The sequence below is a fragment of the Paenibacillus sambharensis genome (assembly GCF_003233845.1).
GTDB classification, from domain to species: domain Bacteria; phylum Bacillota; class Bacilli; order Paenibacillales; family Paenibacillaceae; genus Paenibacillus_I; species Paenibacillus_I sambharensis.
In genome coordinates this window covers 284,452-341,010 of record NZ_QKRB01000057.1, presented here as the reverse complement: position 1 = coordinate 341,010, position 56,559 = coordinate 284,452, and the positions used below count along the sequence as shown (strand labels likewise).

Annotated in this window: 65 protein-coding genes and 1 tRNA gene (2 of these 66 cut by a window edge); 1 reads left to right on the top strand and 65 read right to left on the bottom strand. The window is 53.2% G+C overall.

What is annotated here, in order from left to right:
• From DNH61_RS23420 to DNH61_RS23345, 16 genes are all read right to left on the bottom strand, one after another.
• A protein-coding gene (locus tag DNH61_RS23420) for a cell wall elongation regulator TseB-like domain-containing protein (protein WP_111149241.1) crosses the window boundary here: on the bottom strand, window positions 1-250 show its beginning. 278 nt of this gene lie to the left of the window's left edge; the window shows 250 of its 528 coding nt (coding positions 1-250); it begins with the start codon at window positions 248-250; its stop codon lies beyond the left edge, outside the window.
• Window positions 247-1,557: an amidohydrolase gene (locus DNH61_RS23415; RefSeq protein ID WP_111149240.1), complete on the bottom strand. Its 1,311-nt coding sequence runs from the start codon at window positions 1,555-1,557 to the stop codon at window positions 247-249. Before DNH61_RS23415 ends, DNH61_RS23420 begins: the two co-directional genes overlap by 4 nt.
• Entirely contained in the window at window positions 1,532-2,191 is a 660-nt protein-coding gene (locus tag DNH61_RS23410) for a redox-sensing transcriptional repressor Rex (protein WP_111149239.1), read from the bottom strand. Before DNH61_RS23410 ends, DNH61_RS23415 begins: the two co-directional genes overlap by 26 nt.
• Window positions 2,192-5,068, bottom strand: a complete 2,877-nt coding sequence (dinG, locus tag DNH61_RS23405) for an ATP-dependent DNA helicase DinG (protein WP_111149238.1) — start codon at window positions 5,066-5,068, stop codon at window positions 2,192-2,194.
• A 14-nt stretch (window positions 5,069-5,082) separates the two neighbouring features.
• Window positions 5,083-5,820: a tetratricopeptide repeat protein gene (locus DNH61_RS23400; protein WP_111149237.1), complete on the bottom strand. Its 738-nt coding sequence runs from the start codon at window positions 5,818-5,820 to the stop codon at window positions 5,083-5,085.
• Window positions 5,821-5,981: 161 nt separating this feature from the next.
• Complete coding sequence (panD, locus tag DNH61_RS23395) at window positions 5,982-6,365, bottom strand: aspartate 1-decarboxylase (RefSeq protein ID WP_111149236.1); 384 nt, start codon at window positions 6,363-6,365, stop codon at window positions 5,982-5,984.
• A gap of 5 nt (window positions 6,366-6,370) precedes the next feature.
• Window positions 6,371-7,258 (bottom strand): pantoate--beta-alanine ligase, encoded by an 888-nt coding sequence (gene panC / locus DNH61_RS23390; protein ID WP_111149235.1) that lies wholly within the window; start codon window positions 7,256-7,258, stop codon window positions 6,371-6,373.
• The gene (gene panB / locus DNH61_RS23385) at window positions 7,255-8,133 is read right to left on the bottom strand and encodes a 3-methyl-2-oxobutanoate hydroxymethyltransferase (RefSeq protein WP_181438839.1); all 879 of its coding nucleotides are present in this window, start codon (window positions 8,131-8,133) and stop codon (window positions 7,255-7,257) included. Before panB ends, panC begins: the two co-directional genes overlap by 4 nt.
• Before the next feature lie 310 nt (window positions 8,134-8,443).
• Complete coding sequence (locus DNH61_RS23380) at window positions 8,444-9,406, bottom strand: biotin--[acetyl-CoA-carboxylase] ligase (RefSeq protein ID WP_111149233.1); 963 nt, start codon at window positions 9,404-9,406, stop codon at window positions 8,444-8,446.
• A gap of 2 nt (window positions 9,407-9,408) precedes the next feature.
• Complete coding sequence (locus tag DNH61_RS23375) at window positions 9,409-10,692, bottom strand: CCA tRNA nucleotidyltransferase (protein WP_111149232.1); 1,284 nt, start codon at window positions 10,690-10,692, stop codon at window positions 9,409-9,411.
• A gap of 33 nt (window positions 10,693-10,725) precedes the next feature.
• On the bottom strand, window positions 10,726-11,889 hold the full coding sequence (bshA, locus tag DNH61_RS23370; protein WP_111149231.1) for an N-acetyl-alpha-D-glucosaminyl L-malate synthase BshA: 1,164 nt from the start codon (window positions 11,887-11,889) through the stop codon (window positions 10,726-10,728).
• Window positions 11,890-11,990: 101 nt separating this feature from the next.
• Window positions 11,991-12,686 carry a bacillithiol biosynthesis deacetylase BshB1 gene (bshB1, locus tag DNH61_RS23365; RefSeq protein WP_111149230.1) on the bottom strand — a complete coding sequence of 232 codons (696 nt, stop codon included), beginning with the start codon at window positions 12,684-12,686 and terminating at the stop codon, window positions 11,991-11,993.
• Window positions 12,683-13,105, bottom strand: coding sequence for a methylglyoxal synthase (locus tag DNH61_RS23360; RefSeq protein ID WP_111149419.1), 423 nt, complete (start codon window positions 13,103-13,105; stop codon window positions 12,683-12,685). The genes bshB1 and DNH61_RS23360 overlap by 4 nt, the downstream gene beginning before the upstream one ends.
• Before the next feature lie 50 nt (window positions 13,106-13,155).
• Complete coding sequence (gene dapB / locus DNH61_RS23355) at window positions 13,156-13,959, bottom strand: 4-hydroxy-tetrahydrodipicolinate reductase (RefSeq protein ID WP_111149229.1); 804 nt, start codon at window positions 13,957-13,959, stop codon at window positions 13,156-13,158.
• 61 nt (window positions 13,960-14,020) lie between these two features.
• Window positions 14,021-14,554 (bottom strand): tetratricopeptide repeat protein, encoded by a 534-nt coding sequence (locus DNH61_RS23350; protein ID WP_111149228.1) that lies wholly within the window; start codon window positions 14,552-14,554, stop codon window positions 14,021-14,023.
• A gap of 53 nt (window positions 14,555-14,607) precedes the next feature.
• Window positions 14,608-14,943: a nucleotide pyrophosphohydrolase gene (locus DNH61_RS23345; protein ID WP_111149227.1), complete on the bottom strand. Its 336-nt coding sequence runs from the start codon at window positions 14,941-14,943 to the stop codon at window positions 14,608-14,610.
• Between the two features lie 210 nt (window positions 14,944-15,153).
• Here DNH61_RS23345 and DNH61_RS23340 point away from each other — a divergent pair, with 210 nt between their 5' ends.
• Window positions 15,154-16,023, top strand: coding sequence for a YitT family protein (locus tag DNH61_RS23340; protein ID WP_111149226.1), 870 nt, complete (start codon window positions 15,154-15,156; stop codon window positions 16,021-16,023).
• 13 nt (window positions 16,024-16,036) lie between these two features.
• Here DNH61_RS23340 and DNH61_RS23335 read toward each other — a convergent pair whose 3' ends face one another.
• From DNH61_RS23335 to der, 49 genes are all read right to left on the bottom strand, one after another.
• The gene (locus DNH61_RS23335) at window positions 16,037-16,873 is read right to left on the bottom strand and encodes a sporulation protein YpjB (protein WP_111149225.1); all 837 of its coding nucleotides are present in this window, start codon (window positions 16,871-16,873) and stop codon (window positions 16,037-16,039) included.
• A 43-nt stretch (window positions 16,874-16,916) separates the two neighbouring features.
• On the bottom strand, window positions 16,917-17,558 hold the full coding sequence (locus DNH61_RS23330; RefSeq protein WP_111149224.1) for a DUF1405 domain-containing protein: 642 nt from the start codon (window positions 17,556-17,558) through the stop codon (window positions 16,917-16,919).
• Window positions 17,559-17,685: 127 nt separating this feature from the next.
• Complete coding sequence (locus DNH61_RS23325) at window positions 17,686-18,570, bottom strand: menaquinol-cytochrome c reductase cytochrome b/c subunit (protein WP_111149223.1); 885 nt, start codon at window positions 18,568-18,570, stop codon at window positions 17,686-17,688.
• Window positions 18,571-18,589: 19 nt separating this feature from the next.
• Window positions 18,590-19,261 carry a menaquinol-cytochrome c reductase cytochrome b subunit gene (gene qcrB / locus DNH61_RS23320; protein ID WP_111149222.1) on the bottom strand — a complete coding sequence of 224 codons (672 nt, stop codon included), beginning with the start codon at window positions 19,259-19,261 and terminating at the stop codon, window positions 18,590-18,592.
• A gap of 16 nt (window positions 19,262-19,277) precedes the next feature.
• Entirely contained in the window at window positions 19,278-19,811 is a 534-nt protein-coding gene (locus tag DNH61_RS23315; RefSeq protein ID WP_111149221.1) for a Rieske (2Fe-2S) protein, read from the bottom strand.
• Between the two features lie 238 nt (window positions 19,812-20,049).
• Window positions 20,050-20,472 carry a DUF2487 family protein gene (locus DNH61_RS23310; RefSeq protein ID WP_111149220.1) on the bottom strand — a complete coding sequence of 141 codons (423 nt, stop codon included), beginning with the start codon at window positions 20,470-20,472 and terminating at the stop codon, window positions 20,050-20,052.
• A 181-nt stretch (window positions 20,473-20,653) separates the two neighbouring features.
• Entirely contained in the window at window positions 20,654-20,836 is a 183-nt protein-coding gene (locus tag DNH61_RS23305; protein ID WP_111149219.1) for an IDEAL domain-containing protein, read from the bottom strand.
• A gap of 23 nt (window positions 20,837-20,859) precedes the next feature.
• Window positions 20,860-21,366 (bottom strand): gamma carbonic anhydrase family protein, encoded by a 507-nt coding sequence (locus tag DNH61_RS23300; RefSeq protein WP_111149218.1) that lies wholly within the window; start codon window positions 21,364-21,366, stop codon window positions 20,860-20,862.
• A 56-nt stretch (window positions 21,367-21,422) separates the two neighbouring features.
• Window positions 21,423-22,652: a hypothetical protein gene (locus DNH61_RS23295; RefSeq protein ID WP_111149217.1), complete on the bottom strand. Its 1,230-nt coding sequence runs from the start codon at window positions 22,650-22,652 to the stop codon at window positions 21,423-21,425.
• A gap of 199 nt (window positions 22,653-22,851) precedes the next feature.
• Entirely contained in the window at window positions 22,852-23,445 is a 594-nt protein-coding gene (locus DNH61_RS23290) for a histidine phosphatase family protein (RefSeq protein WP_181438838.1), read from the bottom strand.
• A 28-nt stretch (window positions 23,446-23,473) separates the two neighbouring features.
• Window positions 23,474-24,079: an anti-sigma factor family protein gene (locus tag DNH61_RS23285; protein WP_111149215.1), complete on the bottom strand. Its 606-nt coding sequence runs from the start codon at window positions 24,077-24,079 to the stop codon at window positions 23,474-23,476.
• Window positions 24,076-24,672 (bottom strand): RNA polymerase sigma factor, encoded by a 597-nt coding sequence (locus tag DNH61_RS23280; protein WP_111149214.1) that lies wholly within the window; start codon window positions 24,670-24,672, stop codon window positions 24,076-24,078. The genes DNH61_RS23285 and DNH61_RS23280 overlap by 4 nt, the downstream gene beginning before the upstream one ends.
• Window positions 24,673-25,275: 603 nt before the next feature.
• Window positions 25,276-26,367, bottom strand: coding sequence for a prephenate dehydrogenase (locus DNH61_RS23275; RefSeq protein ID WP_111149213.1), 1,092 nt, complete (start codon window positions 26,365-26,367; stop codon window positions 25,276-25,278).
• 10 nt (window positions 26,368-26,377) lie between these two features.
• Window positions 26,378-27,469, bottom strand: a complete 1,092-nt coding sequence (hisC, locus tag DNH61_RS23270; RefSeq protein WP_111149212.1) for a histidinol-phosphate transaminase — start codon at window positions 27,467-27,469, stop codon at window positions 26,378-26,380.
• A 139-nt stretch (window positions 27,470-27,608) separates the two neighbouring features.
• Window positions 27,609-28,415, bottom strand: a complete 807-nt coding sequence (gene trpA, locus DNH61_RS23265) for a tryptophan synthase subunit alpha (protein WP_181438837.1) — start codon at window positions 28,413-28,415, stop codon at window positions 27,609-27,611.
• Complete coding sequence (trpB, locus tag DNH61_RS23260; RefSeq protein ID WP_111149210.1) at window positions 28,402-29,607, bottom strand: tryptophan synthase subunit beta; 1,206 nt, start codon at window positions 29,605-29,607, stop codon at window positions 28,402-28,404. Before trpB ends, trpA begins: the two co-directional genes overlap by 14 nt.
• Complete coding sequence (locus tag DNH61_RS23255; protein ID WP_111149209.1) at window positions 29,604-30,266, bottom strand: phosphoribosylanthranilate isomerase; 663 nt, start codon at window positions 30,264-30,266, stop codon at window positions 29,604-29,606. The genes trpB and DNH61_RS23255 overlap by 4 nt, the downstream gene beginning before the upstream one ends.
• Entirely contained in the window at window positions 30,263-31,060 is a 798-nt protein-coding gene (gene trpC, locus DNH61_RS23250; protein WP_111149208.1) for an indole-3-glycerol phosphate synthase TrpC, read from the bottom strand. Before trpC ends, DNH61_RS23255 begins: the two co-directional genes overlap by 4 nt.
• Entirely contained in the window at window positions 31,047-32,096 is a 1,050-nt protein-coding gene (gene trpD, locus DNH61_RS23245; RefSeq protein ID WP_111149207.1) for an anthranilate phosphoribosyltransferase, read from the bottom strand. Before trpD ends, trpC begins: the two co-directional genes overlap by 14 nt.
• A 9-nt stretch (window positions 32,097-32,105) precedes the next feature.
• Entirely contained in the window at window positions 32,106-33,656 is a 1,551-nt protein-coding gene (gene trpE, locus DNH61_RS23240) for an anthranilate synthase component I (RefSeq protein ID WP_111149206.1), read from the bottom strand.
• A 339-nt stretch (window positions 33,657-33,995) separates the two neighbouring features.
• Window positions 33,996-34,364, bottom strand: coding sequence for a chorismate mutase (gene aroH, locus DNH61_RS23235; protein ID WP_111149205.1), 369 nt, complete (start codon window positions 34,362-34,364; stop codon window positions 33,996-33,998).
• On the bottom strand, window positions 34,361-35,464 hold the full coding sequence (gene aroB / locus DNH61_RS23230; protein ID WP_111149204.1) for a 3-dehydroquinate synthase: 1,104 nt from the start codon (window positions 35,462-35,464) through the stop codon (window positions 34,361-34,363). Before aroB ends, aroH begins: the two co-directional genes overlap by 4 nt.
• Before the next feature lies 1 nt (window position 35,465).
• Window positions 35,466-36,635: a chorismate synthase gene (gene aroC, locus DNH61_RS23225; RefSeq protein WP_111149203.1), complete on the bottom strand. Its 1,170-nt coding sequence runs from the start codon at window positions 36,633-36,635 to the stop codon at window positions 35,466-35,468.
• Between the two features lie 217 nt (window positions 36,636-36,852).
• Complete coding sequence (locus tag DNH61_RS26525) at window positions 36,853-37,023, bottom strand: hypothetical protein (protein WP_181438836.1); 171 nt, start codon at window positions 37,021-37,023, stop codon at window positions 36,853-36,855.
• 68 nt (window positions 37,024-37,091) lie between these two features.
• Entirely contained in the window at window positions 37,092-37,877 is a 786-nt protein-coding gene (locus DNH61_RS23220) for a CheR family methyltransferase (protein WP_111149202.1), read from the bottom strand.
• 41 nt (window positions 37,878-37,918) lie between these two features.
• Complete coding sequence (gene ndk, locus DNH61_RS23215; RefSeq protein WP_111149201.1) at window positions 37,919-38,362, bottom strand: nucleoside-diphosphate kinase; 444 nt, start codon at window positions 38,360-38,362, stop codon at window positions 37,919-37,921.
• A 26-nt stretch (window positions 38,363-38,388) separates the two neighbouring features.
• Window positions 38,389-39,363: a polyprenyl synthetase family protein gene (locus DNH61_RS23210; protein WP_111149200.1), complete on the bottom strand. Its 975-nt coding sequence runs from the start codon at window positions 39,361-39,363 to the stop codon at window positions 38,389-38,391.
• On the bottom strand, window positions 39,360-40,226 hold the full coding sequence (locus DNH61_RS23205) for a menaquinone biosynthetic enzyme MqnA/MqnD family protein (RefSeq protein ID WP_111149199.1): 867 nt from the start codon (window positions 40,224-40,226) through the stop codon (window positions 39,360-39,362). Before DNH61_RS23205 ends, DNH61_RS23210 begins: the two co-directional genes overlap by 4 nt.
• Window positions 40,216-40,845, bottom strand: a complete 630-nt coding sequence (locus DNH61_RS23200) for a UbiX family flavin prenyltransferase (RefSeq protein WP_425452305.1) — start codon at window positions 40,843-40,845, stop codon at window positions 40,216-40,218. Before DNH61_RS23200 ends, DNH61_RS23205 begins: the two co-directional genes overlap by 11 nt.
• On the bottom strand, window positions 40,839-41,714 hold the full coding sequence (locus DNH61_RS23195) for a UbiA-like polyprenyltransferase (RefSeq protein ID WP_111149198.1): 876 nt from the start codon (window positions 41,712-41,714) through the stop codon (window positions 40,839-40,841). Before DNH61_RS23195 ends, DNH61_RS23200 begins: the two co-directional genes overlap by 7 nt.
• A complete protein-coding gene (locus DNH61_RS23190) occupies window positions 41,711-42,430 on the bottom strand; it encodes a demethylmenaquinone methyltransferase (protein WP_111149197.1) in 720 nt (239 codons plus the stop codon). Before DNH61_RS23190 ends, DNH61_RS23195 begins: the two co-directional genes overlap by 4 nt.
• 4 nt (window positions 42,431-42,434) lie before the next feature.
• Entirely contained in the window at window positions 42,435-43,304 is an 870-nt protein-coding gene (locus DNH61_RS23185) for a heptaprenyl diphosphate synthase component 1 (protein ID WP_111149196.1), read from the bottom strand.
• Window positions 43,305-43,433: 129 nt separating this feature from the next.
• The gene (locus DNH61_RS23180; RefSeq protein WP_111149195.1) at window positions 43,434-44,012 is read right to left on the bottom strand and encodes a hypothetical protein; all 579 of its coding nucleotides are present in this window, start codon (window positions 44,010-44,012) and stop codon (window positions 43,434-43,436) included.
• 116 nt (window positions 44,013-44,128) lie between these two features.
• On the bottom strand, window positions 44,129-44,353 hold the full coding sequence (gene mtrB, locus DNH61_RS23175; RefSeq protein WP_181438835.1) for a trp RNA-binding attenuation protein MtrB: 225 nt from the start codon (window positions 44,351-44,353) through the stop codon (window positions 44,129-44,131).
• Between the two features lie 148 nt (window positions 44,354-44,501).
• A tRNA-Pro gene (locus DNH61_RS23170) sits at window positions 44,502-44,578 on the bottom strand.
• Between the two features lie 118 nt (window positions 44,579-44,696).
• The gene (locus DNH61_RS23165; protein ID WP_111149193.1) at window positions 44,697-44,972 is read right to left on the bottom strand and encodes an HU family DNA-binding protein; all 276 of its coding nucleotides are present in this window, start codon (window positions 44,970-44,972) and stop codon (window positions 44,697-44,699) included.
• 169 nt (window positions 44,973-45,141) lie between these two features.
• Window positions 45,142-46,128, bottom strand: a complete 987-nt coding sequence (locus tag DNH61_RS23160) for an ABC transporter permease (protein ID WP_111149192.1) — start codon at window positions 46,126-46,128, stop codon at window positions 45,142-45,144.
• Window positions 46,118-47,626: a sugar ABC transporter ATP-binding protein gene (locus tag DNH61_RS23155; protein WP_111149191.1), complete on the bottom strand. Its 1,509-nt coding sequence runs from the start codon at window positions 47,624-47,626 to the stop codon at window positions 46,118-46,120. The genes DNH61_RS23160 and DNH61_RS23155 overlap by 11 nt, the downstream gene beginning before the upstream one ends.
• A 24-nt stretch (window positions 47,627-47,650) precedes the next feature.
• Entirely contained in the window at window positions 47,651-48,769 is a 1,119-nt protein-coding gene (locus tag DNH61_RS23150; protein WP_111149190.1) for a sugar ABC transporter substrate-binding protein, read from the bottom strand.
• Window positions 48,770-48,967: 198 nt separating this feature from the next.
• A complete protein-coding gene (spoIVA, locus tag DNH61_RS23145) occupies window positions 48,968-50,446 on the bottom strand; it encodes a stage IV sporulation protein A (RefSeq protein ID WP_111149189.1) in 1,479 nt (492 codons plus the stop codon).
• 489 nt (window positions 50,447-50,935) lie between these two features.
• A complete protein-coding gene (locus DNH61_RS23140; protein ID WP_146241125.1) occupies window positions 50,936-51,679 on the bottom strand; it encodes a hypothetical protein in 744 nt (247 codons plus the stop codon).
• A gap of 17 nt (window positions 51,680-51,696) precedes the next feature.
• Window positions 51,697-52,041, bottom strand: coding sequence for a 2Fe-2S iron-sulfur cluster-binding protein (locus DNH61_RS23135; protein WP_181438834.1), 345 nt, complete (start codon window positions 52,039-52,041; stop codon window positions 51,697-51,699).
• Window positions 52,042-52,043: 2 nt separating this feature from the next.
• Window positions 52,044-52,649, bottom strand: a complete 606-nt coding sequence (locus DNH61_RS23130) for a nucleotidyltransferase domain-containing protein (protein ID WP_111149186.1) — start codon at window positions 52,647-52,649, stop codon at window positions 52,044-52,046.
• Between the two features lie 13 nt (window positions 52,650-52,662).
• Window positions 52,663-52,959: a 2Fe-2S iron-sulfur cluster-binding protein gene (locus DNH61_RS23125; RefSeq protein WP_111149185.1), complete on the bottom strand. Its 297-nt coding sequence runs from the start codon at window positions 52,957-52,959 to the stop codon at window positions 52,663-52,665.
• Between the two features lie 27 nt (window positions 52,960-52,986).
• Window positions 52,987-53,166: a DUF2768 family protein gene (locus DNH61_RS23120; RefSeq protein ID WP_111149184.1), complete on the bottom strand. Its 180-nt coding sequence runs from the start codon at window positions 53,164-53,166 to the stop codon at window positions 52,987-52,989.
• Window positions 53,167-53,309: 143 nt separating this feature from the next.
• On the bottom strand, window positions 53,310-53,582 hold the full coding sequence (locus DNH61_RS23115; RefSeq protein WP_111149415.1) for a stage VI sporulation protein F: 273 nt from the start codon (window positions 53,580-53,582) through the stop codon (window positions 53,310-53,312).
• A gap of 34 nt (window positions 53,583-53,616) precedes the next feature.
• Window positions 53,617-54,672 (bottom strand): NAD(P)H-dependent glycerol-3-phosphate dehydrogenase, encoded by a 1,056-nt coding sequence (locus tag DNH61_RS23110; protein WP_111149183.1) that lies wholly within the window; start codon window positions 54,670-54,672, stop codon window positions 53,617-53,619.
• Window positions 54,662-55,279, bottom strand: a complete 618-nt coding sequence (plsY, locus tag DNH61_RS23105; RefSeq protein ID WP_111149182.1) for a glycerol-3-phosphate 1-O-acyltransferase PlsY — start codon at window positions 55,277-55,279, stop codon at window positions 54,662-54,664. Before plsY ends, DNH61_RS23110 begins: the two co-directional genes overlap by 11 nt.
• Before the next feature lie 8 nt (window positions 55,280-55,287).
• Window positions 55,288-56,559: the 3' portion of a ribosome biogenesis GTPase Der gene (gene der / locus DNH61_RS23100; RefSeq protein ID WP_111149181.1), read on the bottom strand. Its footprint extends 51 nt past the window's final position; the window shows 1,272 of its 1,323 coding nt (coding positions 52-1,323); its start codon lies beyond the right edge, outside the window; its stop codon occupies window positions 55,288-55,290.

Below are 56,559 nucleotides of genomic sequence, written 5' to 3'. Positions count from 1 at the left end.
CCTGCGCCGAGCCTCTAACGATCCAAACAACCTCATCCCATACAAACTTCTCCGTTTCACTGATATCAGTCAGTTGTGCTGCATCTACTGCAATACGCTCGGCAGCACGCTCTTCCTGCCATATATCTGTCTGTATCCACTGATAATACAGATTCAGCAGCAGCAGGATCAGGATGGCAGCAAGTGTGCCGAGTATAGCCCAGCGGCCCGGGGTCATGAAACGGTTTGCTGCAGAGCTGCCGGATCTCATACCTTATTGGTCAGCCTTTCATAGCAGCGCTGAGCTTCGGCCATGATTTTCTCCTCATCAAGCAGAACAGCTTTGCGATCCTTTAGGACCTGAACACCGTTCACCCAGACATGCCGAACATCTCTTCCGCTTGCCGCATATACCAGATGGGAAACAATATCGGTCCGCGGGTAAAATTGCGGCTGATCCAGATCCAGCGCGATCATATCAGCTTTCATTCCGACCTGGAGCATACCGATTTGGTCCTGCTGCCAAATCGCCCTCGCCCCATATACAGTACCGAGCCGAAGAGCCTCAAGTGCCGGCACGGCTGTCGGATCACCCGTAACCCCTTTGTGAATCAGGGCTGCCAGCCGAATTTCATCAAAAATATCAAGATTATTGTTGCTTGCCGCGCCATCTGTGCCGAGCGATACCGTTACACCAGCCTTCAGCAGTTCAGGAACACGGGCTATGCCGCTGGCCAGCTTCAGGTTGCTGGCCGCATTGTGGGATACCGCTACCCCGCGCTCGGCAAGCAGTGCAATCTCATCATCATTCAGATGTACGGCATGAGCGACCAGTGACGGCCTGGAGAACAGGCCCAGCTTATCCAGATGCTCAACCGGCCTGCTGCCGTAATCACGCACATTCTGCTCAACTTCAGCTGCCGTTTCAGACATATGGGTATGCAGCGGCACGTCCAGATCATGAGCTGCCTGCACGATTTGTTCAATATAGGCAGGCGGGCATGTATAAGGGGCATGCGGCGACATCATTGTCATAATGCGGCCGTCTGCCTTTCCATTCCACTCCTGAACGAAGCGGACCGCCTCTTCGAGCTTGGCACGCTGTACATCTTCAGGGCACAGGCCAATAACGCCGCGGGTTAATACAGCACGCATTCCAGACTGCTCAACAACCTTCGCAACCTCATTCATATGGTCATACATGTCAACAAAAGCAGTCGTTCCGCTCTTAAGCATTTCCAAGGCAGACAGTGCGCTGCCCCAATACACATCCTGGTCTGTAAAATTGCCTTCCATCGGCCAGATCTTGGTTTGCAGCCAATCCTGAAGCACCATATCATCTGCGTAACCGCGCAGGAGAGACATCGCCGCGTGTCCATGTGTGTTGATTAGACCCGGCATGAAAACCAGACCGCTGCCCGATATCCGGGATGCGCCTTCTGCCAGCTTGCCGGGATGCTCGGCTCCTATGTATACAATTCGGTCATTCTCCACGACCAGATGCCCTTTAACGACCGGCTCCTGCGGAGTCATGGTCACGAAGATTCCGCCTTCAATCCACCACTTTGTCATCGTCATTGTTATCCGCTCCATTTTCCAGATAGTAAGCCAAGCTCAGCAGTTCCGTTGTAAAATCTGCATGATGTATGCGCACCTGCTCCGGTACCTTCAAGATTGCAGGAGCAAAATTCAATATCCCCTCTATACCCGATGAAACGAGTTTATCCGCTACATTTTGCGCTTCAACAGCCGGAACGGTAATGATACCGATCCGGATGTCAAGCGACTCAACTGTTGGCTTGAGGTGCTCCATGTCCAGCACAGTCATGTTATTGATCTTGCTGCCGATCTTAGCCGGATGGGCGTCAAACACGGCCACAATTTTCATATTGTCTTTAATATACATATTATAATTGCATAGTGCCTGTCCAAGATTACCCGCTCCGATCAAGGCAACATTCAGCTGCTGATCCAGCTTGAGAATCTGACGGATCTTCTCAATCAGGTAAGACACCTCATAGCCTATTCCCTTGCGCCCGAACTCACCGAAATAGGCCAGGTCTTTGCGGATTTGGGCTGGGTTGAGATCCAGTCTTTGTCCGAGATCCTGCGAAGAGACTGTCTGTATTTCACTGCGCTGCAGCTCGTTCAGAACATGAAGATATACCGGGAGTCTGCGCACCACCGCTTCCGAAATTTTCGCCTGCTTCAACTACTCCGCCCCCTCTTCAATCGCTTGCGGAGACCCCAGCCAGTCGCGGATACGAGGCACGATCTGCTCCAGATGCATGTGCTCGATCTTGGGTCCCGGAAGTGAATACAGAAAATATTTGCCGTAATAGGTTTCAATCACCCGTGTATCATAAATAAGCACAATCCCTTTGTCCTGGGCAGTCCTTACAAGCCGTCCAAAGCCCTGCTTGAAACGGATGACAGCCTGCGGGATTGACAGCTTCATGAACGGATTTTGCTTTTCCTGCTGCAGGATTTCCGATTTGGCCTCCACCAGCGGATGGTTCGGCGGCTGGAACGGAAGCCGGACAATCGCCAGACAGCTCAGCGCTTCACCCGGGATATCGACTCCTTCCCAGAAGCTGCTTGTCCCAAGCAGAATCGAGGCAGACTGCTGCTGAAATCTGCGCGTAAGCTTGCTTCTGCTCCCGCTGTCCACACCCTGGCCAAGCACCTGAATCCCCGACCCTGCTAGAGCATCCTTGAGCGGTTCATAAGCCTGCTTCAGCATCCGGTAGGAAGTGAACAGCACCAGCATTCGTCCATTGGTTTCGCGCGCCGCTGCGGCCAGGGAAGCGACCAAAGCGCCGACAAACAAGGGATCGCCTGAAGCTCCCTTCAGGCTAGGGAAATTCCGCGGAATACAGACAAGCGCCTGTTCCCTGTAATTAAAGGGTGACGGGAGCTGAACCGTGACAAGCCTTCCTTGTTCAGCGTAGGAATCCAGCCCGAATTGCTCGCACACATATTGGAATGACTTTTGGACGGACAAGGTTGCCGAAGTCATGATAACACTTCGCTTAGGCTCAAACAGATACTGCTTCAGCTGACTGCTGACATCCGCAGGCACGGCATGAAGCTGTACTGATTTTGCCCGGAAATTAGTATTCGCCTCCAGCCAGTATACGGTTCCCTTCTCCTCAAGGCGCATAAAGGCATGCACGCCGTCCCGGAGCCGCGTCAAATCCTTCAGGCTTCCGTTCATATCGGTAATAAGAGACTGGATTCCGGAATCGTCGATATGCTCCTTGATATCCGCGGTCAGCTTGTCGATTGAACGAATGACCTCATTCAGCCCGGCATATACGTTTGATTCAGCTGTCTGGGCAAAATGCCAGCCATCGGGAAGTCCCTCAGGTCTAAGCCGCAATACAACCTGGCCGTTCTCGATATTGTTGTCCCGCGATGCCGCTGCAAACCCGAAAAGAATATCGAACAGCTGATCCCAGTTCTCCCGGATTTCCCCAAAGACCGGAACAGCTGCGTCTATCTTTTCCGTCCATGCCTGGACACGTTCATCACCTTCAGCAGCCAGCTTATACTTAAGCTGGAGCAGCATACCGGTACGGGAATCCTTGCAAATCCGCTGCAGCGGATTAAGCAGTGCAAAGTAAGACAGCTGCAGCCCGAGATGTTTACCTGCCACATCCTCCAAATGATGGGCCTCATCGATAACCAGATGCTCATAGGTTGGCAGCAGCCGATGGTCAGCCCGTATATCAGTGAAGAGCATGGAATGATTGGTAATGACAACATCTGCGAGATTGGCTTCATTCTTAGCGCGATGATAGAAGCAGCGCTTAAACCATGGGCAGGAACGGTTCAGACAGGAATCTGCATCACTGGACACCGTATCCCAGAAATCACCGCCGCGGTTGCTGAAGTTCAGCTCTTCCTGATCGCCATGCTCGGTTTCGCCGAGCCAGACAATCATCTGTGCCGCGGTGATCCGGTCTTCATTCGGCGATACGAAGTCCTGCATGTTGATTTTGCCTTCAAACTTGCGCAAGCACATGTAATTGCTGCGTCCCTTGAAGACTGCGGCCTTAAATGGAAAGGGAAGCACCCGCTGCAGCAGCGGCACATCCCGCTCCCTCAGCTGCTCCTGCAGGTTAATGGTATGCGTGCTTACGACTATCTTCTCCTCCTGCTGGACACCATAAAACAAGGAAGGAATCAAATAACCGAGTGATTTGCCCGTACCAGTGCCCGCTTCGATCATCAAATGCTTGTCCCCCGACAGAGCGTTATATACTTCATGGAACATCTGCTCCTGGGCTTCCCGCTGTTCGTAACCGGGAACGTGCTCAGCAAAGGCTTCCTTAACCTGGGACATATATGTTTCAAAATCCATCGAACGGATTTGCTCGAGGCTTTCCTCATCATCATAGCGGGGCGGAAGCTCCTCTGTCCAATCACCGACCTTAAGGGCAAACTGGCGAAAATAAGCGAAAGCGTCCTGATCGACGGCGATTTCGCTTTCTTTACGTACCAGAGCCTGCTGGATAAACCATCCGAGATCATCCTCCGCTTGGAAGAAGGAGGCTAATCGCTGCAATGTAAGGAGCGGCAGATCGTAGAGCTTTTCCACGCATGAGCGGAATATAACAGCAGTCGCCATCGCATCACTGTCAGCTTGATGGTGCCGTTCATGTTCAATTCCGAAGGCCTCGGACACTGCGCCAAGCTGGTAGGTGGTAAGACCGGGATATAACATCCTGAGTAGATCCAGCGTATCAAGGCGCCGGCCGACAAACGGCATGTAACCGCAGCGATCCAGGGAATTGTTTAAGAAGCCAGCGTCAAATCCGACATTATGGGCAACCAGTATAGCGTCATCAAGCTTTGGGATCATCTCCATGAGCACTTCTTCAAGCTCAGGCGCATCCGCTACGTCTTGGTCGGTAATGCCGGTTAATTGCGTTATAAAAGGGGGAATCGGAATGCGCGGCCGGACAAAGGAGACATACGTTTCCGTAACCTCAAGCTCCTCGTCCAGCAGCACAAGACCGACCTGAATAATATCATCATCGGCACCGTGGCCTGTCGTTTCCAAATCCAAAACAGCAAATTTCATCCGGTTCGTTCCTCTCACATACAGCTGAGCTCGGCACTGCCGAAGTATAACGACAATTTGCCTGTGTTTTTCTTGCAGCTGTTCAAATTGCTGGCCGCGCCCGAGAAGGACGGGTCCGCATCGTAAGCGAGCCGGAAATAGGCTTCCGCTTGCTCGATATTCGCCCTGACTGCCTGTATACAGCCAAGAGCGTTGTAGCCGAGTGCCTTCCATTTGGGGTGACTGGTCCACTTGACAATCAGCTGAAAGAGCTGTTCCGCTTCTTCCCATTCCTCCAGATGCATGTGGGACATGGCTAGAAACAACCGGGCGGTCACCGAATCCGGGCAGATCCGCACCGTCCGGCGAAAATGCGTTACAGCTTCCTTGAACATGTACAGCTTGAAATAACCCTGCCCGATGTTCAGGCTGCGCCCCGCTTCCTCGGTTACCGTCTCATGGCTTAAACACGGCTGCTTCGCGCATAGGGCTGGAAGCCATTCGGCAGCCGCATCAGGCGGCACAGCTGCAGGCTCTTTAGAGACCTCGGCGGTTCCGCCAGCAGCAATCGTGTCTTCATCTTTGCTGCTCTGCCGGAGAAAGGCGAGCTTCTCTTCCACCTGCAGCCATCCATCAATAATTGTATCACTCATCGTTTGAAGAATCTTCATCTGTTCCTGCATTTCCTTCTGCTTCGCTTCTTGTGCATTTGGATAAGAGATCATGATTTCATCAAGAAGCTCGTTCATGACGGCAAACACATGCTGAAGCAAGCTGCACGCACCCCACCTTCACGAATAGACTAGACCTGGCAGCGACATGCCTCTTTCGCTGCGGGGACTATGCTCATTCTTTGTTAAGCGGGCTGCTTCTATACCCGGTGCAAGCCGCTACGGCATCCATGTTAAGGGACTTCAGACGCAGCAGACAAACATTACAGGATGGTTGCGTGCTTCTCTTCTGTCATAGTTTTCACAGGCTGGTTGGAGGAATCCAGAATGACTACCTTCGGCTTGTTCTTGCGTGCTTCCTCTTCCGTCATCATACCGTACGATATAATAATCACAAGGTCTCCCGGCTGTACGTGTCTGGCCGCTGCCCCGTTCAAGCAGATTACACCTGATCCGCGTTTCCCGGGAATAACATAGGTTTCCAGACGCTGGCCATTGTTGTTATTCACAATTTGTACCTTCTCATTGGCCCAGATATCCGCAAGCTCCATTAAATCCTCATCGATCGTAATGCTGCCTACATAGTTAAGATTAGCTTCTGTCACCGTTGCCCGGTGCAGCTTGGATTTCATCATGGTCCGAAACATGGTGGTCATCTCCCTTTAACGGTATAAATACGGTTATCGATCAGCCTGGTCGCGCCGAACTTAACAGCAAGCGCCGCTATATAGCGGGAGCTGCCGGGCAGATCGCCAATCGGAACATCCTGACTCGGATTCTCAAGATCAGGATAGGATAAAATATCGGTATAATCGATCTCGGCAAGCGGGCTGCTGCTGCTGATATGCTCAGCGATTCGCCGCCTGATCTCACCCACGGTCAGATCAGGTTCATCAAACCATGCTTCTGCCCGCTGCAGGGAATGAGACAGCACAACCGCTTGGGCCCGTTCTTCAGGAGTCAAATATACATTGCGGGAACTCATGGCGAGGCCATCCGCTTCACGCACGATCGGACAGGCCACAATCGTCACCGGTATATTCAGGTCTTCCACCATCCGTTCTATAACAGCGACCTGCTGGGCATCCTTCTGGCCAAAATAGGCGGCATCCGGCTGTACGAGGTTAAACAGCTTGCTGACGACTGTACCCACGCCGTCAAAATGACCAGGCCTTGAAGCCCCGCACAGCTTATCAGTCAGCCCGCTTATCATGACCTTGGTCACGACTGGCTTCGGATACATCTCCTTCACGGAAGGCATGAACAAGATATCAGCTCCCGCTTCCTCAGCCAGCCTGGTATCACGCTCCGGGTCCCTCGGATAACGTTCAAAATCCTCGTTTGGACCAAACTGCAAAGGATTGACGAAGATGCTAACAACCGTGAGCTGATTCTCTTCAGCAGAGCGACGGATCAGGCTGGCATGCCCTTCGTGCAGGAAACCCATTGTCGGGACGAAACCGATGCTTCCGTCCGGATGACTGCATCTCCACACCTGCAGCGTACTGCGGAGTTCTTCGATCGTCTCACAACACTTCATCGGGACGCATGCTCCTTCTTCTCCGCGCTGCCTCCCCCGTATACCGGTACAGAGCTGCTTGCCTGTCCGGATGAGAAGCTGTGCTCCTCAAGTGGAAACGAGCGGTTCTTGACCTCTTGGACAAACTCGCCGATTGCCTGCCGCACGGTTGTGCCGATATCCGCGTAGGTCTTGACAAATTTCTTCGCACGGTATGGCGATGCGTACTGGAGCAGATCATGGTAGACAAGCACCTGACCGTCGCAGCTTGCTCCCGCACCAATACCAATAGTAGGAATGGAGAGCTCCCTGGTAATTTGGGCTGCGACCTGATCGGTTACCAGCTCAAGCACAAGGGCAAACACCCCCGCTTTCTCCAGCGCTTTGGCATCCTCAATCAGCCTGCTGATCTCTTCTGGCATCTTGCCATGCACCTTATAGCTTCCAATCTGGTTGATGGACTGGGGTGTCAGCCCGATATGACCCATGACCGGGATACCGGATCGTACCAGCGTGCCAATCTCTTCAGCGAGATCAGCTCCGCCTTCCATCTTAACCGCCTGGACGCCGCCTTCCTGCATCAGCCTTGCGGCATTGCGAAGCGTTGCTTCTTGCCCCAGTCTGTAGGTGGCGAAAGGTAGATCAGCGACGATGAAGGTGTTAGCAGCTCCGCGAGCAACCGCCCGCGAATGGTACACCATATCATCCAAAGTTACAGGGATTGTCGTATCATAGCCGAGCACGACGTTGCCGAGTGAATCGCCAACGAGCAGCACATCAATACCGGCCTCCTCTGCAAGCTTTGCGGATGGATAATCATATGCGGTAAGTACGGAAATCGGATTTCCGTCCTGCTTCATTTTCTTCAGCTTGGTCACGCTAAGGGCATGCTTCATCGTCAACGTCTCCTTCTGGCACGAACAAACGTAAAAAAACCTTTCAGCGAGCCGCCAAAAAGGTTTCAGAGTCCAAAAAGAAACATCCATTGACTGCGAGCTTCCTTCTGTCTCGGTCCTTGCGGCTCAGAGCAGAATGCGCTTATCTGAACGAACGTTTATCCATGTCTTTGCAAATTTGAATTACTGGCCAAGAGTGCAGCTTCCGTATGGAATACCGCCTCAATTACAACCCAGTATAGCAAAAAAAAAGTTTGCCGTCTATTCAGCTGCCCAGCTTCATTCTGGGCAGGCAGGTACGGCACGGGAGTCAACCCATTTCTGCCGAGAAAACCGGAACGGTATCGCCGTCCTCCAGCTTCAGCAGCAAAGCCCCAGAATCAGCCAAACCAACCGGAATTCCTTCCATTATACCTTGCGGGGTTGTCAGCTTGCACGGCTTATGGAGCGATACCGACAGGGCCTCCCATAGCGAACGCACCGGAGCAAAGCCTTCCTGCTCATAGAGCGTATATACCGCTTCAAATTCGGCGAGAAATCCGGCAATAATCTCGGAACGGTCAAACGTTATTCCGGCAGCCATCTTCAGCGAGATAACCCGGTCCAGCATGTCCTCAGTGTAATGCTGCTTGTCCAGATTGACGCTGATGCCGACGCCCACAATGACATGCCTCAGTCTTTCTTCCTCCGCACTCGACTCCAGCAGTATACCGCTAATCTTGCGGCCGTCAATAAGCAGGTCATTGGGCCACTTGATGCCGATTTCCAGCCCGGTTAACCGTCTCAGAGCCCGGCACAGCGCCACGGCTGTCAGCAGCGTCAGCTGCGGCGTGTATGGAAGCGGAATGGTTGGACGCAGAATCATACTCATCCATACCCCCCTGCCCTTGGGAGAAAGCCAGGACCGGCCCATTCGCCCACGTCCGCTGAGCTGCCGCTCGGCCAGGATCAGCGTGCCTTCCGGTGCCCCTTCCTCCGCCAGCTTCTGGGCAATGTTCTGAGTTGAGTCGACCTCATCAAACAGCTTAACGGATCGGCCAAGCCTCACAGTCGTAAGCCGGGGCAGCAGACTTGTCAGCGTAATCTGGTCCGGGCTGTCAACGAGACGGTACCCCAGCTTGCGGGATGCTTCGATCTTGTAGCCTTCTTCCTCGAGCTTCCGGATATGCTTCCATACAGCTGTCCGGCTGACATTCAGAATCCGGCTGAGCTGCTCACCCGATACATATTCACCTTGCTTCTCTTCCAGTAATGCTGCGAGCTGTTCTCTCATGTTTACTCCTTCTCTAGCCGTATTGCCGCTTCCGACAGAAGCGCATCCCTGCTGTTCGGGATGCGGCCGTGTGCACAGGACCGTACCAGCTCGCCCAGCAGCTCTCTGATCCAGGGCCCTGCCGGCTTGTCCGTTATAGCCTTCACATCATCCCCGCCGATTGCCAGGTCAGCCGGAGAAAGAACAGTTATCGCTTCCGTCTTCCTCCTCAGCTCACTAAGCTGCTCAACAGACATGACAGGCGGCAGACCTTCCTTCGTTTCACGCTTCAGCTCAAGCCAATCCATCGCCGTATGTCTGCCAAACCGTAATACGAGATCAATCCACTGGTCATAGACAGCCGCAACTGAATCTCCGGCAGCCTCACTCTGACACGACTCAACCGCCATTCCATTCATATGGACCAGTGCTGCAATACGGTCAATTCTCTGCCTGCCAAAGTTAAAATGAAGCAGCCACTTCTTCAGCGCTTCATGATCCGCCGAAAGGCTGATCCAAACGTACGCCCATCGCAGGTCGAGATCAGCCGGCCACGGTCCAGCAGGCCAGTCGCCAGGCGTTTCTGCTGCGCATATGCTGCGGCCGACAGGCGGCACCTGCTTGAAGTGCTGCCATAGACCGCTGCTGCCCAGCAGGGTAAGCCCTGCCGCTGGTGAGGAGCCGTTCATCATCTTGTCCAGCTCACTCCCCACCCGCTCCATGGCGATATAGGACAGCAGCTCACGATGTCTAAGCATTGCCTTCCAGGTGGAGTCACCGATGCTGTAACCGAACACAGAAGCAAAACGGATGCCCCGCAGCATCCGCAGTGCATCCTCTTGCAGTCTCGCATCCGGGTCCCCGACACAGCGCAAAGTCCTGCGCTCTAAGTCAGACAATCCCCCGAACGGATCCTTGACCTCTCCAGTCACGTCCATAGCCATCGCATTGATGGTAAAGTCCCGGCGCAGCAGATCGCCTTCCAGGTCCTGTATGAAGCGGACGGCCTGTGGTCTGCGATGCTGCTCGTACTCCGACTCTTCCCGGAAGGTCGTGACTTCATAGGTTCTGTCTCCTTCCAGGACCGTGACAGTTCCATGGCGCAGACCGGTTGGCACGCAGCGGGGGAACAGCTCCATTACCGCTTCCGGCTGCGCTGAAGTGGCAATATCCACGTCGGACAGCTTCCGTCCCATCAGGAGATCTCTGACGCAGCCGCCAACGAAGTAGGCTTCATAACCAGCGTCACCCAGCCGTCTCAAGACAGGAACAGCCTCGGCCATCCGCTTATCCAGTTCCATCCTCATCAGCAACCTGCCCCTTAGTGGTTAGATACAGTGTTATTCGCAGACGGGGAGGGTAATCTCGGAATCAATCCCCATAACACGGTAATAAATCCGTTCATACTCTGCTGTAATCCGGTCATTGCAAAATTCGCTTCTGGCTCTGTTCAGGCAGGCTTTACGGAATTTAGCATAACGTTCCGAATCTTGGAGCAGACTGACCGCATAATCAGCCATTCGGTCCGTATCTCCGATCGGCGCCAAATATCCTGTCTCCCCGTGAGCTACCAGCTCAGGTATACCGCCTGCCACCGAGCCGATGGTAGGCACGCCGCAGGCCATTGCCTCCAGTGCGACAAGTCCGAAGCTTTCCTTCTCCGATGGCAGCAGCATAACATCTGCAATCGAAATCACCTGTGCCACATCATCCTGCTTGCCAAGAAAATGAACCTTGTCCTGCAGTCCCATCGACTGGATCTTCCATTGAATACGGGATAAGTCCGGACCCTCTCCGACAAGGAGTAGCTTAGCTGGGAGCCGCTCGCTCACCTTCGCGAATATATCGACAACATCCCCAACACGCTTAACAGGCCGGAAGTTCGAAATATGCATCAGAATTTTCTCATCCCCGTCAACAAACTCGCTGCGCAGCGAGCTGCACTCCCGGGGGTAATAGACCCTTTTGTCGACAAAGTTATAAGTCAGATCAATAGGATCCGAGATGTCAAGAAGCTCCCTAGTTTCACGAATCAGGTCCTGAGAAACCGCGGTGACCGCATCGCTCTGGTGGATAGCCAGCCGGATAAGATCCTTCAGCGATTCATCCTGGGCTAACACGGTAATGTCTGTGCCGTGAAGCGTCGTAACCGTCTTCAGCCCGCTCTGTTCAGCCATCTGCTTGGCGAGATAAGCACAGATTGCATGCGGGACCGCATAATGCACATGCAGCAGATCCAGCTTCTGCATCTTGGCCACCTGCGCCATTTTACTGGCAAGCGATAAATCGTAAGGCGGATAGCGGAATACATAATAGTCACTGATCTCTACTTCATGATAGTAAATATTCCTCTGGAACTTGCCTAGCCTGAAGGGGATGCTGTGTGTAATAAAATGAATCTCGTGGCCTTTCTCAGCCAGCAGCTTTCCGAGCTCTGTAGCGACGACACCTGAGCCGCCCAGCGTCGGATAACAGGTGATGCCAATCTTCAGCGGTCTTGCCATTGCCGCACCCCCGATGCTTCGTTATTGTTAACCTATAGTTATGAGACAGCGGATTATTTTACGCTATGTTTTTACGCTATGTATTGCTTGTATTAATATGATTACAGGTAGTCAACCAGATGCGGCTGCTTCATTGTAAAGCCTTCTGCATAAGCGAGCTGGCGCTGGCTTCCGAGCAGCTGGTCTCTCGCTTCCACCCGTTCGATATACCGCTGGTTTAGCGGTGTTGCCACCTTGTCCTCCCCTTCTCGGGCAGGTTCAAATTGGGAACGGTAGCACTGCAGCGCCTTAATCTTCAGCTCATAACAGCCGCTGATATCGATGGTCAACCTTACATCGTGCATATCGTTAATATAATAGAAGAAAAGCTGATCAACTTGAACCGGCGGCAGCTCAGGCATATAGCGCCTCAGCTTGCTGTTGAAAACGGCCTCCTCAATAATATGGCTGCAGCTGTTATGGTCAGGATGCCGGTCCTCCCAGTAAGGCGCGAACACCAGCCGGGGGCGATGGAGCCTGATTTCCTTCACAATGGCTGCTATCTGCTCCTCCGATCCGGTAAGCCCCCTGTCTGGCAATGCGAGACAGGAGCGGTGCGCTAAGCCCAGCACCTTCGATGCCTCGTCGGCCTCCTGCCTCCTCTGTTCGACCGTTCCGTTGGATGACATCTCGGCTCTAGTCAGATCACATATGCCTACTCTCAAGCCTGCCTGTACATGCTTGGCAATCGTGCCGCCCATGCCGATCTCCACATCGTCCGGGTGGGCACCGAAGGCGAGGATATCCAGACTGCTCATGCCTGCCATTCCCCTGGCTTATATTTGTGAACCAGCTCCCGCCAGCCGAATTCACCCCGTGCGAGAGCATTCGTCAGCAGTTCAGCGGTTGCTACATTCGTCGCAACAGGTATGCCTTGTACATCACACAATCTCAGCAAGGCCGTAATATCAGGTTCATGCGGCTGTGCCATTAGCGGGTCACGGAGGAAGATGATGAGATCCATCTCGTCTTTGGCAACCAGTGCGCCGATTTGCTGGTCACCGCCGAGCGGCCCGGACATAAAGCGCTGAACCTGCAGCTCTGTCTGCTCCATGATCCGTTTGCCTGTCGTGCCCGTGGAATACAGCATATGATCCTTGAACACCTGCTCATAAGCAATTACGAAGTTTACCATTTCATCTTTTTTGCGGTCATGTGCGATAAAAGCAATATTCATCTGTTGACTCATACCAAACTCTCTCCCTCCGGCTTTAAGCCGCTCGACTGTTAATCCATTAGATGTTCAAAACCGTATACAAGCCCTGTGTAATTCATGACTTTGTTGACAGCCACATTCACACCCGGCATGTAGCCTGCCCGGTCATAGGAGTCATGTCGGATCTTTAGCGACTGGCCGAAAGCCCCGAAAATGACTTCCTGCTGAGCAAATACGCCCGGCAGGCGTACGCTGTGAATGCGGAAGCCGTCGTAATAGCCGCCGCGCGCACCTTCAATGGTCTCCTCTTCGTTGGGGTTGCCCTGCTTCAATTCGCGTCTTGCCTCGGAAATCAGCTCTGCCGTCTTGATCGAGGTACCGGATGGCGCATCAAGCTTCTGGTCGCCGTGATATTCGATTATCTCAAGATGCGGGAAATATTTAGCCGCTTCAGCTGCAAATTTCATCATTAATATGGCACCGATCGAGAAATTCGGTGCTATAAGACCGCCAATACCCCGGCTCTGGCACAGCTCGTCCAGCTCCTTGATCTGCTCGGGTGTAAAGCCTGTTGTGCCGACAACCGGACGTACGCCATGTGTAATGGCGGCCAGCGTATTGCTGTATGCAAAGGCCGGTATCGTAAAATCAACCAGTACATCTGCACCTGAATTCTGAAGTGCTTCTTCCAAAACACGGGTAATCGAAACGCCGCAGGCGGGAAGGCCGACCAACAGGCCGGCATCCATCAGTTCCGCCGAACGGTCCACTGCTGCCGCAAGGACGAGCTTGTCGTCCTGCAGCACCATCTTCACCACTTCGCGGCCCATTCGTCCGCCAGCTCCTGCAACTGCTACTTTAATTGGTTCGCTCATCGTGCATCTCCTTGTCAACCGTATCCTTACAGAAATATGGCTTAATCAACAGATACGGTGCTTATTGTCCAGTCTGTTTATGCCGCTCGCGGGCCTGGCGACGTCGCCTGTTGTAATCGGCGAACAGCCGCCTTGCAACCGCATGCTGCGGATTAAGCTTCAACGCTTCTTTGGCGCTCCGTGTTGCTTCCTCATACATACGCAGCGTGCCATAAGCCGCCGCAAGCATCAGATAACCCTCGTCAAGCAGCGGATCAAGCTCGGTTGCCTCCCGCAGACGGGCTATCGCAATCCCGTAATCGGGCAGGTCAGCCGCCAGAATTGCAGCAGATTCTTTAAGCAGCATCTGCGCACGGACCGTGTTCAAATGAAACCGCCATTCGCCGTTATCCGGATCAAGCCGCAGGGCCTCCTCGGCATAACGAAGCGCTTTGTCCAGCTTGCCGTTGCGCAGGCATGTAATGGAACACTTGTGGTGGTATTCAGGATTGACAGGCTGTGCGGCGACGGCCTGCTCGAACCAAATCTCGGCAAGCTCATAGTCGCCATGAAGGATACTCTCGTAAGCCTTCTTCACGCATTGTCCCCCATCCATTCGCCCAGCCTCCTTGTACACAGCTTTAATTACAGCATATGTACAAACGGCGCTTACTGTTCGGTCTCTTTGCGGGTCCAGCGGCCGGCATCACGGGTATTGAATTTGTTCATTACTTTATCATGTGCTTCTGTCAGGCTGATTCCGAGAGAATTCGCAAAGCAGGATAATATGAAGAGAATATCACCAAGCTCCATCTCAATGGAGTTATCGGCTTCATCCGGCTTCTTCGGCTTCGGACCGAACTGGTGATTGACTTCCCGCGCAAGCTCTCCCACTTCCTCGCTTAAACGGGCCATAAGCGCCAGCGGGCTGAAATAACCTTCTTTAAACTGACCTATGTATTGATCGACTTCCTTCTGAATGGAAGCTAATGATTTATCAGACAAGTTCCTGTTCCCTCCAGCCAGCAGTTTTCTCTTATTATGTTATCGCAAAGAACAGCTGAAAACAATGCCTGTCCGAAGAGTGCAGAGACTTCCGGTCCACGCATGTCTGCCTGATAAACAAATATCACATACCAGGATCAGCATGTGATAATGTATATTGTATAATGGAAGAATAAATCAGTCACTGCTGCTATCAATGGAGGGTACATTATGCTTACGTTTCTGCGGGGAATCAAGCTCCGCGTGCTTGTTGCGGTTTCGGCCGGAACAGCCATCTATGCTTTCGGGCTGCATTATTTCGTCCTGCCCAACCAGTTTATGGAGGGCGGCGTTACCGGCATCAGCATTTTGCTGAATTATGCATTCGGTCTGCCCCTGTTCATCTCAACACTGCTGCTCAACATTCCTCTGTTCGTCGTCGGCTGGCGAAAGCTGGGAGGAAGCCAGATGTTCATGACCATCTACGGCACCTTGTCGCTAACCTTCTTCTTATGGCTGATTGAGCTGCTTATGCACCGCGGGATCATTGACCCGTTCCGGACAGACCGCGACCTTCTGCTTGCCGGACTATACGCCGGTGTGACGCTTGGGGCAGGCCTTGGCCTTGTATTCCGCTTCGGCGCGACGACAGGCGGAGCGGATATTTTGGCCCGTATCGCTTCAAGAGGCCGCGGATGGAGCATGGGACAGGTTATCCTTGCCATGGACGCGGTTATCATCGGACTGTCCCTAATCTTTATCCCGAAGGAGAGGGTGTTGTACACGCTTGTAGTGGTGTTTATCGCTGCCAAGGTCATCGATTTCATCCAGGAAGGCGCGTATGCCGCCAAGTCCTTCTCCATTATCACTGCGCAGGGCCACGAGATGGCCGCGGTCATTACCAGTCAGCTTGACCGCGGTGTAACCATTGTTCCGGCCATCGGCGCCTTCTCCGGACAGGACAAGCAGATGGTATACTGCGTGGTCGGCAGGCAGGAGATCCGGCGGCTTAAGCTGATCGCCCAGTCGATCGATCCCAAGGCCTTCATCGTCGTTGGCGAAGTCCATGATGTCATTGGTGAGGGCTTTAAGGAATCATAAGAGAGAACAATGATCAGCCCCGTTTGGCCGGTGTTATGCCATGTCGGTCGAAGCGGTATTTCTGGAGTCCGGTATAGAACAAGGCAGCGAGTATAATCAGGCTGATCGTAAACATCCACTGCCATGCCGGACTGCCCGCCACGGGCACATCAACAGCCTGCTCTCCGTTCTCGAACAGCTGGTCAACGGCATCGGTGAGCATGACCAGCGACTGGTCCACCCAGCTTTGCTTCACATTCCCGTGCTCGGCCGACCGGATCAGCTTGTCTGTATAGCTGATGCGGTCTTTGAGCAGGTTAACCGGCTCTGCACCGCGTGCCACATAAGCCGCCGCCTCCAGCCGCTCAGCATGCTGCTTAAGCTGCGACAAGGCAGCGGAGGCTGCCAGGGCTCCATCTTTTCCTCCCCGCTGCCACGCCTGCTTTAGCCTTGCCAGATCATCCCGCAGCAGCTGCTCGTACTGCATCCATAAGGATTGTTGCTCCTTGGCCAATGCATCGATCGCAAGACGAAGCTGTGCCGCATCTTCCCTCCAGTTATAAGCCGTACGGCCATTCCGCACGGAAGATTCCGCTTGAACCATTCGATCGTCAACCGCGAACCAGCCTTCCCTGTTGCCGATCTGCCGCAGCTCAGCATCTGCCATTACACGCTTCAGCCGCGTCAAATAGCTGTAAGCCAGCTGGCGGTTGCTGTCCATCGACGCCTGATAGAAGCCATCCGCCAATACGGCAAGCTGTTCCAGCTTGCTTCCTGTCTCCGGCTTAAGAGCTTCCGCCCGAGAAGCCTGCGCATGGCCAAAGCCTATTAATAGAGCTGCTACCAGCAGCATGGTCATCTGAATTTTCAATGGACATCCCCTCCCCTACCATCCTATGGGGAAGCCGTCCCTTTTATACCTTCCTCTCCCGTTTCACCAGAGACAATGCCAGGAGACTGACGAAGAAGCTGATAAGCGATAACAGAATGGTAAGGTTCCGAACTGTCGGCACATATGGTTCAAGCACACGCGGCAGCCATGGATAGACATCGTACGTGTAATCGACGGCATCATTAAGCAGCAGCCAGCCCAGTATGACGCAGGCCGCAGTACGGCCAAAGATCATGAACCGGACATACAGCAGCCCTTCAACAGCCATGCTTGCATGCGAAACAATGAGCATCCAGTTCTGCCAGTCCAGCGGACTGCCCTGCGCCTGCTGCGCAAAGTTGATACCTACCGCCCATACACCATATTTAATGAGCGTGAGTACAGCAAAGGCTTCCACGAAGGACCGGAGCAGGTTCATCGGCCGGTTATCCCTTCCTGGAGGATAGAGCAGGAACAGGAGCGACAATGTAAAAAACAGGCTCGCTGTCGGGCTGTCCGGCACGAACACCAGCCGCCACAGCGGATGGTTTGCAGCCGTCTCCGCCAGCTGGTCCCCGTACCACATATAACCGTAAACCGTTCCTGCGGCGTTCACGGTGAAGAGCAGCCATAGGAAGCTGCGGTTAAGCAGGAGCGCTCGGCTCCAAAGCCAGGAGATAGACAAGCTGTCAGCACCTCTTTCTGATCAATAAACTGCTTATGTATACGATTAACCTTGTCCCGATTCCATTATTGTGACATAAAAAACCTGACCGTTACAAGTAACGGTCAGGCTTCACAAGTAAGCTCTATTATTCGGCTGCCGCCTTCTGCTTTGCAAGCCAGGTGGATACCTGGTCGATCTCTTCAGCGGACAGTTCAACATTGCCGCCTTTTCCTTCGCCAAATGCCGGCATACCGCCTCGGCCGTTCGTCACGATCTCGGCGATTTCCTCTTTCGAGTACTTGTCGCCTACACCGCGAAGCGGTGGTATGTTGCCTCTGCCTTCATACTCGGTTCCGTGGCAGGACAGACACTGTGCCTGAATAATGCTCGTTGCCGGATCACCGGCATCTACTACTGCAGGAAGCTCAGGCTGCTTCGTGTAGTTCGGACGCTCCTGACCAGCCATAGCCGCTTCACGAGCCTTCTCTTCACGCTCAATGTGCTCCGGAATGGTGTTCGTCTTCTCAAGCTCATGCGTGTAGTGATCCCAGGATACCTTCGTCAGATATACGCATGCGATGAGTGAGAGAATCATCAGTGAAGATGCAATTGGACGGCGGTAGAAACGGCGTTCCTTGCCCGTGTCCAGGAATGGCGCAAGCAGAAGCGCGCCGAATGCGATGCCTGGAATCCCGATCGTACCGAGAACAACGTAGTTCTCAGAGAGATAAGGATATTTCAGCAGCTGATAAATGAACAGAAAGTACCAGTCCGGCATCGGTATAAAAGCGCCGTTCGTCGGGTCAGCCGGATAACCGAGCGGAGCCGGATGAGTAATCGTCAGAACGAGGAAGCCGACTAATACGACACAGCCGACCATCCATTCCTTCAGCAGGAAGTTCGGAATGAATGCTTCCGATTTACCTGGATAAGACGTGTAATCTGCTGGCACGTTAGGCATGTTCCCTTTGCGAACCCGGGAGTCGCCCACATATACCACACGTTCCTTGGCTTTGTAGCTTTCGGACATGGTGCAGCTCTCCCTTCTATTATAGTGGTCCGGAAATACCTTGTCTGCGGATCATGAGGAAGTGAGCCCCCAGCATGGCCAGCAGCGCGCCCGGCAGGAAAAATACATGAATCGCGAAGAATCGGGTCAGCGTCTGAGCGCCGACTACTTCACCGCCCTGGAGCAGCTCTTGAATGTATGGCCCCAGGTAAGGTACGGATTCGGCAATCTGAATGCCTACCTTAGTGGCATAATAAGCTTTGTTATCCCACGGAAGCAGGTAACCGGTGAAACCAAGTCCTAGCATAATGAAGAAAATCAGCATTCCTACTACCCAGTTCATTTCACGAGGCGCCTTGTAGGAACCGGTGAAGAATACCCGAAGTGTATGTAGGAACATCATGACAATGACGAGACTGGCACCCCAGTGGTGCATGCCGCGCACGATACCGCCAAAGGCGACCTTATGCTGCAGATAGTCAACGCTCGCGTAAGCGTTAATAATATCCGGCACGTAATACATGGTCAGGAACATACCTGACAGAATTTGAATGACTGTAATAAAAAACGTCAGCCCGCCGAAGCAATATACGAATGCGGAGAAATGGTGCGCCGGGTTAACGTGCTCCGGTACTTCATGATCCGCAACGTCCCTCCACATCGGCGTGATATCCAGACGTTCGTCAATCCAGTTGTATACCGTCTTAAACATCTGTTGTTACGCCTCCTTATTCCACACGTGTATTGCCTTTGACAGGTCCCAGGTACACAAAACCGTCTTTCACATCCACTTCGTACTCATCCAGCGGATTCGGCGCGACAGCAAGATTCTTGCCGTCTTTCGTATAGCGCGCTTCATGGCATGGACAGAAGTACTGGTTGTTGTTCTGAGTGTTCCAGCTAATGGTGCAGCCCAAATGCTTGCAGACAGGCGACAGGGCGAATATCTCCCCTGATTCATCCTTGGAAATCCATGCTGAAAGCTGCGGGTCACTCTCATACCAGCCATCTACCTGATGAATTTGAAATTTAAATTCCTGAGGCTCGGTTGTGATCTTGCTCTCCTCCACAACCTTCACATACGTACCTTCACTTTTCTTTGTCAGAATAGGATCCACCGCAAAACGAATCATCGGCAATACCGCGCCGCCCGCCATAAATGCGGTTGCGCCACCAAGCGTATATGACAAAAATTGACGCCGGGACATTTCTTTGCGTTTCACGGTGTTATGTGTTTGTTCACGTTGATCGTGTTTGCTCATCTACTGTTCTACCCCCTTTGCCAATCGTATATCTGGTCTTGTCCGGACGACAAAAACCATGACGAACCAAGACATAACTTATAATAGCCTAGGCGGTTTGGAGCGTCAAGAATCCGTCACATAATTTGAAACTTTCCACATTTACAATCGTTAATTTGTTGCGATTTTGTCACATTTGAGCTCCCATTACCTAATTTTCCCCATAGCAAGATGCGAATATGCACTGACAAGCCCGTCTTCAACTTTCGTTTTGCTTTCTCCACAACTGCTGTACAGCATTCATAACTTCTGCGCTGAGAGGAAAATCACCTTCCTGAGAAGGGTAAATCACATAATCTACATCCTGCACTTCAGCACCAAGCTCCGGGAGACTGACGACGATCACATGTTTAAATCCGTTTTTCTTCATTTTCCCCGCCGCAAAAGCAACCGCTTCCTCAAGCCTGCTGCCTTCCCCCGTATAATGCAGGGCTGGGTAGGTGACCGTCCTGCCCTTGAAAGGAACTTCAACCAGATCCAGCAGATCCCGCAGTTTCTCCAGCTTCTCAGTCGCTTCAGCCGGCGTTTCAGCCCCTGTCATTCCGGTGACGGGCAGAACGCATGTATCAAAGTACAACTGAAGCTCCGCCCAGCGCGTATGATCAAACTCACTGAATTTCATACTTTCCCCTGCCTTCATATGTAACTTATATGCAATGTCTCTCATGTTACCACAACGCCAGAATCCTGCAAACGGTAAATAGAGGCCTCGCACAAGCTAATCCGCGTCAAAAAAAACAGCCCGTTCGGCTGTCTGTTACAGCCGGATACGGGCTTATGCTGGGCAAGGTTCAATAGGCCGGTTAGTTACACAACGCCTTAAGTTCTTCCGTAAGCTTCTGAAATCCAGCCTCGTCCCCGTCCGCTAGCGCTCTATCAATTTCGTCATATATCCGTTTCCTACGGAAATCAAGAACGGCTTCATCCAGTACCATTTCCGCAGCCAATCCAAGCATTGCTTCATACGTGACTTTCATCTTATCCATAGGATCCACCCCCATACCGGTGTTTATCCCATCCTGTATTCCTTTCCTTTCGCCACGTAGCTTTCCATCGTCCTTTTCATCCGCTGAAGATCGTGCTCGTTCAATTCTCTGACGACTCTGGCAGGCGAACCCAAGGAAAGCGTATAAGGAGGAATTGTTTTGTTTTCGGTTACGATTGAACCCGCTCCTATTAAAGCATATTCACCGACGTCTGCCCCGTTTAGTACGATGGCCCCCATACCGATTAATGTGCCTCTACCCAAGCGGCAGCCATGAATGATGGCTGCATGTCCAACCGACACTTCATCCTCCAGAATGAGCGGCTGACCCGTGTTCACGTGGCCGACCACGCCATCCTGAATATTGCAACGTTTCCCGATTTCGATCGGGGCCATATCGCCCCTTAATACCGCGTTGAACCATATCGAGCTTTCAGACCCGACCTTGACTTCGCCAATTAACTTGGCACCTTCAGCCACATAAACCAGCTCGGCTATAGAAGGCGCTGTTCCCCTGTAAGGAATAATCATGACGGACTTCCCCTCTCCATATATTGGAGAGATTCTATCAACCGTCTTACACCTTGTCAATCAAGTCGAATGTGTTCCTGCTCCGAAACATGAACGCCCCGGACAATCGCTTGTCCCGCGGCCGTCATCCGGACAACCTGACTGCCTTGCTCATCTTCTCCTATACGCAGCAAACCTAAGTGCAGCATCATCATGATTACTCGCTGATTGAATACCGTTTCCGCCGAATCGTAATAGAAGGGTCTGATAAGCGGCAGCAGTTCCGATTTCAGGGAGTCAATTGCGACCCACTTCACAGCCAGCTCATCAATCCAATGGACGATTGCTGCCAGATTCGGCACCGCTCCCTTATACAGGCGAAGCCAGAAGCGATAAAACTCCAATGGCTCTTCTCTGCGCTTACCTTCTAGTTTTTCTTTACCCGCCATGGTGAGCGTTAATCGCATATCGGCCTCCGAGATCAGCCCGCCGTAATAACAAAAATCGTACAGCAGAGACAACCGGTCCGGGTAATCCTTAAACCTGCGGCCATAACCAAACCGCCACGCTCCCTTGGCAGGCAGCTCCTCTGTAACGGACAGCAGCTCTAGTACCTGCTGCGTCTGCCGTTTGTACATGGCCCCTTCTACTGTCAGCGGAATTTCCTGCTGATCTACATAGCGGAGCAGATGCAGCATATCATCCGCCAGAAGCGTCTGTTCATCCCGGTAGACATGGGGTTCCTCACATTCCTTAATCATTTTGCGGTACCGCCTTGCCAACGCTTCCTTGAAGCGCTGCTTCATGTCGCTTGGTACATGGAACAGATACCGATCCATCCCGCTGTGGCCGTTAAACAGCCATCCCAGATGCTTAAATCTCGCAATGGTATCTCGGGGACCCGGCTGTGCTGCCGGCTTCTCTTTCTTGGCTGAGCGTTTAGAGGGTGACCTGCCTGCCGGTGTCTGCTTGCTCAGGACCTTGTCTGGAAGCGTTTCGCCCATGCTGGGCGCGTCAACCCCCATCGTCTGCTGCTCTGTACCAAAGCTGCAGTTTCTGGCACGGGCAATTAAATCCTCCAAACTGAAGGCATCTCTGGAGTCAAACAGCAGGGAGTTGAGAAAACGAAGGTCCTCGATAGGCATGTCCTCAAGCTGACTGTCGAACATCTCTTTCCCGCTTACTGCTACCAGGATAGCCTGAATCAATTCATGCTTTGAGTGGCCGCTGCACTCGCAGCGGTAAACACCGGCAATCCGGGCCAGTTGGGCAATGTCCGCATAGCCCAGCATTTCTGCCAAGTTCATTTTCCCGCCTCCGCTTCGCATGATTTACTATCATTATGGGAAATTCGGGAAATTTTAAACCTTCCAAAGAGGAAGTGGATGCCTTTATATCAGCCAGAGTAAGAGAATAAGCATATGGGCGCACAAAAAATAGACTGCAGCAGGATGAGTTTCTGATGCAGTCTATCTATTGTTACGTACTTATACGAATCGAATGTGTCTAGCTTCTCTGTGCCAGATCCTGAAGATGCAGCGTGCAGTTCTCCAGTAACGGCTGCCACGAGGAATCCGTATATTCCAATACAGAGTACGACATATTGACCAGATATCCGTTATTGGCGCGGCGGCACATCGCCTGAAACAATTGAGCAAGGAAACTGCCATGGGATACGACAAGAAGACGGGCTTCCGGCCGGCTGGTTCTCCAGTCGTCGATGAAAGCCATTCCCCGCTTTACGATAGACTCGTCGCTCTCCTGTCCGGCATCCGCTTGTCTCCAGTCAGCTCCCCACCGTGACAGACGCTCTTCCTCAGTCGTCCCTTCGATCACACCGAAAGACCGTTCCCGGATACGCGGATCTGGGGGGAGATGGGGAATATTAAGGGTCCGGGCAATGATGGCTGCGGTATCAAAGGCACGCCTTAGATCACTGGATACAATCGCATCCCACTGCCCTTCCTCTGCTGACAGCCGTCTGGCTAAGGCCTCTGCCTGGCGAATCCCCTCTTCGTTAAGAGGAATATCGGTCTGTCCCTGAATCTTGCCCAAGGCATTCCACTCCGTTCTGCCATGACGGATCAATCCAATCCTCACAGACACCCGCTCCTTTGTCTTAAGTGTGTCAGGCTCTGGTTCTCGTCAGCCAATTCATAAACAAGAGCGTCATGATAATGCCCAGTATGGATAACGCAATCCAGTATTCCGGGATTTTGGGTACAACCTGAAGGACCAGCGGATCACTGATACTTGCAACCGGCACTTCCTGATAGTAATCCAGACTAATCGTAGCGCCAGGATTATTGGCGTCTGCCGTTTCGATAAGCCCCGTCATCTTGACGACTTCATTAGAAGATGAGCCGCCGGAGTAACCAAACAGGAAGTAGAACAGACCACTCACAAACATGGCCATACAGCTGGCTATCGCAGCCGCTACGTTCCGGCGGAATGAACGCGTGAAGCGATAGGAACGCTCCGTTACCGGCATCAGCCAGCTTTCCTCTTTATAGATGCGTTCCATGACGCCGCGATTAACATGGTCAATCGGTGCGCTCTCCGGCATGTCAAGTGACAAATCACGGATCATGGCTTCGCTTTCTTCCCATATGGCGAACTGCTCTCTGCAGCCTTCACATTCTATTAAATGCTGTTCGAACGCCAGGCGTTCCGGATCATCCTCCGGCAAATCCCATATTATTCCGAACAGCTCTTCCGCTTCTCTGCAATTCATTGCGCCTTCATCCCCTCGTATTCGTCCAGGACCGGCGAATCCCCAAAGTACGGCTCAAGCTGCGTCTTGACACTGGCTCTGGCCCGGAACAGCAAGGACTTAACCGAGCTTACTGTCTGGCCCAATATCGAGGCAATCTCCTGATAATCGAGCTGGTCGTACTCTCGCAGGATCAGGGCAGAGCGCTGCTTCTCCGGGAGGTTATTAATCGCTTTACGTACTAGTCCCATCCGCTCATTCTGCAGAAGACGGTGTTCTGGCACTGTATCAGCTGGTGCTACAGGCACATAACCGGATTCGTCAAGGGATACGTTTCCGCTTTTCTGCTTGCGGAGCTCGCTGAGCACGGTATTTCTTGCGATTGTATACAACCATGTGGAATAGGATGCGTCTCCTTCCCGAAAGGAATGCAGACTGCGATATGCCTTGTAGAATGTTTCAGAGCAGAGATCCTCAGCCAGCGGCTCAAGCCCTGCTCCCTTAAGCATATGCAGTATGAAAGCCATTATCTTTCGTTGGTATCGCCGCATTAATTCCGAATATAGCTGTACGTTGCCGTCCTTGATTTCTCGTATCAACTGGGAGTCGGTCATGCAAGCGACCCTCCTTGGCTTTCGGAGTTGGCTCCCCAGTACGTTATACACATTGTACCTACCGGAGAGTAAAAAGTTTCGCTGAATCGTAATATAATATCGAATGCAATATTAATGTCTTGCCCGTTAACCAGCATTTGCTTGCCTTCTAGCAGATCTATACAGCATATGAAAGGATACAATATGGTTATACTTCCTTATAGTTTCTAGTCAATCAGCAAAATCCCTGCCTGTTTCGACAAATTTCGATGTTCACCAGTTTTTTACAAAGCATAAGAATATTCTAACACACCTTATATAAAAGGATAAATTAAAATTTACCAACTTTTGACCTCGGAATTTGTCGACACCATTAAAAACACGCACAAATCGTCTACGGCGGCAAGCTGCTGAAGCCTATCTCTCCATGGTAATACTAACCTACCGGGATGTCCAATCGTCCTCCAGAAATACGCCAAAAAAAATACCACCCGTTAACCGGGTGGCTGCACGACTAGTGCGAATGATTTGGATAGGAGTGGAGAGAAACCATACTGTACTTTTATTATATGTATCCGTTTTCATTATGTCAAGTATCCGTTTTCATTTCTTGCCTATTTTTTTTTAAAAATGGACTTTGAATGATAACGACTCAAGTAAACGGACCGCCCTATCCAGCTCCTCCTGCTTGCGGAACGATAACCGAAGCGTTCCCGGAACATCTTCCCTGCTCTCAATAATTTGCAAGTTGCTGAGATTAATACGGTGATTGCCAAGCTCGGTCGCGATCCGGCCAATAATTCCGGGATGGTCAGGCACATCGATATAACATTCGTATAAAGCCCTGATCATGCCCTTGCGGCGCTCCGGAAGTCCTTCGCGGAATTCCCCTGCTGTACGGAACGCTTCTTCAATCAGCGATTCGTTGCCTTCCTCCAGAATGTGCATGAACTGCTCCGTATTCGCCCTCCACTCCTTAAGGAGCTGCAGCAGAACAGTCCGGTTATTAATCAGAATATCCCGCCAGACGACCGGATCACTGGAGGCAATACGGGTAATATCTCGAAAACCGCCGGCAGCAAGCGCCTGGTAGAGATCATTGTGCTCATTATATCCCCGCACCTGGTTGACAAGCGCGACAGCGATGATATGAGGCAGATGGCTGATTGCTCCGACAATTTCATCATGCTCGCCCGCTTCCACATGCACGATATGCGCACCCGTATGCTGGAGAAGCTCCGTCAGCCTGTCAACAGCCTCCTGGGGTGCACTGCTGTCCGGTGTAAGGACGTAATAGGCATTCTCAAACAGATGAGAGCTGGCCGCTTCAACACCCGAGCGCTCGGACCCGGCCATCGGATGTCCTCCGATAAAGACAGCACCGTTCAGGTCCATCGTCTGAGCCCTCTTCGCTACGCTTGCCTTCGTGCTGCCCACATCCGTAATAATGCACCCCTTCTTAAGCGGCAGAGCGCATATCGCTTCCATGTACGATTCAAGACTTCCAACCGGTACACACAGGAAAATAAAATCAGCATCCGCCGCCGCTTCCTCCAGCTGGGTGGTCGCCTCATCGACGACCCCCCTGTCCAAATATTTGCGGACTGATTCCGGGCGGACCGAATGGCCAACCACGTGCAGCCCAGGCTTGCCTTTAAAGCAAAGTGCCAGTGATCCGCCGATCAGGCCGACACCGAATATCGCAATTTTAGTCATAATATCTGCTTTACACCGCCAGTTCCCGCAGCACCTGCTCCAGTGCCTGGATGAATTTCTCGTTCTGTTCCCTGCTGCCGACTGTAATTCGAATATGTGTCGGGTAATACGTCCAGCGGGCCCGTGCTATAATGCCTCTGCGCAGCAGACCGTCGAATACAGCCTGCGACGGCTGCTTGACATCCACCATCACAAAGTTGCCATATGGCTTAAAATAGGAAAGTCCCAGTCGGCCAAACTGCTCCTTCAGGTACTGCAGTCCCTCTTCGTTCCGCTCGCGGCAGCTGGTAATGAAAGCCATGTCCTGGATGGAGGCTCGAGCTGCTGCCTGGGCATACCGGGTCGTATTGAACGGCTCGCGCACCTGATTGACATACCGAATGATCTCCGGATGTCCGATCCCATAGCCAATTCGCAGGGACGCCAGCCCGTATATCTTGGAGAAGGTCCGAAGAGCGATGACATTCTTGTACTGCTTCACATAATCGACGCCATCAGGATAGGATGGATCATTAATGTATTCACAGTATGCTTCATCCAGAATAACCAGCACATGCGGCGGAACCTTGGACAGGAATTCGTCCAGCTCCTCGCGCGTGACGATGGTGCCTGTCGGATTATTCGGGTTGCAGATCCACACGATCTTCGTCCGCTCGTTCACTTTGGCCAGCATAGCCGGCAGGTCATGCTTACCGTCCTTCAGCGGCACTTCAACAATCGTGGCATGCTCGATCTCTGCATTATGCTTGTACTGCGGGAAGGTTTCGTCCGCCATCACGGTTTCGTCGCCCTTCACGAGGAATGCACGGGCAATCATCAGAATTACCTCGTCCGATCCTGCACCGAAGATCAGCTGATCGCTATTTACGCCCAAATGCTCAGCAAGCGTCTGTGTTAAGGCAACCGCTCCGCCATCAGGGTACAGGCTGGTATTATCGAGCTCCGCCACAATGGCCTGCTTGGCATGCTCAGAGCAGCCGAACGGATTCTCATTCGACGCAAGCTTGATGACTTCGGTAAGGCCAAGCTCTCTCTTAACCTCTTCAATCGGTTTTCCCGGCTGATAGACCGGCAGATGTACAATATTACTTTTCGGCTGCACGTGGTTCACCTCATCCAATTTATCCAATAGACTTACTCGTTTAGCATTTAATGAACATTGTCTCACATCCCCTGCCATTCATCAAGAACCAAAGAGCCCTGCCGCATCTGCGGCAGAGCTCTCTCACTGCGTTTGGGTCTTACCCTTTCAGCGCGCTTACATAGTCATGAATATGCTGCAGGCCTTCCTCCCTGCGGCCTGGATCAGCCAGCAGCGGCAGCACTTCTTCAATCTTCCGTACAATAGCGCTGCCGACAATGACACCGTCAGCCTGACCCTCAAACCGCTGAACCTGCTCCCTGCTGGAGATCCCGAACCCCACCGCGATCGGCACAGAAGCCGCTTCCCGGACTGACTGCAGGAATTCTTCAATACCCGCATGGAAATCTGAGCGGACACCGGTTACCCCGAGTGAGGAAACACAATATACAAAGCCCCTGGCTTTGGCAGCTATCCGCTTGACCCTGTCATGCGAGGTAGGAGCCACAAGCGGAATGAGGTGAATTCCCGCCTGCTCGGCAAGTCCGCGCATCTCCTCATCCTCTTCAATCGGAAGGTCGGGAATGATAAGTCCGCTAATGCCCTTGCTGGTGATCAGCTCGAAGAAACGGTCTAGGCCCAGCTGAAGCACCGGATTGTAATAGGTGAACAAGATGAACGGAACATCGGCTCCCGCATTACGGGCATCCTCAGCAACCTGGATGCAGTCCACAATTGAAATCTGGTGGCGGAGCGCCCTCTCTGATGCACGCTGAATCACCGGCCCGTCGGCCAGCGGATCTGAATACGGCACACCCAGCTCAATCATATCCGCGCCCGCCTGAACCAGAGTCTTGATAATATCGACGGAGGTCCGGATGTCCGGATCGCCCATCGTAATGAAAGGGATCAACGCGGTTGAACCGCTCGCCCTCAGTTCTCCGAACACCTGGTCAATGCGATTCACCGGGTTCACCTCCGAGATAATGCATAATGGATTCAACATCCTTGTCTCCACGGCCTGACAAGCTGATGACCACAACCTTGTCACTGCTCAGCGTTGGTGCCAGCTTCATGGTCTGGGCTACCGCATGCGCCGATTCCAGCGCTGGTATGATCCCCTCTGTGCGCGACAGCAGCTGCAGGGCCTCCAGTGCCTCGGCGTCTGTGATCGGCACATATTCGGCGCGCCCCGTGTCCTTCAGGTAGGCATGCTCAGGGCCAATGCCCGGATAATCAAGACCTGCAGAGATCGAGTGAGCCGGCTGAACCTGTCCGTATTCATCCTGCAGCACGTAGCTCAGCGAGCCCTGGAATACACCATGCTTGCCCTTGGTCATCGTTGCAGCATGCTCAAGCGTCTCCACGCCACGGCCAGCGGCTTCTACCCCCAGCAGACGAACCGATTCATCTCCAACGAACGGATAGAAGATTCCTATAGCATTGCTGCCGCCGCCTACTGCCGCAACCACATAATCAGGAAGCTTGCCTTCCGCCTCCACAATCTGCTCTCTTGTCTCGTCTCCGATAATACGCTGAAAATCCCGTACCATCATCGGGTAAGGATGCGGTCCTGTAACCGAACCAAGTATATAGTAGGTATCATCGACATGGCTCACCCAGTACCGCAGCGTTTCGTTGCAGGCATCCTTCAGCGTCCGTGTCCCCGAAGTAACAGGCACTACCTCTGCACCTAGCAGGTTCATGCGGAATACATTCAGCTGCTGCCGCTTCGTATCTTCTTCACCCATGAACACCTTACATTCCATGCCCAGCAGAGCCGCTACCGTAGCGGATGCCACGCCGTGCTGTCCAGCACCCGTTTCGGCGATAATCTTGGTTTTGCCCATCCGTTTGGCAAGCACGCCCTGGCCGATTGTGTTGTTGATCTTGTGCGCGCCGGTATGATTCAAGTCTTCCCGCTTCAAGTAGATTTTGGCACCGCCAAGATGCTTCGTGAGCCGTTCTGCATAATAAAGCGAGGTTGGCCGGCCCGAATATTTATTCAGGAGATAACGGACTTCCGCGATAAAATCGGGATCCTTCGAATAATGCTGATAGGCCTCCTCCAGCTCAATGAGTGCGTTCATTAAGGTTTCCGGCACGTAACGTCCGCCAAACTTTCCGAAACGCCCCTGCTGATCAGGAACTTGATTCATGCTGTACCCACCCTTTCCACAAAAGCTTTTATTTTGGCAAAGTCCTTCACGCCATCTGTTTCCACTCCGCTCGAGACATCCACTCCATCCGGCCTGTAGCTCTTAATCAGCTCACCGATGTTGTCAGGGTGCAGACCGCCTGCTACATAAAGCGGAACACCGATCTGAGCAGCAGCTTCCTTATAACCGTCAATTACGGTCCAATCGAACGCTTCTCCTGTTCCGCCGCCTGCTGTATCAATCAGGACCGCGTCTACCGTGCCTGCATATGGCTCAAGCTTCAATAGAGCAGCGTTCTTATCATCATGGGGTGCGACGGAAAATACCTTCCACACTTCAACCTCGAACCTGTCTTTAATGGTTCGGCACAGCTCGGGCGATTCCTGCCCATGCAGCTGAACGACATCCAGCGGAGCGGCCGGAAGCAGCCTGTCCAGCTCGCCGGTATCCGCATTAACGAAGACACCAACCGTTCGCGGACGCTTGTTCTCTGCTCCTGTAATGTCTGCAGCTGCCGCTACCAGCTCCACTGCCTGTTCCGCGCTGACCTGTCTCCTGCTCTTCGCAAATACAAGACCAATCTCGTTAACCGGAAGGCCGTTCATCTGTCTTATCATACTGCTGTCCATCAGGCCGCATATCTTGATGCGCGTCCTCATTTCGTAGTCACCGGGCCCAGCAGCTTATGTACGGCCTCCCCGACATCTTGCTGACGCATAAAATGCTCACCGATCAGCACGCCCTGTGCGCCTGCACCGGACAGGTAATCGATATCAGCCGGTCCGCCAATTCCGCTTTCGCTAATCAGGAGAGCATTAGCAGGAATCAGGTCCGCCAGTGCTTCGGTCACGGCCAGATTGGTTTCGAACGTCTTCAAATTCCGGTTATTCACGCCAATCAGGGTCGCCTTGCCAAGCTCCAGTATAGTTTCCAGCTCCTTCCGGTCATGGACCTCAACAAGTACGTCCATACCAAGAGAGCGGGCCAGATCCATATATTCGTCCACTTGGCTGGATGTAAGAATGGCGGCAATCAGCAGAATCGCATCTGCACCGATGGCTCTGGCTTCATAGACTTGGCGGTAGTCAATGGTAAAATCCTTGCGAAGCAGCGGAACCTGCACATGCTTGCGAACCTCGCTCAAATAATCGTTCGAGCCTTGAAAAAAATCGGCGTCTGTCAGCACGGAGATACAGTCCGCTCCGGCTTCCTCATACGTCTTCGCCAGCTCCACCGGGTGGAAATCCTCCCGGATCAGCCCTTTGGAGGGCGATGCCTTCTTAACCTCGGCAATCAGTCCCATCGGGCGTTTACGTCTCGTTCTGAGCGCTTGCTCGAAGCCTTTGCATGCCGGCATACCAGCGATCTTCCGTTCAATCTCGGGTAAGGAAAAAGTTTCAGCCAGCACTTGTACTTCATGCCGCTTCGCGGCTACGATTTTATCCAGAAACATGGGTCAACTCTCCTGTCTTGAGAATCAATTCTGTCAGCTTGCCCTGCGCTTTGCCTGTGTCAATCAGCTCACCTGCTGCTTGCACACCCTCCTGCAGGGAATCCGCCACGCCGCCGACATACAAGCAGGCGCCAGCATTAGCCAGCACGATATCCCGGTATGCTGACCTCTCTTCACCAGCGAAGATTCTTCTAATTATATCCGCATTCTCAGCGGCGTCGCCACCAAGCACTTCACCAATCGGACGCCGCTGCAGTCCAAGCTCTTCCGGCGTAATGTCATAGGTTCTGACGGTGCCGCCCTGCAGCTCGGAGATTTGGGTGGCATCCGAAATACTGATTTCATCCAGACCATCGTGACTGCTGACGACCACCGCTCTCTTCAGACCTAATCTGCCTAACACAGCTGCCACCGTCTCCGTTCGTGAACGGTCGTACAGACCCAGCAGCTGACGGTCTGCCCCGGCTGGATTGGTCAGCGGGCCCAGCATATTAAAGATGGTCCGCACACCGAGCTCTCGGCGGGGAACTGCGGCATGACGCAGCGACGGGTGGTACAGCTGCGCGAACATGAAGCAGATCCCAATGTCATCCAGGCATCTCCCGGCTTCTTCGGACGTCAGATTGATCTGAACGCCCAGCGCCTCCAGAACATCCGCGCTCCCGGCTTTGCCGGACATGGCACGATTCCCGTGCTTGGCGACCCGGACGCCGCCGGCCGCTGCGATGATCGCCGAAGCTGTCGAAATGTTAAACTTGTGAATCCCTGATCCACCGGTTCCGCAGGTGTCCAGCAGCCCTTCCTGCTCTGTCTCCACCCGGTTTGAACAAGCCCGCATTGCCTCTGCAAAGCCTGTAATTTCCTCCTCCGTCTCACCCTTCATGCGGAGTGCTGTAACGACGCCAGCTATCTGCGCCGGAGTTGCTTCCCCCTGCATAATCAGGTCCATCACCTGCCTGGACTGCACACGGTTCAAATCCTTGCCGCCTACAAGCTGCTGCAGTGCCTGCTGCATCGATATCGTATCCGCCATCATTGATTCCTCCTATACCCTGTGATAATAATCCATGTTTATCATACTGCCGGCTGCCTTCTTTTCCTTAACAGGGAACATGGCTTCCGCTGTCCGGATCGCTTTCAGCAGTGCCTTGGCTTTATTTACGGTTTCCATGTATTCATTCTCAGGGATGGAATCCCATACGATACCGGCTCCTGCCTGGACATAGGCTCTGCCGTGTTTGAATATGATCGTCCGAATCGTGATGCAGGTGTTCAGGCTGCCGCCAAAACCCAGGTAGCCGATGGCGCCGGCATACGCTCCGCGTGCTTCGTTTTCCAGCTCTGCGATAATCTCCATTGCCCGCAGCTTTGGAGCGCCGGATACCGTTCCAGCCGGCATGCAGGAGACGAAGGCATCGAAGAAATCCTTGTCCTTGCGCAGCTGGCCCGACACATTGGAAACGATATGCATGACATGAGAGTACCGCTCGATCTCCATGTATGCATCACATCGAACTGTTCCGAACTCGGCCACACGCCCGATGTCGTTACGGCCTAGATCCACCAGCATCAGATGCTCGGCCCGCTCCTTCTCATCGGCCAGCAGCTCCTTTTCCAGAGCAGCATCTTCTTCCGGCGTGCGCCCGCGGTGCCGTGTGCCTGCGATCGGCCGGGTCTCAACCTTACCGCCATCCACTTTCACAAGCGCCTCGGGGGACGTGCCGACGATCACTTCATCGTCCATCTTCAGATAATACATGTAGGGCGACGGATTCATCGTCCTCAACACCCGGTATACATGCAGGGGGTCCACACTCGTCTCGATATGGAAGCGCTGGGACAGCACCACTTGGAAAATATCACCGGCACGGATGTATTCCTTCGCCTTATCCACATTGTTCATAAACTGCTGCTTGGTCAGGTTGGACTTCACATCGCCAAGCTCAGGATCTTCAGGCGGTGAGCCGCCGGCGACAAGCGGGTAAGGGACTGGCTGCTGCATCCGCTCGATAACCGCCTCTATACGGCGCAGCGTGCGGTCATACGCTTCATTGATCTCCGCATCAGCAGCGCCTTTCCGGATATGCACATTACCGATCACCTGGATATGCTGCTTGAAGTGATCAAAGACAATGATCTGGTCACAAAACATAAATTGCAGGTCGCTCATCTGCAGATCATCCAGCCGGTGGGCCGGCAGCTTCTCATAATATTGAAGAAGGTCATACCCGAAAAATCCGATCGCTCCGCCGGTAAAAGGCGGGAGGTCAGGAAGCGAGGGACTGCGGTAAGCCCGAAGATGCGCTTTTAACAGCTCCAAAGGCTTGTCGTTCAGCTCAAACGTCTGACCCTCCCGCTCCAGGACCATCCGGCCGTTCTTGCCGCGAATCATCATGAACGGATCGGTTCCAATAAAGGAGTAACGCGCCCACTTGACGCCTCCCTCCACGCTTTCCAGCAGGAATGCACGCTCTTCTTTGCAAAAGTGCTGAAACAGCCGGATCGGCGTTTCGGTATCAGCCATGATATGACGGGCAATCGGTATCAGATTGTATTCGGCCGCCATGCGGATTACTTCGTTGCGCTCGCTCGTCATCTCTTATCCCTCCCTATTGGAATATAAAAAAAGCCCCTGCACAGGCAGGAGCGGTAATGGGTATAAGATGAAGGTTTACGGAAGAACGCCTCACCAGCCATCTGCGTCATCACCCTGTGGTCATGTTCTCGCCTGGCCTGAAGCGAAAGCGGTCAAACACGTTCTACTGTGTCTGCCCGTCTTCCTCAATTGTATAAACTCAGCTCATCTCAACTCGTCATTCACTCTGCTCTGCTCTATGCTTAACTGCTAATCTTCTCTACTGTCCGTTTAAACTTGTTACCACTATACAACAGCGGCCATCCGTGCGTCAACCCGGCTGATGTGCCTGCCTTCGGCTCAGGAATTGCCCAAATCGGGCCGTAGGGCAGCCGCTTCTCCCATGTAGATATGCTTGATTTCGGCTTGCTTCTTATCCGTATTAACCAGTACCATGAGCCGAATGCAGCGCTCTAGACTGCCCTTGACGGGAACCTCAACCGCACACATCAGCGGGACAAGCTCCCAGCCTTCCATCTGCCGGATGGCCTTGGCTGGAAAGGCAGCATCCAGGTCAGTGGTCACCGTAATCAATACGCTGCAGATTTCTTCAGGTGAAATGCCATTCTCCGTTACAATTCCATTCAGCACATCAATGGTTGCCTGAAGAATAGGCTGTTCTTCATTCACTTCTACCGTAATCGCTCCGCGAATTCCCCGTACACTCATGCTTGCCCAGTCTCCCCCTTAAGCTGCTCCACGGTCCGTCTAACCAAATCAGCCGACATGTTCTTATCAATCTCGACCCTTCCAATTGCGGTCGGCACGACGAATACCATACGGCCTTCCTTGAATTTCTTGTCACGCATCATGGCACTCATGATCGCATCCGTATCATAGTGGGCTGGGATTCCAACCGGGAGACCGCAGCTGATAAAGAGGCGCCGGGTAACCTCATAAACCTCTTCAGGCGCGCCGAGCTCAACACCTATCCGTGCCGAACCGACCATACCGATTGCAATAGCCTCTCCATGCGTCAACTCTCCGTAACCCGCCACCGCTTCAAGCGCATGTCCAATCGTATGACCCAGATTCAGGATCGCGCGCAAATCCTGCTCCCTCTCATCCTTCGAGACGACTTCGGCTTTGACACTGCAGCCCTTATATAGAGCATAGCCAAGAGATTCAGGGTCCAGCGACAGAAGCTTCGCCATATTCTCTTCAATCCAGCTGACGAAACCGGCATCCCAGATCAAGCCGTGCTTGATGACCTCAGCCAGTCCTGAACGCACCTCGCGCCCAGGCAGTGTCTGCAGGGTTTGCAGATCATACAGAACGATCTCGGGCTGGTGGAACGCGCCGATTATATTTTTGGCCAGCGGATGATTAACGGCCACCTTGCCGCCCACGCTGCTGTCATGAGCCAGGATCGTGGTTGGGATCTGGATAAAACGTATACCGCGCATATAAGCGGCTGCGGCATAGCCGGCCAAATCACCGACAACGCCTCCGCCAAGCGCTACTATCGTGGAGTGCCTGTCAAGACCTGCCTCGAGCGCCTTGGTGATGACTGATTCAAATACCGACAGCGACTTGGAGCTTTCGCCTGACGGTACGGTAATCGAAACGGTCAGGTAGCCGGCTGACCGGAGCTGCTCCTCAAGCGGCCCCAGATAGGTATCCGCTACATTCGCATCGGAGACAATCATAAGCGGGGACTTCAGACTGACACCATGCTTCGCAAACAGTTCAGCCGCTCTATGCAGCAGACCTTCCCCTATATAGATCGGATAAGACCGGTCACCCAGATCGACGGTTAGCTCTCGCATCCTAGTACTGCCCCACTTGCTCAAGATAACGATTCAGGTTGCCCCGAATTTCCTCGACCGAGTCGCCGCCGAACTTCTCCAGGAACGCCCTTGCGACCTCCCAGGCTACAACATGCTCCATCACAACGCTGGCAGCAGGTACAGCACAGCTGTCCGAACGCTCAACCTGAGCCGTGAATGGTTCCTTCGTATCAATATCCACACTCCGAAGCGGCTTGTACAGCGTCGGAATCGGCTTCATTACGCCGCGCACGATGATTGGCTCGCCTGTTGTCATGCCGCCTTCAAATCCGCCTGCACGGTTGGAAGCCCGGTAGAATCCGCGCTCATCCTCATACATGATTTCGTCATGAACCTGCGAGCCGCGCAGCTCGCCAGCTTCAAAGCCAATACCGATCTCGCAGCCCTTGAAGGCATTGATCGACACGACCGCCTGCGCGATACGGCCGTCAAGCTTGCGGTCCCACTGCACATGGCTGCCAAGACCAACCGGCACGCCCTCAATAATACATTCCACGATTCCGCCGATCGAGTCTCCGTCAGCCTTCATCTGATCGATATGCTCCATCATCTTGACTTCCGCTTCCTTATCCGTAACGCGGACGGGCGACTCCTCCGTAATGCGGATCAGCTCGTCGACTGGCAGCTGGCTTACCTTCGCTTCCACCTCACCGATCCGGATTACCTGACCGGCTACCTTAATGCCGAATTCGGCCAGAAGCTGCCTCGCAACAGCGCCAACTGCAACACGAGCCGCCGTTTCTCTGGCGCTGGAACGCTCCAGCACGTTGCGAAGGTCCTTCAGATTATATTTCAAACCGCCGTTTAGGTCGGCATGCCCCGGTCTTGGGCGATGCACGCGGCGCTTCTCTTCGTCACTGCCTTCAATCGGCTCAATGTTCATGACACTGGTCCAATGCTTCCAATCATTGTTCTCGACCACTAAAGCGACAGGGGCTCCGGTCGTCTTGCCGTGACGGACACCGCCCACGATATTGGCACGGTCCTTCTCGATTTGCATTCTCCGTCCCCGTCCATGTCCCTTCTGTCTGCGCTCCAGCTGGAAGTTCAGCTCTTCAAAATCAATCGTCAGATTGCTTGGTAGACCTTCAATAATGGCAGTCAGCTGAGGACCATGCGTCTCACCGGCCGTTAAATATCGTAAACTCACTCCGATTTCCCCCTAATTCGCTATGTATTTCCGCTAATATCTTTGCTCATTATAGTATAGCCCTGACGGTTTGACAAGAAATGAAGGCCATGTATACAATTACCGGCTGGCTTGTCCCCGGCACCGGAAGGAGGGCACGCCTGACAAGTAAAAACCGCTTCCCCCCGTATCGGCCATAGCCGGTCAACGGTGGAAGCGGTTCTCGTATGCTGCCAAGTCAGCAGCCGCTGATTGGTTGTCTATTGGGCAGGCCTGCAGGGTCGGCCGGCAGCTTGAGATCTTCAATCATGCCGGTCACCTGTATGGCTTCAAGTCCAAGTATTTGGGCGCACTCATGAATCGTAATCATCCCACGGCGGTAAGCCGCGATTACCTTGCGCTTATCCATCCTATACCTCCAGATATGCTTGCTTACTGTCAGTATCGGAAAAAAGAGGAACGCTTATACATTATATATTAGTCCATTTTTCTGCGGTAAAAAAAGGTTTCCACCGTATCAAGGCCGTATTGTGCAGGTGAGAAAATCTGTTCTGTGCTGCCGACAAACAGCATGCCGCCAGGCCGCAAGCTGCTTGCGAACCTGTGATACAGCTCATGCTTCGCCTCTTCCGTGAAGTAAATCATAACATTGCGGCAGACGATGAGGTCAAAGCCTGTTTCAAACGTGCTGTGCAGCAGATTATGCTGCTGGAACCGGATAATCTTCTTCAGCTTGGGATTGACAGCGAGCTCATCATCGCCTGCATTGCTGAAATAATGATCCCGGTAGGAAGGCGGCACGTCCTTGATGGAACGGTCTGCATACCGGCCTTCCATCGCTTTCTCCAGCACCTTGTTATCCAAATCAGTCGCCAGAATGGAAGCCCGCTCGAAGGCCCCAAGCTTGTCCAGAATCATGGCAATTGTGTAAGGCTCCTCGCCCGTTGAACACGCTGCGCTCCAGATCTTAAGCTTGCCCCCGGCCCTCAGCATCTCCGGCAGGAACTTCTGTTCAAGAGCCGCCCAGCGGTTCGGGTTGCGCCAGAACTCGGATACATTGATTGTCATCCGGTCCAGAAACTCATTCATTAGCTTCGGATCAGAATTCAGCGCTTCCGTATAGGCCGCAAAAGTCGTAAATCCGTGCTTGGCCCGGAGTGTAGTCAGCCTGCGTTTCATCTGCGCTTCCTTGTACTGCGAGAGATCGATGTTCGTTTTCGCCTTGATTTGCTTAATGAAAAATAAAAAATCCGAGTCTTCCATAAAGCGCTCCTCCCGCGTCATGCTGTTAGTCTAAAGCTTAATTATATCCAGCGCTGGATCGTATGCTCGTAAGGAACCATCTCGGCCGGATCGAAGAAAATACCGATTTCGCGCTGAGCGCTCTCCACGGAATCTGATCCGTGAATCAGGTTGAAATTGGTATGTACCGCAAAGTCGGCACGAATTGTACCTGGAGCCGCTTCCACGGCATTGGTCTTGCCGATAACCGATCTGGCCAGTGCGATGACCTGGTCACCCTGCCACACCATTGCGAATACCGGTCCGGAGGTAATGAACTCGATCAGCGGCTCGTAGAAGGGCTTGCCCTTATGCTCGGCATAATGCCGCTCTGCAAGCTCCTTGCTGACCATCATCAGCTTCGCACCTACCAGCTGCAATCCTTTCTTCTCAAAGCGCGACACGATCTCTCCGACTAGACTCCGCTGAACACCATCTGGCTTCACCATCAAAAATGTTTGTTCCATTATTAATCCCTCCTGTACGGATGTTCTTAATAACTGCGTTCGCCTACAAAATAGGCTATATCCTTCAAGCTCTTCCGGGCTGGTATATCAGGAAGTCCGGAAAGCGCGTGAACCGCTTTATCTATATATCGGCTGGCGAGGCGTTCTGCTTCACCTATTCCTTCACTTTGCCGAATAAGCTCGATCGCTCTGCTGCTGACTGCTTCGCCGTTGGTACTCTTCAGCCTGGCAATTTCGGTCAGCAGCTCCTCCCGCTTGTCCGCTTCACGGAGGGCAAGAAGTACAGGCAGCGTGATATTCCCTTGACGGATATCGGATCCCGGAGGCTTGCCGATCTGCTTCTCTGTTCCGCATATGTCCAGCAGATCGTCACGGATTTGGAAGGCCATTCCGATGTTGTAACCGAACCGGTACAGCCGGTTGTAGATCTGGTCGCTGGTACCTGCGGCCATTGCACCCAGCTGGCAGCTGATGGCAATCAGCAGTGCCGTCTTGCGGCGGATCCGCAGCAGATAATTACGGACAGTCTGCCCGGTATTGAAAAAATCGCGGATCTGCTCCATTTCACCAATGCACATTTCAACCAGCGCTTTGGAAAGCACCTGATGAATGGCAGGGTTGCTAAGCTCCGTGACAATCGTCAGCGCCTTAGCGTGTATGTAATCACCCGTATACATGGCGATACGGTTGTCCCATTTGGACTTGACGGTCAGCTGGCCGCGCCTCGTGCTCGCATCATCAATCACGTCATCATGCACAAGTGAAGCCATGTGGATCAGTTCAAGCGGAACGGCCACCTTTTCCAGCACGTCAAGACGGTAGTCGCCAAACTTTCCCGCCAGCAGCACAATGACCGGACGTATCCTCTTGCCGCCGGCCTTCAGCAGATGAAGCGAGGTCTCGCTAAGCAGCAGATGGTCGCTCGTTACGCTCCGCTCCAGCCCTTTTTCGATTTTGTTCAAGTCGGCACGCATCTTTGCGTATATATCCAGAAGTTTCATTCGTTCACCTGTGCTACAGATTCAGACCAATACCGGATACCCACGTCCTGACTGAGCAAGCCCAGCTGCTTTGCAAAGCCAAAGTAGTGCATCAGGCCTGTCTGTTCGGCTGTTCCAAAATCATGGCGCAGTCCATGAAAATACTGATTCCAGTAGGTCAGATCGCCGCCGATTTCAGCCGCCGCCTTCCTTGCCAGCTCACCGGCATACCGTATACCTCTGCGCTTGCTCTCGAGCAGTGCCCGGTGCAGCAGCGCCACCTCTTTCGGATACGCTTCCGCCACAGAACGGCGAACCGCTACAACTGCATAAGTCATGCTGTACCCTGTCCACTGCTTCCACATCTCACCGACATCAAGCACCCGGTAACCATGCTTCTGCCAGGAAGCCCGGATCGCATGATCGCCAATCAGCAGCGCGGCATCGGCCGCGTTCATCATGGCTTCCAGATCGGGTTCCATTGACAGGTACTCCGGTTTCCCTTCATAGCGAAGCTCCAGAATAACCTTCAGCAGGTTAATGGATGTTGCAGAGGTTGTGGTCAGCGCAATTCTGCCGCTAAGCATCCGGTCAAACGGCTCCTTGTAAAAGAGAAGAATGGATCCAACCGGGCCATCCGCGCTTACCGATAAGCCTGGCAGGAGCAGCAGATCGCTGCTGTGCCGGGCATAAGCAAAGGATGACACGGCAGCTGCGTCGATTCTGCCTTCACCAAGCGCCTCATTGAGGGCAGACGGGACAGCCTGCATAAACGTAAAAGGCGGCGCATCCATTTCGGCTAATACTTCATTCAAGTAGTTATATATCGGCCATACATTGGCATAATCAATGCGTCCGATGGTGATCGGGCGTTCAAGGCCCATCCTGCTCATCTCCCCATCTTCGGTACAAATCGTGCTCGAAGGGCATGTTGTCCAGTACTTTACCAACCATAAAATCAATCATATCACGCATAGTCTGCGGACGATAGTAAAAGGCCGGCATGGCGGGGATGATCCTTACGCCAAGTCGGGCCAGTTTGAGCATATTCTCAAGGTGTATGGCATGTAGCGGTGTTTCGCGCGGCACCAGAAGAAGCTTCCGCCCCTCCTTAAGCATCACGTCGGCAGCCCGTGTCATCAGGTTGTCCGACGTGCCGTGGGCAATGGATGCAAGCGTCCCCATGGAACAGGGAACGATAATCATGCCGTCCATGCGGAAGGAGCCGCTCGCAATGCTGGCGCCGATATCGGCCACCGGATGATACCGGAGGGCGCCTTCAGACAGGTAGCGGCCAAAATGCGCTTCCAGCGCTTCCTGCCTCTTCGAGACGGCCCAGCCCGCCTCCTCCTTCAGCACGCGCCAGCCTGCTTCCGTGATCACAAGGTGGACCTGCACGCCGCCGGCAAGCAGGACCTCGATAAGGCGAATACCATAGACAGAGCCGCTTGCCCCTGTAATGCCGACAACCCATTTTCCGGCGGCCGGATTCTCCATTACCATTGGTGCAGCACCACCAGATCAAACAGCGTAAAGGCGAACAATACAACGCTCAGGGTCCCGTTCATCGTGAAGAACGAAAGATTGACGCGCGAGAGGTCCTGCGGCTTGATAATGACATGCTGATAGAAGAGCAGACCGATTGCAGCTAGTGTGCCGATCAGATACCCCCAGCTAAGCTCGGTCATCCAGAACAAGGCCAGAAAACCGGCAGCAGGCACCAGATGGAACAGGCGGGCAAGCCACAAGGAACGCTTGATGCCAAACCGGGACGGAATCGAGTGCAGCCCTTCCTTGCGGTCAAACTCGTAATCCTGGCAAGCGTAGACAATATCAAATCCTGCCGTCCAGAAAGCTACGGAAATATAGAGCAGATAAGCGGACCACCCTGCTGTGCCTGTTACGGCTACCCATCCGCCAAGCGGGGCAAGCGCGATCGTGAAGCCCAGGAACAGATGGCAGAGCCACGTGAAACGCTTCGTATAGGAATAAAAAACCAGCATAAAGATCGCAACAGGCAGCAGTTTCACCGCAAGCGGATCAAGCCGGAAGGAAGCTGCAAACAATAGGAGGAATGAGACCGCAATAAAAATAAGCACTTCATTCGAGCGCAGCAGGCCTGCCGGTATCGCCCGTTGTTCCGTTCGCGGGTTGCGGGCGTCAATGGCCCGGTCGATCAGCCGGTTGAGTCCCATGGCGGCACTTCTTGCGCCTACCATGGCCACGATTACCCATCCGATCTCCCCCCAGCCGGGCAGCCGGTCCTGCTCCATAACCGCTCCCAGAATAGCCCCGACAAAGGCGAAAGGCAGTGCAAACAGCGTATGCTCAAATTTGATCATTTCCATGAAAATCTTCACTTTACGCATCATGTCCGGCCGTTCTCCTTCGTCCCGATATGGAGAGCGGCAATTCCGCCGGTCAGCGGATATGCTTCTACCTTCTGTAGTCCGTTCTGCTCGAATATGGCCTTCAGCTCATGATGGTCGGGAAAAGCGACCAGTGACTCGGGCAGCCACTTGTACTGCTCGTAGCTCTTGGCGACAAGCTTGCCGGCAAGCGGCAGCAGCCTGCGGAAATAGAAATAGTAAATCCCCTTGAACGGCTGCCAGGTCGGCTTGGACAGCTCAAGACAGACGACCTTTCCACCTGGCTTCACGACGCGGCGCATCTCCTGCAGCACCTTATGCAGATCAGGCACATTACGCAGGCCAAAACCTATTGTCGCATAATCAAAAGAGTTGTCCGGGTACGGGAGGCTCATTGCATTACCCTGCACAAGATTGATCTGTGTGTTCAAGTCTTCTGTGTCCAGCTTCTTACTGCCGATATCGAGCATATTCTGACTGAAATCAAGACCAATCACCTGCCCGGTGCGGCTTGCCTTTGCGATAGCGATTGTCCAATCACAGGTTCCGCAGCAAATATCTATTGCTGTATCGCCGGCCTGAATATTCATCTTTCGCATGGTGAATTTGCGCCATGCCTTATGTCTGCGGAAGCTGAGCAAATCATTCATCATATCGTATTTGGGCGCTATGCTCTCAAATACGGAATGGACGAAGCTCTCCTTCGTCTTCGCGTCCATCTGGTCACCTCATCTCGTTGTATACAGCAGCTTGCGCGGCAAAAGGACGCAGGATGCGCTCGCCAAGCTTCGTCAGCTCGTCCACAAGCTTGTCCGAGCCGAGCTTGTCCGCAGCTGCCTGAAGCTGCTGTACCGCCTGCTTCAGCATGCGGATCAGCTGTCCGCGCAGGTCGTATTTCCGGCTAAGCAGTTTAATATAGCTTTCCTCACGTCCATGCTGGAGGAGCTTAAGCCTCTCCTCCTCCGTTCCTAGTTCAAGCACATACCAATACCCCCAGCTGCCTTCAAACCGCAGCGGCTCGCTAACACGCTCAAGCTCGTCCATCACAGCATCGCACCGGCTAACGTCGGCAAGCAGCTCTGGCCACAGAAGAGAATGAGCTTCATCCAGCAGCGTACCAAAGCCTGCAAACAAGCCGCTCTTGAGCTCGGTACAGGCAGCCATATATTCTTCCGCCGTCAGCTTCTGCTGCCGCATCAATATATACAAATTCATCTTCTGCCGGTTAATCTCGCAGATGGCATCGCTCAAGGACCGGACCATCCCAACCTGGCCAGCCTGTGACAGCAGATGGTAGAACCGCGCGCTGTAATAATCGCCGGCCAGTACATTCAGCTGCCTTTCACGCATGCGCATCTGGGAGAGAACAGCTGTGTCCGTATCGATGTGGTCGTGAATATCAAGTCCCATCTGCACCAGAGACACGACCAGCGCATACAGCTCGTGATGCTCCGCACTTGCCTTGCCTTCGGACAGCAGCGTATATAGTAACCTGACCCGGAAATCCGGAAATTCCGGAAGCTCGGTATGGGTAATAATCATGTCGTGCTCGACGTATTTTTTGGCTAATTCTGGTATGCGGTATTCATTCATCGTCCAGCCTCCGGGCAGTGCAGTTCATGTTCAAAGCTGCAGCTCTATAATCTAAATTATTATATCACAACTGTAACGGCGAAGCACAGCAATGCTTCTTATCCCGAACAGGTCCTGGTGAGTGTAAAATCACAGCCCGCGGCTTCGGCCAAACCGTTCGGCCCCCTGGGCTGTAAAGCTGATGCGAAGCCGGCGCGTCCAGCTTTCATCCGCCAGCAGGTCTGCCGCAGCTACTGCTCCGTCATCTGCTAGCCAGCTGTCCGTACGGCGGATATCAGCCGCAAGCAGAAGACGCTCGCTGCCCGGAGTGCGCTGCCCGCTGTCCCCACCGGTATCCACGAAGCGGATGAGCAGACGCTCAACATTACGGGCCTGCTTAAAGGATAGCCTGATTAGCTTCAGCACATCCTCATATACGGGTTCAATATCCGCTGCCTCATGCCGGATAACAAAATCAACCGAAAGAACAGCCGATTTCAAATCCGTTCTGCGAATCCGCTGGGAGAAGTGCTGAGCGATCAGGGCATCCACCAAATTATCGCTCCCTATGCGGGTAACCCTATCCGGCTGAATAACCATGGCCGCTCTCGAAGCAGGAGTCCCGGCGCTTAATGAGGGAAGCAGCGTGACGATCACAGCGCACAAGGCAGCGGTCAGACAGCCGCCCAGAAGATATTTTACCACACGCAGCTCTTTGCCCTTCAGCACACTCCATCCTCCTCCCATTCCTCCGCTTCGATATGCCCGTTCAAGTTCTATACCTCATTGTATAAACGAAAAAAGCAGGCTATGCCTGCTCATCCGCAATATTTCCTATGTAGTTCTTATTCATCGGTATCAAGCGAGCCGTATTTGGTCAGCACGGTTGCCTTCCCGCGGATTTTGATAGCGGACGTATGATCCGTAAACTGCGCAATGAGGATTTCACCTTTATCCAGCTTCTCCGTGTGGTGGAACTTGGTGTCCGTCCCTCTTGTCAGCCCGATGACCTGAACGCCCTGATCCTTCGCCTTCACCACAATGTAATCTCCATGAGTTGGTTGTTCCATATCCGTTCCTCCTTCCCGCCGGTTCGAACGGCCGGTTGCCTCCGCCGCACGCATACACCGATACATTACCTCAGATCGATGCTTTCCCTGAAAAAAACTGCCTCCCTCGTAAGAACGAACGGAAAGCAGTCGATAGTCTTTTGTCGAATGGTCGGGTGTACCGGATTTGAACTGGCGACCTCTACCACCCCAAGGTAGCGCTCTACCAAGCTGAGCTAACACCCGACAATAGCACAACAAATTTTACTGAAAAATCTATCACTTGTCAATAATCCCAATCCTCTAAGGCAGACAAAACGCCCAGGCCTTACGGCCCGGACGCTAGACGAAAATTGTGTATGTGTTAGCCCGAAACAAGATCCTTCAGCGATTTGCCAGGCTTGAATGCAGGCGTCTTGCTTGCTGCGATCTCGATCTCCTGGCCAGTTTGCGGGTTGCGTCCCTTACGGGCCGAACGCTCGCGAACCTCGAAGTTGCCGAATCCAACGAGTTGGACCTTATCACCACTTTGGAGCGCATCGGAGATGGCATCAAATACGGCGTCGACCGCTTTGGTTGCGTCTTTCTTCGACAATTCCGTCAGTTCTGATACTTTTGCAATCAATTCCGTTTTGTTCATATTGCTTTCACCTCCCCTGACTGCACACTGTCTCTTTCATTATCATTCTGTTTAACCGAAACTTGCAAATATATACCTCTTTCGACCGAACAATTTTTATAGTAATACAGCCGTTTAGGAATTTCAAGTAGATTCGGCAGTTTTAGCGCCTGTCAGAAAAACACCGTGCCTAAGCGCGTCTCCTGTGCAGATGAATGAATGTAACAGCCAGAGCAAGAACGAGAACACTGCCTTTGATAATGTCATTTGTATAATAGGGAACCCGCATCATGGTCAGGCCGTTCAGAAGCACCCCGATGAGCACAGCCCCGAAGAAGGTTCCAATCACATTCGGCTTGCCGGCTCCGAAGACCGAATACCCGACAAAAACCGCAGCAACTGATTCCATGAGAAGCGGAGCGCCAGCATCTATCTGGCCGGTGCCTGTACGCGCTGCGAACAGCAGCCCGCCGATTGCCGCGAACACGCCGGAGGCCATATAGGCAGCCAGACGGATGCGCCGTACGCGGATACCCGAAAGCCTTGCTGCCTCTTCGTTCCCGCCGGTAATATACATCTGCCTTCCCCACTTGGTGAAGGTAAAGAACAGGTGGACGAGAATGACAGCCAGCACCATCAGCACAACCGGTACCGGGATGCCAAACAGCTGCCCTTGACCAAGCCAGAGGAATGATTCCTGGAACACTCCCGGCGCGTTGGTGCCGTCGCTCATCTGCATATTATTGTAAATCGAGTAGCCCTTGGTGTATGTCCGGTGAATTCCGGAAATAATATACATAACAGCCAGCGTCGCGAGAAGGTCAGGAATCCGGATCTTCACAATCAGAAGCGCATTCAGCATACCGATCAGGGCGCCAGCCAGCAGCGGAACGGCGATCACGACAATCAGCGGCTGTTCATGCCAGACCATCAGCGTTGCGGCAAGCACCGTTGTCAGCGAAACCGTCGAACCGACCGACAGATCAAAGCCATCGACAGCGAGCGAGAAGGTAATGCCAATCGCTACGAAGGTGACAATTGAGATCGATCGCAGAATATCCGATAGATTATCATAGGTGAAGAAGTGTTCGTCCCACAAGGAGAAAAAGACGATAACAAAACCGATGACGAATAGCGCGCCGTATTTATAGGCCCACTCCAGAATGTTAGATTTCATGCTTCCTGTCTTCCCCTCCGCTTGCATAAAGCAAGATTAGTTCCTGTGTGGCTTCCGCACGGGACAGCTCCTTCACGAGCCGGCCGTCATACATCACAAGCAGCCTGTCGGCTATGCCAATTGCTTCAGCGAATTCACAGGTAAAGTAGACGATCGACTTTCCTCTCGATGCCAGTTCACCGATAATGCTGAATATATCGCTCTTGGCCCCAATATCGACGCCCTTGGTCGGCTCATCGAACAGAAACACATTAGCCCCGGTCTCCAGCCATTTGCCGATCGATACCTTCTGCTGGTTGCCGCCGCTTAAGTATGCGGCCGCAAGACCCGGTGACGATGTCTTGATGCCAAGCCGCTGAATGACGTCCTCCGCGAGTCTCTTCTCTTTGCGCAGCGACACAATGCCAAGCGAGGACAGCGCATCCAGCAGCGGCAGGCTGATGTTCCGCTGGACGGATTCTTGTACGAGAATCCCCTGCTTGCGCCGCTCTTCCGGAACAAGCACAATACCGTTCTGGACAGCATCCACCGGCTCACGGAGTATTGCCTCTTTGCCCTTTACTCGTATGGTCCCGCTCTCAGGCCTGTCGGCTCCGAACAGTACCCTCGACAGCTCCGTCTTGCCTGCCCCGACAAGCCCCACAACAGCTACAATCTCGCCGCTTCTTGCTGTGAACGAAACATCCCTGACCTTGTGACCGAGCGTCAAACCTTCGGCTTCCAGCAGTATTTCACCGATTGCTGCCTCTGTCTTCGGAAACTCGGCGGCGAAGGTTTTGCCAAGCATGGCCTGGATAATGCCATCCGCATTCGTATTGTCCTTCGCCTCAGTCAAGACCCGCTCCCCGTCCCGCATAACCGTAATCCGGTCACTCATGCGAAACACCTCCGGAAGCCGGTGTGTAATGAAGACCGACCCGATGCCGCTGGATTTTAACCGCTGCATAACACGGAACAACCGTTCAGCTTCTTCCAGGCTGAGCGGCGCCGTCGGTTCGTCAAAGATCACAATACGGGCTTCCTCGGTCAGAAGCCGGGCCAGCAGAACAAGCTGCTTCTCAGCAAGCGTCAGACCCTCTACGGGCTTGCGTACCGGAATGTCGGCTCCTACCTGGGCAAGCGCTCTCTCTGCTTCACCCCTAAGCTTATTCCAGTTCAGCAGGCCTGCGCCGCCCGCGGATATCTTGTCCATCATAATATTCTCGGCAACAGACAGCCCTGCAGCAAGCGCTGTGTCCACTTCCTGATAGATGCACTGAATGCCGTGTTTCTTGGCATCATAGGGCGAACGGATCTGCACGGCTTGATCATCGATCCGGATCACTCCTGCATCCGGTGAGTAAGCGCCGGAGAGCACCTTCATTAAGGTGCTCTTGCCTGCACCGTTAGCTCCAAGCAGCGCATGAATCTCCCCGCTGCGCAGCTCGAAATCCACACTCCGCAGCGCCGGCACGCCAGCGAATGACTTGGTGATGCCCGACATGCTAAGAAGCGCCATTATAGCACTCTCCTTCTCCCGTGCTTATTTCGAGCCGCTGGCTTCCAGATCTCTCATCCAATCCGTATAGCCCTGCTCACTGCTGCCCCAGCCCTCTATGTGCTCGTGCAGCTGCGTCGTGTTGATTTTCTCAGCCGGCAGGTCCTCACGTTTCACGAAGGCAGGCTCCAGTACGACCATATCTTCCGTCTCGTCGCCATTAAACTTTTGATACAGATAACGAACCTGCACCCGGCCGATATCCTTCGGATCAACAGCAGCAGAGGCTACCCATGGGCTTGCAGGATCCTGAATCATCTGCAGATCCTCATCACTCATGTCGATGCCGTACACTTTAATTTCCGTCCGTCCGGCCTGCTGAATCGCTCTGGACGCACCCTTGGCGAACTCATCCCAAGCAGCCCATACGGCCGTAATTTCGCCTTTCTTATACTGCTTAAGGACTGCTTCCATCTGCGCTTGCGTGTCCAGTGCAGGGTTGTTCGCATTACCAAAGGCGGAAACCACCTTGATGTCCGGATACTTCTCCTGGAATGCCTTGAATGCAACTTCCCGGCGTTCCATCGGTGCGAATCCGGCTACCCATACCTTAACAATGTTTCCTTGGCCGCCTGCGTCCTCCGCCAGCTGCTCAAGGGTCATCTCGGCAAGCGTCTGATCATCCTGCTGGAGAACCGTAACGCCCGGAATCTTCACATCAGCATCAAACACAACGACCGGAATGCCCTTCGACACAGCGCGGTTGATGCCCGCCTCAAGAGCACCAGCTTGTCCATGGTCAATCAGAATGCCGTCAAAGCCCTGATTAACAGCTGCGTCCAGGTTGGATGCCATAACGTCCAGCTTGTTGTCGGAGGCAAATACTTGAACCGTGCCGCCGAGCTTCTCAGCCTGGTCCTTCACGCCTTCAATATATTGGGCGGAGAAGGTTCCTGTATTGAACTGCATGACAAGCGCAATCTTCTTGCCTGCAAGCGGCGAAGCGTCATTCCCGCCAGCTTGTCCGCTGTTATTCGAAGATTCGGCAGGCGTGCTGCCTGAAGCTCCGCCAGTAGTCGTTGTGCTTCCGCCGCCGCATGCGGACAGTACAAGCATAAAGGCCGCCGCCAGCAGCAGGATCGATGTTTTCGTTAACCGTTTCATGTAGAAATTTTCCCCTCTCTGTGCAACAAAATGATAATTATGAAAACTTACTCATCATATTACCATCTTTTCCGAGTGTGTCAATCGGAATTTGTGAGATATATCACTATTTGTCGAAAGTGGGCGTAAAACAAGGGATAGACACCGCGTCACAAGAACGCTGCATCTATCCCTTGCCCAGCAGACTGCGCTGCTGTTTTACAGTATAATGGCAATCAAACCGCCCGAGCCTTCATTAATGATCCGTCCCAATGTTTCCTGCAGCTTGTAGCGGGCATTATCCGGCATCATGGCAATCTTGCCCTGAATACCTTCCCGTACAATGGAATGCAGGGATCGGCCGAATATATCCGACTCCCAGATCTTGATCGGATCGTTCTCGAAGTCCTGCATCAGGTAGCGGACAAGCTCCTCGCTCTGCTTCTCCGTTCCGATAATCGGAGCAAACTCCGACTCCACATCCACCCGAATCATGTGGATCGATGGAGCAGTAGCCTTTAACCTGACACCGAATCTTGAGCCCTGGCGGATTAGTTCAGGTTCATCCAGGGCCATCTCGGCAAGCGTTGGTGCGGCAATGCCGTAGCCGGTTGTCTTCACCATCTCAAGCGCTTCCGCAAACCGGTCGTATTCCCGTTTGGCATGCGAGAATTCCTGCATCAGCTGCAGCAGGTGATCCTTGCCGCGGATTTCTACACCGACAACCTCCATCAGAATTTTGTCATAGAGCTCATCCGGGGCATAGAGATCAATTTCAGCGACCCCTTGACCCATATTCATGTCGCTCAGACCGGCTCTGCTGATAAATTCATATTCCATAAACTGGTCCACAACACGATCAACATCCCGCAGACGGCGGATATCTTTCACCGTATCCCGAACAGAGGTTTCATAGCTGGATCTTAGCCAGTGATTATCGTTGAGTACCATTACCCAGCTCGGAAGATTAACGTTAACCTCATGGACCGGGAATTCGTACAGCACTTCCCTAAGCACTGTCATGACTTCTTCCTCGCCCATTGTCGCTACGCTCATCGTCATTACCGGGATATCATACTTGGCTTGGAGCTCTCCCCGCAGCTGCTGCGCTTCGTCCCCTTTGGGATTGGTGGAGTTGATCACGAGCACGAACGGCTTGCCGACTTCCTTCAGTTCCGCAATAACCCTCTCTTCTGAATCCACATAGGAGCTTCGCGCAATTTCGGCAATCGAGCCGTCTGTCGTGACCACAACGCCAAGCGTGGAATGCTCCTGGATGACTTTACGCGTGCCAATCTCCGCAGCTTCCTGGAAGGGAATCGGCTCCTCAAACCACGGCGTTGAGATCATCCGCGGGCCATTCTCATCCTCGTAGCCTTTTGCCCCCTCAACCGCATAACCGACACAGTCAACGAGCCGAACATTCACATCCAGCCCTTCCGATACCCGGATTTGGACAGCCTGGTTTGGAACGAATTTCGGCTCTGTCGTCATAATGGTCTTACCGGCAGCGCTCTGCGGCAGCTCATCTACCGCCCTGACCCGATCGGCGTCGCTTGTAATGTTGGGAAGTACGACCGTCTCCATAAAACGCTTGATGAAGGTCGATTTGCCCGTACGGACCGCTCCAACGACGCCGAGGTAAATATCCCCGCCTGTTCGTTCGGCGATGTCCTTAAAAATATCCACTTTTTCCACTGAATATCCCCTCCCAATCAAATTTCCGAGTTCAAGGAGTCAGTCCGTTGAACGGTGCTGCTGCACGTATGTAGAAGCTCTCCGCTGGGCAGGACTCCCGTGCTGCACGCACCTGGCGGAGCTGCCCGTGCATTCACAAAGCCGTCAGGACATCCGCCGCCATCCACCGGAAGCTGGAAGCGGGGCAAGCGACAGACATTGCCAACCGGATCCGGCTCACCGTATCCGTACCTTGCAACTCTCGTACAACTGTTTGGACTAGTAACATCATATTGCTTCCGCTTCCGTTTTATGACCAAACCGTATCAAAAATCTTTGTAACCGCCTAATCGCAATTCCCATTAATCCCCTTCCAAGAACTGATATATGTTCCTAGAGCCCCGTCTATGCCTTAGTGAGTGCAAAACCGCCGCCCCGCAGACATAACAAAAAACCGCCAAGGATTTCTCCCTGACGGTCTCTTGTATAATCAATCTGCTAATCAAGCTGCTATTGTCCGGGCAGCCGCGCCGCCGGGTCTCCATCCACCCAGTAATAGGCCGCTGATTTGACAGGCACAAAGTCCGATTGGCTGACAAGCAGCTCCCGGAGATCTGTCTCAGGATCCGGGTCTGTTCCACTCAGCTCGACAGCTTTACGGATATCTGCGCCATAATCAGCATAAACCGTGCCATTCTCATGGATGATGAGGTTCATCGTCTGATTGCTGTATACAGAGCGTATGACCGGCTTGCTGCCAGTCAGCTTGTCAAAGTCAATGTGATAAAAGGACGGATAGGCTTCGCCGCCTGCCGGCAGTTGTCCTCCGTTCGCTTCTCTATAGGCATCCACCTTAGCTTGAAGGTCGTTAATTTGCTGGTAAACCGTAATGCTCATCAGCTTCACCACGGGATCGACTTCCTCGTTCTGCAGCAGGAAATAATAACTCCCCCCGTTCTCGAAGGCCGCCGCCGGAATGTCGTTAATATAGCCCATTCTCTCCAGTTTCGCGATGTCGATGACAAACTTCTCGTATATCGGTGTGTCTTCACCGCTGTTCTTGATCGGCAGAAGGCCTTTACTCGCGAAGTACTGGTCAACCGCATCTTGAATCAACCGCACGGACTCCTTCGAGGGGCGCTCATTCTGTCCCATCCGGTCTTTGGGATACAGGCAGCCGGATAGCGCTGCAAGCAGCAGCAGAACCAGCGCAGCCTGTCCTGTGAGCTTCAGCACTCTGCCCAATCGGTTCACAACCATTCCTCCTCCGCTTACCATAACCCTTCTTCCTCTTCCTGCTGCTTCTCCAGCAGCTTGCGCACGGCTGACTTTAACGGATCTTCAGGCACTTCAACCACGGCGTCTCCGACCACTTTAGCTTGGCAGGACAACCGCGTTCCATCGGCTGTGCCGAGCAGCTTCCGCCTCTCGCGGTCAGCTTGCGCTGACAAGCCTTCCCCAGAAACATCCTTGACCTTGCACATTAAACATCCCGCTTTACCGCCGCATCTGGTTTTGATGAGGATACGAGCTTTCCGTGCGGCTTCCAGCACCGATGTGCCGGGATGAACGGATACCGTTTTCCTCTCGGGCAGGAACGTGACCGTTACCGCCATACTCACTCATCCCCCTCTGTTTCCGCCAGCCCTGCCAGCCGCAGGAGCCGCTGCTCCGTTACGGGAGTCAAGCTGCTCGCCGCTACTAGCGCCCTTAGAGCAGGCCCATGCCGCTGTGGAGCGTCCGACATAGCTGCCGCTACCACCTCAACCCGGTCCATTCGGCTCCGGAGAAGGTTGAATATAAGCTCATGCGCAAGCGGAACAACTGCAGCTGACAAGCCCGCTGATCCGACTTTGATCAAAGACGCATGCGGCATCAGATCGTTCCGAACCCTAACCGTATACCTGTCTTCTCCCGCTGAGACAACGAAGCCGCCAACCAGCTCTACAGATACGCGGGCGATATCATAATGACTGAGGACCGATTCATAGATCGGGGTCACACTATAGGTTGGCCGGTCTGTCGCATAGCCGGATAACAGAGCATGTATGCTGGCTGCATCATCCTTATCCGCATAAATATCGAGATCCCGCGGCGGCTCCGCCAAGTTCAATCCCTGCAGCATAAGCCCTGCGCTTCCGCCTACAACCCATGCATCTCCCAGGCCGCCGGACAAGCTGCTGATTATCTCTAATGCGCTTCTGATGGATTCAGGCGGATTCATAGCTGACACTTCCTTAAAAATAAGGTTTATTAACGGCTCGGATCGTTCCCGCATTGTCTTTGATCATAGCCTGGCAGCCCAGACGGTAGCCTTCGTCCAGCTCCTCCTGCTCCAGCCTGTCCCATTCCGCATCCGTTACCGGTTCCAGAAATTCAGCGCCTTCCTCAATCAAACAGCGGCATCTGGCACAGGTTCCTCTTGTACAGGAAAATCCCCAATCCACATCCGCCTTCAAAGCCACATCCAATATGGTGAGCCCTGACTCGGCCTCTGCTTCAGCTGATTTCGTTCTGCCCTTCAATTCAATCATCTCATGCACCACCCTTGGCTGTATGTATTAGATAATAGATATAAACCCGCAGAAGCAGCCGACGATCAGCATGCCGAACGCCACCAGCGACAGGACGAACCGCACAACTCCCTTGGTCCTGCTGCGCGCGAGCGTAATCACTACGGCTGATAAAGCCATTAAACCGATGCCGATAAACGAAACCCACATCTTGGTCATTGCATCCATAAATCCACCAACCCTATATCATCATGAAAACAGCAATCAACAGTCATTATACCATCCGGGACAAAAAAGGACAAAAGCCGACTCCTGCGGCTGTATCGGTTCACAATACAGCTTCGGACCGGCTTTTGTCATGCCAGGACAGCTTATTTCATCATCATCTTCATCAATGATTCCATATTGTTCATGTTCATTCCGCTCTTCTTGACGGCCGAAACGATTTCGTTCACTGTTTCTTCCGTGACCGGAACCTTTGCCATGGCGGAAACCTGCTTGATCAGCTTACGCAGCTCGGCTTCACTTTGCATCGTCTTTGGGGTAACACCGCTTGCCAGCTTCTTGACCGCCTTTTCGCTGATCGGCCGGCCGGTCTTCTTCTTGACTGCGTTCAGAACATCCTTCGAGATATTTTTGCTCAAGTCCATTTCCCCTCCCTCACACGTGCTTTAAGCATCATATGTGAGGGGGACGGGATTGGTGAGGGCTCCAGTCCTTGGCAACTTCCTCGCTTTCATGCGTTCTGCCGCGTCCCATCAGGTTCTCCACCGCATTCTTCGGCGGCTTTCCTTCGAATAGAACGGCGTGAAGCTGTTCGGTTATCGGCATTTGGACATCGTAATGCTTAGCCAGAGCATGAGCGGCTTGTGTCGTTCGCACTCCTTCGACTACCATGCCCATCTGGTGAAGCACATCTTCCAGAGCCATCCCCTTGGCCAGCATGGAGCCAGCACGCCAGTTGCGGCTGTGGCTGCTCGTGCACGTTACAATGAGATCACCTACACCCGCAAGCCCGGCAAAAGTCAGCATGTTGGCCCCCATTGCGGAACCAAGTCTGCCGATCTCGGCCAAGCCTCTCGTAAGCAGTGCTGCCTTTGCGTTATCGCCAAATCCAAGACCATCCGATAGACCAGCGCCAAGCGCAATGATATTCTTGATTGCTGCTGCAACCTCCACACCAATGACGTCGGGATTCGTGTAGACACGGAAATAGTTATTAATAAAAAAGTCCTGTGCCTTCTCGGCAGCCTGCTGGGACTGGGCGGCAACAACCACCGTGGTCGGACAGCGGCGGACAACCTCCTCCGCATGACTCGGCCCGGAAATGACGACTATCTCTTCTTCGGGCCTCTGGAGCTCTTCGGCCAGCACACTGCTCATACGCTTCAGGGTAACCTGCTCAAACCCTTTCGCCGCGTGTACGCACAGCGCGTCCTTCTTTATGTATCGCGCCGCCTGGGCCGCAACCTCCCGCATGGCGGAAGATGGGGCAGCGAACAAGATCAATTCCGCCTCCCTTACAGCCGCTTCCATATCGGTTGTTGCGGCAAGCCGTTCGGGCAGTGTGGTTCCCGGCAAATAGCGGCCATTCGTGCGGTCTTCGTTGATTTCGCTCACTTGTCCGTCGTTTCGGCTCCACATGGTCACAGAGCATCCATTCTCGGCAAGTACGACCGCGAGTGCCGTGCCCCAGCTGCCTGCAACAAGAACCGCCGCTTTCTTATCGGTCATGAGGCACCCCTTTCTTGGCCCCAAGCTTGTTCTCCTTGCCCTGCACTAATTTCATGATATTCGAACGATGACGGATAAATGCATAAACACCAAGCAGTACACTGGTCCAGAATATGGAAGCCTCTACACCAAATACGAGCATCATAACCGGCGCAAGCCCGGCAAAAATGAGAGAGCCAAGGGAAACATAACGGGTCACGGCTATTGCTGCAATAGCCGCGATACCTGCTATAAGGGAGGGTAAGAAAGCAAGGGAAGCCATTACCCCTATTGTGGTGGCGATTCCCTTGCCTCCCTTAAACCGGAACCAGACCGGCCAGTTATGACCGGTAATGGCAGCGAGCCCGCATGCTGCCTCGATCCATCCATTGCCGCCACTGAGCCAATATCCAAGCCACACAGCCGCAATGCCCTTCGCGACATCGAGCAGGAATACGGCAGCAGCCGGACCCTTACCCAAAACGCGCAAGGTGTTGGTTGCCCCTGCATTGCCGCTGCCATGGTTGCGGATATCAATCCCCTTGACCCATTTTGCAATCAGAATGCTGAACGATATGGAGCCTAGCAAATAACTGATAACAATCACTAAGACGGATTGCAGATTCATCTGCCTCTCTAATCCTCCTCGGACTTCCGGCGGGTCACAAGCCTAACCGGCGTTCCTTCAAATTCGAACGCTGCTCGGATTTTATTCTCCAGATACCGCTGATAAGAGAAGTGCATCAGCTCGGGATCATTCGCGAAGATAACAATCGTAGGCGGCTTAACCGCGACCTGCGTTACATAATTAATCCGCAGACGCTTGCCTTTGTCCGTAGGAGGTGGATTAATTGCAATCGCATCCGCAACCACATCGTTAAGCAGATGAGTCTGTATGCGCATCGAGTGCTGCTCCGATACCCGGTTTACAACAGGCAGCAGCTTGTGAAGACGCTGCTTCGTCTTGGCGGACAAGAAAACGATCGGCGCATACGTCATAAACAGGAAGTGATCCCGGATATTCTGCTCAAAATGCTGCATCGTCTTGTCATCCTTCTCGACCACATCCCACTTGTTCACAACAAAGACGGATGCTCTGCCAGCTTCATGGGCATAACCGGCAATATGCTTATCCTGCTCGATAATGCCTTCCTCACCGTTAATAAGGATTAGAACAACATCGGCCCGCTCAATCGCCTTCATTGCCCGCATGACGCTGTATTTCTCGGTCGTTTCGTACACCTTGCCGCGCTTGCGCATGCCGGCTGTATCGATTAATACATACTTCTGGCCATCATGCTCGAAAGGTGTATCAATTGCATCGCGGGTGGTACCCGCCACATCGCTTACTATGACACGCTCTTCGCCAAGAATCGCATTCACGAGCGATGACTTGCCTACATTCGGTCTGCCGATAAGCGCAACCCGGATGACGTCTTCATCATACTCATCGTCCTCGATGACCGGCAGCTTCTCCACCACCGCATCGAGCAGATCACCGATACCTGTTCCGTGAGCACCCGATATCCCGATCGGATCGCCAAAGCCCAGGCTGTAAAACTCGTAAATTTCGTCCGAACGCCCCTGGTTGTCCACCTTGTTAACGGCTACAACAACCGGCTTGCGCGACCGGAACAGCATATGCGCAACCTCATCATCCGCATGCGTAAGTCCTGCCTTGGCATCTACCATGAAGACAATAACGTCAGCCTCTTCAACTGCAAGCTCGGCCTGCATTCGAACGGATTTCATAATCTCGTCCTCGCCGTCAATCTCAATGCCTCCGGTATCCACAATACTGAAGGCCCTGCCGTTCCATTCCCCGGAGCCGTACAGACGGTCCCTCGTTACACCGGGCTTGTCTTCCACAATTGCCAACCGGTCGCCAATGATCCGGTTAAATATAGT

What these genes read in the sequence shown, in the direction of transcription:
- DNH61_RS23415 (WP_111149240.1), bottom strand. Translation starts at nt 1,557, where the DNA reads ATGACGATGACAAAGTGGTGGATTGAAGGCGGAATCTTCGTGACCATG.
- dinG (WP_111149238.1), bottom strand. Translation starts at nt 5,068, where the DNA reads ATGAAATTTGCTGTTTTGGATTTGGAAACGACAGGCCACGGTGCCGAT.
- panD (WP_111149236.1), bottom strand. Translation starts at nt 6,365, where the DNA reads ATGTTTCGGACCATGATGAAATCCAAGCTGCACCGGGCAACGGTGACA.
- panC (WP_111149235.1), bottom strand. Translation starts at nt 7,258, where the DNA reads ATGAAGTGTTGTGAGACGATCGAAGAACTCCGCAGTACGCTGCAGGTG.
- panB (WP_181438839.1), bottom strand. Translation starts at nt 8,133, where the DNA reads ATGAAGCATGCCCTTAGCGTGACCAAGCTGAAGAAAATGAAGCAGGAC.
- DNH61_RS23380 (WP_111149233.1), bottom strand. Translation starts at nt 9,406, where the DNA reads ATGAGAGAACAGCTCGCAGCATTACTGGAAGAGAAGCAAGGTGAATAT.
- DNH61_RS23375 (WP_111149232.1), bottom strand. Translation starts at nt 10,692, where the DNA reads ATGAGGATGGAACTGGATAAGCGGATGGCCGAGGCTGTTCCTGTCTTG.
- bshA (WP_111149231.1), bottom strand. Translation starts at nt 11,889, where the DNA reads ATGGCAAGACCGCTGAAGATTGGCATCACCTGTTATCCGACGCTGGGC.
- bshB1 (WP_111149230.1), bottom strand. Translation starts at nt 12,686, where the DNA reads ATGAGCAGTCTGGATATCCTCGCCTTCGGTGCCCACCCGGACGATGTG.
- DNH61_RS23360 (WP_111149419.1), bottom strand. Translation starts at nt 13,105, where the DNA reads ATGAATATTGCTTTTATCGCACATGACCGCAAAAAAGATGAAATGGTA.
- dapB (WP_111149229.1), bottom strand. Translation starts at nt 13,959, where the DNA reads ATGAGCGAACCAATTAAAGTAGCAGTTGCAGGAGCTGGCGGACGAATG.
- DNH61_RS23350 (WP_111149228.1), bottom strand. Translation starts at nt 14,554, where the DNA reads ATGGATGGGGGACAATGCGTGAAGAAGGCTTACGAGAGTATCCTTCAT.
- DNH61_RS23340 (WP_111149226.1), top strand. Translation starts at nt 15,154, where the DNA reads ATGCTTACGTTTCTGCGGGGAATCAAGCTCCGCGTGCTTGTTGCGGTT.
- DNH61_RS23325 (WP_111149223.1), bottom strand. Translation starts at nt 18,570, where the DNA reads ATGTCCGAAAGCTACAAAGCCAAGGAACGTGTGGTATATGTGGGCGAC.
- qcrB (WP_111149222.1), bottom strand. Translation starts at nt 19,261, where the DNA reads ATGTTTAAGACGGTATACAACTGGATTGACGAACGTCTGGATATCACG.
- DNH61_RS23315 (WP_111149221.1), bottom strand. Translation starts at nt 19,811, where the DNA reads ATGAGCAAACACGATCAACGTGAACAAACACATAACACCGTGAAACGC.
- DNH61_RS23310 (WP_111149220.1), bottom strand. Translation starts at nt 20,472, where the DNA reads ATGAAATTCAGTGAGTTTGATCATACGCGCTGGGCGGAGCTTCAGTTG.
- DNH61_RS23305 (WP_111149219.1), bottom strand. Translation starts at nt 20,836, where the DNA reads ATGGATAAGATGAAAGTCACGTATGAAGCAATGCTTGGATTGGCTGCG.
- DNH61_RS23300 (WP_111149218.1), bottom strand. Translation starts at nt 21,366, where the DNA reads ATGATTATTCCTTACAGGGGAACAGCGCCTTCTATAGCCGAGCTGGTT.
- DNH61_RS23295 (WP_111149217.1), bottom strand. Translation starts at nt 22,652, where the DNA reads ATGAACTTGGCAGAAATGCTGGGCTATGCGGACATTGCCCAACTGGCC.
- DNH61_RS23285 (WP_111149215.1), bottom strand. Translation starts at nt 24,079, where the DNA reads ATGAATTGCAGAGAAGCGGAAGAGCTGTTCGGAATAATATGGGATTTG.
- DNH61_RS23280 (WP_111149214.1), bottom strand. Translation starts at nt 24,672, where the DNA reads ATGACCGACTCCCAGTTGATACGAGAAATCAAGGACGGCAACGTACAG.
- DNH61_RS23275 (WP_111149213.1), bottom strand. Translation starts at nt 26,367, where the DNA reads ATGACTAAAATTGCGATATTCGGTGTCGGCCTGATCGGCGGATCACTG.
- trpB (WP_111149210.1), bottom strand. Translation starts at nt 29,607, where the DNA reads ATGAATCAAGTTCCTGATCAGCAGGGGCGTTTCGGAAAGTTTGGCGGA.
- DNH61_RS23255 (WP_111149209.1), bottom strand. Translation starts at nt 30,266, where the DNA reads ATGAGGACGCGCATCAAGATATGCGGCCTGATGGACAGCAGTATGATA.
- trpC (WP_111149208.1), bottom strand. Translation starts at nt 31,060, where the DNA reads ATGTTTCTGGATAAAATCGTAGCCGCGAAGCGGCATGAAGTACAAGTG.
- trpD (WP_111149207.1), bottom strand. Translation starts at nt 32,096, where the DNA reads ATGATGGCGGATACGATATCGATGCAGCAGGCACTGCAGCAGCTTGTA.
- trpE (WP_111149206.1), bottom strand. Translation starts at nt 33,656, where the DNA reads ATGACGAGCGAGCGCAACGAAGTAATCCGCATGGCGGCCGAATACAAT.
- aroH (WP_111149205.1), bottom strand. Translation starts at nt 34,364, where the DNA reads ATGAGTGTACGGGGAATTCGCGGAGCGATTACGGTAGAAGTGAATGAA.
- aroB (WP_111149204.1), bottom strand. Translation starts at nt 35,464, where the DNA reads ATGCGAGAGCTAACCGTCGATCTGGGTGACCGGTCTTATCCGATCTAT.
- DNH61_RS26525 (WP_181438836.1), bottom strand. Translation starts at nt 37,023, where the DNA reads ATGGATAAGCGCAAGGTAATCGCGGCTTACCGCCGTGGGATGATTACG.
- DNH61_RS23220 (WP_111149202.1), bottom strand. Translation starts at nt 37,877, where the DNA reads ATGGAAGACTCGGATTTTTTATTTTTCATTAAGCAAATCAAGGCGAAA.
- ndk (WP_111149201.1), bottom strand. Translation starts at nt 38,362, where the DNA reads ATGGAACAAACATTTTTGATGGTGAAGCCAGATGGTGTTCAGCGGAGT.
- DNH61_RS23210 (WP_111149200.1), bottom strand. Translation starts at nt 39,363, where the DNA reads ATGAAACTTCTGGATATATACGCAAAGATGCGTGCCGACTTGAACAAA.
- DNH61_RS23205 (WP_111149199.1), bottom strand. Translation starts at nt 40,226, where the DNA reads ATGGGCCTTGAACGCCCGATCACCATCGGACGCATTGATTATGCCAAT.
- DNH61_RS23200 (WP_425452305.1), bottom strand. Translation starts at nt 40,845, where the DNA reads ATGGTAATGGAGAATCCGGCCGCCGGAAAATGGGTTGTCGGCATTACA.
- DNH61_RS23195 (WP_111149198.1), bottom strand. Translation starts at nt 41,714, where the DNA reads ATGATGCGTAAAGTGAAGATTTTCATGGAAATGATCAAATTTGAGCAT.
- DNH61_RS23190 (WP_111149197.1), bottom strand. Translation starts at nt 42,430, where the DNA reads ATGGACGCGAAGACGAAGGAGAGCTTCGTCCATTCCGTATTTGAGAGC.
- DNH61_RS23185 (WP_111149196.1), bottom strand. Translation starts at nt 43,304, where the DNA reads ATGAATGAATACCGCATACCAGAATTAGCCAAAAAATACGTCGAGCAC.
- mtrB (WP_181438835.1), bottom strand. Translation starts at nt 44,353, where the DNA reads ATGGAACAACCAACTCATGGAGATTACATTGTGGTGAAGGCGAAGGAT.
- DNH61_RS23165 (WP_111149193.1), bottom strand. Translation starts at nt 44,972, where the DNA reads ATGAACAAAACGGAATTGATTGCAAAAGTATCAGAACTGACGGAATTG.
- DNH61_RS23160 (WP_111149192.1), bottom strand. Translation starts at nt 46,128, where the DNA reads ATGAAATCTAACATTCTGGAGTGGGCCTATAAATACGGCGCGCTATTC.
- DNH61_RS23155 (WP_111149191.1), bottom strand. Translation starts at nt 47,626, where the DNA reads ATGGCGCTTCTTAGCATGTCGGGCATCACCAAGTCATTCGCTGGCGTG.
- DNH61_RS23150 (WP_111149190.1), bottom strand. Translation starts at nt 48,769, where the DNA reads ATGAAACGGTTAACGAAAACATCGATCCTGCTGCTGGCGGCGGCCTTT.
- DNH61_RS23135 (WP_181438834.1), bottom strand. Translation starts at nt 52,041, where the DNA reads ATGGCGGTAACGGTCACGTTCCTGCCCGAGAGGAAAACGGTATCCGTT.
- DNH61_RS23130 (WP_111149186.1), bottom strand. Translation starts at nt 52,649, where the DNA reads ATGAATCCGCCTGAATCCATCAGAAGCGCATTAGAGATAATCAGCAGC.
- DNH61_RS23125 (WP_111149185.1), bottom strand. Translation starts at nt 52,959, where the DNA reads ATGATTGAATTGAAGGGCAGAACGAAATCAGCTGAAGCAGAGGCCGAG.
- DNH61_RS23120 (WP_111149184.1), bottom strand. Translation starts at nt 53,166, where the DNA reads ATGGATGCAATGACCAAGATGTGGGTTTCGTTTATCGGCATCGGTTTA.
- DNH61_RS23110 (WP_111149183.1), bottom strand. Translation starts at nt 54,672, where the DNA reads ATGACCGATAAGAAAGCGGCGGTTCTTGTTGCAGGCAGCTGGGGCACG.
- plsY (WP_111149182.1), bottom strand. Translation starts at nt 55,279, where the DNA reads ATGAATCTGCAATCCGTCTTAGTGATTGTTATCAGTTATTTGCTAGGC.